Below are 56,093 nucleotides of genomic sequence, written 5' to 3' on the forward strand. Positions count from 1 at the left end.
GATATTGAGCTGACGAATTTTACAGCTTTTATCACGTTTATTTTAAATCGTTTTGACAAAATCAGAAGTCAGAATGATGATAAAAAATATGAAATCATTCGTGATTACCCCATTAACTCCATCTGGGTTGAAATTGATACGGATAAAATGACACAGGTTATTGATAATATCATCAATAATGCTATTAAATATTCTCCTGACGGCGGTAAGATCACAGTGAGTATGAAAACAACCGAGACCCAAATGATTTTGTCTATATCAGATGAGGGCTTAGGAATTCCCAAAAAAGATTTACCGAAAATTTTTGACCGCTTCTATCGTGTAGACAAAGCAAGAAGTCGTGCACAAGGTGGATCCGGATTAGGTTTAGCTATTGCTAAGGAAATTATTAAGCAACATCACGGATTTATCTGGGCAAAGAGCGAGTATGGCAAAGGCTCAACCTTTACTATTGTCCTGCCTTATGATAAAGAAGCTGTCAAAGATGATGATTGGGAAGAAGATGAATTAGAAGGGTAGCATGAACGAGAAGGGATTTAAGTACAGTATTTTAGCGTCAGGTTCTACTGGCAATTGTTTCTATTTAGAAACCCCAAAGAAGAAGTTGCTGATTGACGCCGGCTTATCTGGAAAGAAAATTACCAGTTTGCTGAGTGAAATTGATCGTAAGCCAGAGGATTTGGATGCTATTTTGGTGACGCATGAACATAAAGACCATATTCATGGTGTGGGTGTTTTAGCACGGAAATATCATTTAGATATTTATGCTAATCAAGATACTTGGAATGCTATGGAAACAGCACTTGGAAAGATTGATGTCAGTCAGAAGCATATTTTTGAAATGGGAAAAACGAAAACATTTGGTGATATTGATATTGAAAGTTTTGGGGTCAGTCATGATGCGGTTGCACCACAATTCTATCGATTGATGAAAGATGATAAAAGTTTTGTTTTGCTGACGGATACTGGTTATGTCAGCGATCGGATGGCAGGAATCATTGAAAATGCAGATGGCTATTTGATTGAATCAAATCATGATATTGAAACCCTGCGCAGTGGTACTTATCCTTGGAGTTTAAAGCAGCGAATTTTGTCTGATCAAGGGCATTTGTCGAATGATGATGGTGCTGAAACTATGATTCGCACTCTAGGGATACGGACAAAGAAAATCTATCTAGGACATCTCAGCAAGGAAAATAATACTAAAGAATTGGCTCATATTACAATGGTCAATCAATTGGCACAGGCTGATTTGGCAGTTGAGCATGATTTTCACATTTATGATACCTCACCAGATACGGCAACTCCATTGACTGATATTTAGGAGAGTCAATGTGAATTTTTATTTAATCATTTCATTGCTTTCACTGCTTTGGGGGCTGCTCTTGTTGAAGCTCTCCTTTTACTGCTGTCTGTTGTTTGTTTTTCACGCAGTTCTAAGCGGTTTGAATAATGGTTGTACCACACTAAGTTGTATCAAATTTATGTAGCAGACTTTCGTGAAACAGGAGTTATTGCTTATGCGCGGAAAAAAGAATTCTCATTTTTATTTATATTCTAATGGGAATTTCAATCTTCTTTGCACTAATTATTTGAGTCAAACTTGCTTTGGTGGGACTCACTCTTTTTATAACTTACTATTTATTCAAAGTTATTCCAGATAAGGAATGAAAATTCATTTCATCTCTAGTGAACTTTTACTATCAAATTCTTGGTATCGTTGGAGTATCAAGGATTTTTTTGATATAATAATAGAGAATTTGTTTTCGTTTTAAAAGAAAAAAGTTCTTCTTGAAAGGAGAAAAAATGAGAGATTTACATAAAGTTTTGAGTAAGCAATTTGGAATTGTCTTCCAAAATGAGAGGTTGTTGGAAACAGCTTTTACTCATACTAGCTATGCTAACGAGCACCGCCTCTTAAACATTTCACATAATGAGCGCTTGGAATTTTTAGGAGACGCTGTTCTGCAATTATTGATTTCAGAATATCTGTATAAAAAATATCCGAAGAAACCAGAAGGAGACTTATCAAAACTCCGCTCGACGATTGTGCGTGAAGAAAGTTTAGCTGGCTTTAGTCGAGATTGTCAGTTTGATCAATTTATCAAATTGGGTCGTGGCGAAGAAAAATCAGGTGGTCGCAATCGTGATACCATTCTCGGCGATTTATTTGAGGCCTTTTTAGGTGCCCTTCTGTTAGATAAGGATGTGGAAGCCGTTAAGAAATTCCTTTATCAAATCATGATTCCAAAGGTGGAAGCAGGAGACTTTGAGCAGGTGATTGATTACAAGACCAAGCTACAAGAACTGCTCCAAGTCAATGGTGATGTTGATATTGTCTATCAAGTTATCTCTGAGTCTGGTCCAGCTCATGCTAAAGAATTTGATGTATCTGTGTCAGTAGATGGCAGAGTGGTTGGGCAAGGGCAAGGTCGCTCTAAGAAATTAGCAGAGCAGGAAGCTGCAAAAAATGCGTTTGAAAAGGAAAATTATTCATGTATTTAAAAGAAATTGAAATTCAAGGTTTCAAATCTTTTGCAGATAAGACTAAAGTCGTTTTTGACCCAGGAGTGACTGCTGTCGTTGGGCCAAATGGATCAGGAAAGTCTAATATCACAGAAAGCCTGCGTTGGGCGCTGGGAGAATCTAGTGTTAAAAGCCTTCGTGGTGGCAAAATGCCAGATGTTATTTTTGCGGGTACGGAGAGCAGAAAGCCGTTAAATTATGCTTCAGTTGTGGTCGTATTGGATAATAAAGATCGTTTCATCCAGCAGGCTGCAGATGAGATTCGTGTAGAACGCCATATTTATCGCAGTGGAGACAGTGAATATAAAATTGATGGCAAAAAAGTGCGCTTGCGAGATATTCATGACTTGTTTATGGATACTGGACTTGGACGAGATAGTTTTTCTATTATCTCTCAAGGAAAGGTAGAAGAGATTTTCAACAGTAAGCCAGAAGAGCGCCGTGCTATTTTTGAAGAAGCAGCTGGAGTGTTGAAATATAAGACCCGCCGTAAGGAAACCGAAAGCAAGCTAACTCAAACACAGGATAATTTGGATCGTTTGGAAGACATTATTTTTGAGCTAGATAGTCAAGTAAAGCCGCTTGAAAAGCAAGCTACGGTAGCTAAGCAATTTTTGAAATTAGACGAAGAACGGCGGACTCTTTATTTGGATGTATTGATTGCCCAGATTGTCGAAAATAAAATGCGGCTGAATACGACGGAGGGACAGCTAGCAAGCATTCAGCAGGATTTATCTGCTTATTACAATAAGCGAGATCAGCTGGAGCAAGAAAATGCTCTTCTAAAAGAAAAACGACATGCTTTGCAAAAACAAATGGTAGATGATCAAGCAAGTCTATTGGAATTAACACGTTTAATCAGTGATTTAGAACGTCAAATTGAAGTTTCAAAATTGGAGTCTAGTCAAGCTGCCAGCAGTCGGAAAGAAAATGAAGAACGTTTACAGGGACTAGAAGAAAAACGAGCTGTGGTTCAAAAAGAATGGCAGGAAAAAAATGAGCAACTGATCGATTTTTCGAAAGAATTAGAGCAAAATCAACAGGCTATTCATAAATTAGAAGCTGAAATTGAGACATTCTCGGATGATCCTGACCAGAGGATTGAAAAATTACGTGGCAAATTTGTCCAATTGATGCAAGAAGAAGCAGACTTGTCAAATGACTTAACTGCTTTGGAAAGCCGTTTAGCCAATGAATTGCAATTATCTGAAAGCAAGCAAGCAGAGTTTGCCAAGTTACAAGAAAATTTAAAAAACACACAAGCAAACGAACAGAACCAGCTAGAAGATTTGGAAACAGCTCGACAGTTGGTTCAACAGTTGTTGGTAGATTACCAGGAACAGCTTAAGCGAGTTCAAAGTGTGAAAGAAGATTATCAGCAAAATCAAGCAGCAATGTTTGATATGATGGATGATGTAAAGAATAAAAAGGCACGCATTGGTAGTTTAGAAGCTATTTTAAAAAATCACAGTCATTTCTATGCTGGGGTAAAAAGTGTGCTGCAAGAAGCAGATCGATTAGGTGGAATTATTGGGGCTGTCAGCGAGAAATTGAGCTTTGACCCACATTATCAAACGGCACTTGAAATTGCGCTTGGAGCAAGTAGCCAGCATATCATCGTTGAAGATGAGCAGGCAGCAACACAAGCGATTGAATTTTTAAAACACAAACGAACAGGACGGGCGACTTTTTTGCCATTAACAACGATTAAAGCACGCCATTTGCCAGATCATCATCGAGCGATCATTGAAAAGAGCACTGGTTTTCTTGGTCTAGCTTCATCTTTGGTGCGTTATGATATGAGTTTAGAGCATATTTTCCAAAACTTGCTGGGAACGACAGCGATTTTTGATACGGTAGAAAATGCCAGAGCAGCTGCTCGCAAAGTTCGTTATCAAGTACGAATTGTCACGCTGGATGGAACAGAGTTGCGGACAGGTGGTTCTTATGCGGGTGGTGCTCATCGGAATAACAATACGATTTTCATCAAGCCAGAATTGGAAGCTTTGCAAAAGGAACTTTCTGAGAAGAATGTGATCTTAGCAGAACAAGAGAAGAGAGTGGAAGATTTGCACACGCTGTCAATTCAATCCACGAATCTTTTGGAAGAAATAAAAACAGATGGCGAGGAAGCACGGTTAGCCGAACAAAAGGCTCAATTTGCCTATGAGCAAACACACAAACAAGTTGAAGACTTATCTGAGCTTCTGACTTTGCAAGAACGCGAGCTATCTCGCGAGGTGCTTCCTGACATGGCAGAACAAAAAGAAACACTAATCAGGCGTCTTGCAGAGATTGAGCAGGAAAAAACAGAAACAGAAACAGAAATTGAACAGATTAAGTCAGATAAAGACGCTGTTCAAGCGCGTCTAGATAAATTAACAGCATGCTTATCTGATCTTCGTTTGGCTCGTACGGAAGTGACAGGTCATCAGCGTTATGTTCAGGCAGATCTCACCCGTTTATCTAATGAACAAGCTGAATTGGATAAAGAGATTTCAACTTTACAATTCTTGATGGAGCAAAAGGAAGAGACGGTTGCAAAAGTAGATATTGCTATCTTAGAAGAGCAGTTAGCAAAGGCAATGCAAGAAAAGACAGCTTTGAGTCAAGCAAGCATTCGTCATCAGTTTGAGGTGGACGATTTGGAAGGTCAAACCGAAGACATTACGAGTCATTTGGAACAAGTGCGCCACCAAAATGAAGATTTAATTCGCAAACAAGCCAAAACAGAAGCTGAAAAAGATAAGGTTGCAGACGTCCTTCGTCGTCTTCTGACGAATTTGACAGATGATTATCAAATGTCTTTTGATGAAGCTAGCAAACAGGCTCACCCACTAGAAAATCTAGCTGTTTCTGAAACCAAGGTCAAGGACTTAGAAAAAGCTATTCGGGCACTGGGCCCAGTCAATCTTGATGCGGTAGAGCAATTTGAAGAAGTCAGTCAACGCCTCCATTTCCTCAATACTCAGAGAGATGACGTACTCTCTGCGAAAAATCTGCTTTTGGATACCATCGAAGAAATGAATGATGAAGTAAAAGAACGCTTCAAAACAACTTTTGAAGCAATTCGTGAGAGTTTCAAGGTGACTTTCAGACAGATGTTTGGCGGTGGTTCAGCTGATTTGATTTTGACCGAAGGTGATCTTCTGACCGCTGGGGTAGAAATCTCAGTACAACCACCTGGTAAGAAAATTCAGTCGCTCAATCTGATGAGCGGAGGAGAAAAAGCTCTGTCAGCTTTGGCATTACTCTTCTCCATTATCCGTGTCAAAACGATTCCATTTGTCATTTTGGATGAGGTGGAAGCTGCACTTGACGAAGCCAATGTTAAACGTTTCGGAGACTATCTCAATCGTTTTGATAAAGACAGCCAGTTTATTGTGGTGACCCATCGTAAGGGAACAATGTCTGCAGCGGATTCTATCTATGGAGTGACCATGCAAGAATCTGGTGTGTCAAAGATTGTTTCCGTTAAATTAAAAGATTTAGAAAGTATGTAAAATGAATATAAAATTAGTTGCAACAGATATGGACGGCACCTTTTTAGATGACAAAGGTCAGTTTGACATGGTTCGACTTAAGAACTTATTGCTTCGTTTTAAAGAAAAAAGTATCTATTTTGCAGTAGCCAGTGGACGCGGTTTGCTGTCATTAGAAAAGCTATTTGAGGACGTGCAAGATGAGATTATCTTCATTGCTGAGAATGGTAGTTTGGTAGAATTTCGTGGAAAAGATCTTTATGAAGCAACAATGTCTAAGGATTTTTATCTATCAGCTTTTGAGAAATTAAAAACATCTCCATATATCAATATCAATGAATTGCTTCTGACAGGGAAAAAAGGTTGTTATGTCTTGGAGACAGTTGATCCAGCTTATTTAGCTTTCAGCACTCATTATAATGAAAATATCCAAAAAGTTGCTCACTTGGAGGATATTACAGATGAAATTTTCAAATTTACCACCAACTTTTCTGAAGAAACAGTTGCTGCTGGTGAAGCTTGGGTTAATCAACACGTTCCTGGTGTCAAAGCCATGACAACAGGCTATAAGTCAATTGATATTGTTCTAGACTATGTGGATAAAGGAGTTGCTATTGTTGAATTAGCGAAAAAGCTAAATCTTGAGATGGATCAGGTCATGACATTTGGAGATAATCTGAATGACCTACACATGATGCAAGTTTCTGGTTATCCCATTGCCCCTGAAAATGCTCGTCCAGAGATTTTGGAAGTAGCCAAAGAGGTCATCGGACACCATGCAGCGCATTCAGTCATGACTTATATGGAGGGCTTATAATGGCAGATATAAAATTGATTGCTCTAGATTTAGATGGAACGTTACTAAATTCTGACAAAAAAATTTCTGCTCGAAATTTAGCAACTCTTAAGCTGGCTCAAGAACAAGGAATCAAGGTTGTTTTAACGACTGGTCGACCTCTTAAAGCAATGGAACTTTTCTTAAACGAATTGGGTGTTGCCAATCAAGAGGATGAATACACCATTACTTTTAATGGTGGTTTGGTGCAACGCAACACAGGTGAAATTCTTGATAAAACAGTTTTTGCTTATGATGATGTGACCCGTATTTTTGAGGAAACAGAAAAGTTGGGCTTGCCGTTAGATGCGATTTGTGAAGGGACTGTTTACCAAATCCAGTCAGATCATGAGTCGCTTTATCAAACTTGTAACCCTGCTTTAACATTTGAGTCTGTTTCATTTGCAGATTTATCTAGCCAACAAACTTATAATAAATGTGTGACAGCTTATGCACCAGATCTACTTGATCGTAGTATTGCTCAATTTTCGTCTGACTTATTTGACAAATATGAAATTTTTAAGTCACGCGATATGCTGTTAGAATGGTCTCCAAAGAATGTTCATAAGGCAAATGGCTTAGAAAAATTGATTAGTCATTTAGGAATTGAACAAAGTGAAGTCATGACTTGCGGAGATGAAGCAAACGACCTATCTATGATAAAATGGGCAGGGCTTGGTGTAGCTATGCAAAATGCAGTAGCAGCAGTCAAAGAAGTTGCCAATGTGGTGACGCCGATGACGAATGATGAAGATGCTGTTGCTTGGGCTATAGAAAAATATGTACTGAAATAAAGGAGGAATCTGATGGGGTTATTTAATCGCCTTTTTGGTCGCCAAAAAGAAGAAAAAACAGTTGAAAATATTCTTGAAGAAGCTGTAGAAATAGTACCAGAGGATAATCAAGGAAAGAATCTAGAAATAGCAGAAAAGGATTCTGTAGAGAATGCGCAATCTGAGAATCTAGATGAACAAAAGCTCCAGACAGAACTAAAAGAACGGCTTGCTGAGGATAAAACGCGTCTTGAAACCATTCAAGAAAAAGTAGAAGAAATAGATTCGGAAATGGCCGAGACAGAAGCAAGGATAGAGTCAGATGAAAGAGATTCACAAGTTCCAGAAAGCCATGCTTTGCAAAGTGAAATGGCAGATTCACAACCCGTAAACAAAGAAAAATCTTTTTCTCAGACTCCAACCCAGCAAGCAGGTGCTGCTGCAGATTTACAGGCTCGTTTAGTGGAAGCTAGACGACTACAAGCAGAACAAGAAAAAATGAGGCAACTGGACGAAGCGAATGCAGCAAGTGCAGAAACAATCTCGGAAAACTTTTCTAGCCTAACATCAACTAATGAAGCAGTTGATGCAAATTCATCTATTCAGGAAGAAACGGTTCAGGAAAAGTATGACCGCAGTCTCAAAAAGACACGGACAGGATTTGGAGCCCGCCTTAATGCTTTTTTTGCAGCTTTCCGTTCTGTAGATGAGGAATTTTTTGAAGAGTTAGAAGAACTCTTGATTACGAGTGATGTTGGGGTGCAAGTTGCCTCCAATCTGACTGAGGAATTACGTCAAGAAGCTCGCCTTGAAAATGCTAAAAAATCAGATGCCCTTCGTCGGGTCATCATCGAAAAGTTAGTAGACATCTATGAAAAAGACGGTCAATTTAACGAAAAAATTAATTTACAAGACGGTCTGACAGTTATGCTTTTTGTAGGTGTGAATGGAGTTGGAAAGACCACTTCCATCGGGAAATTGGCTTATAAATATAAACAAGCTGGCAAAAAAGTTATGTTAGTTGCAGCAGACACTTTCCGTGCAGGAGCTGTTGCTCAACTGGTAGAATGGGGGCGTCGAGTAGATGTTCCTGTTGTGACAGGTCCAGAAAAGAGTGATCCAGCCAGCGTTGTTTATGATGGCATGGAGCAAGCAAAGGCTGAAAATGTAGATATTCTCATGATTGATACAGCTGGACGTTTGCAAAACAAAGATAATCTCATGGCAGAGTTGGAAAAAATTGGACGAATTATTAAACGGGTAGATCCTGTTGCGCCGCATGAAACTTTCTTAGCTCTGGACGCTTCGACGGGACAAAATGCCCTTGTTCAGGCGAAGGAATTTTCAAAGATTACGCCAGTAACGGGGATTGTTTTGACAAAAATTGATGGAACTGCGCGTGGTGGTGTCGTTCTTGCAATCCGCCAAGAACTCGATATTCCAGTTAAACTGATTGGATTCGGAGAAAAAATTGACGATATTGGAGTATTTAACTCTGAAAACTTTATGAAAGGGCTCTTGGAAGGATTGGTATAAGAAAAAAGACTTGCAATTCATTCATTTTGCAAGTCTTTTGCGTATATTTACGTTAACCCAATCGTCCTTCTTTGCGATAGGTTTCGTCTGGTTGCCAATTCCAATGAGCTTCAAATTGGTTAAGGAGATCAAAGCTAGCTTTGGGTCCCATAGTACCTGATTTGTACTGATGAAGAGGGACTTCGTTGTTTGCCCACAGGGATTCAATGCGATCAATCAATTCCCAGCTAGAACGTACTTCGTCCCAATGGCTGAAATTGGTTGAGTCATTGTTTAGCACATCGTAGATGAGCTTCTCATAAGGTTCTGGTGAAGCGCCAGAAGCGGTTGCATCTGTACGATAATCAAGTGTCAGCGGAGCTAAGTTAAATTGCTCGCCTACTTCTTTGCCATTCATGCTAAGTGAAAATCCTTCAGTCGGCTGAATGTAAATCGTCAGTACATTTGGTTGAAGCGAGGAGCCGAAAATAGATTCTATTTGTTTGAAAACAATGTTGACATGGGTTCCTTTGGCAGTGAGACGTTTTCCAGTACGAAAGAAGAATGGCACACCACGGAAACGATCGCTGTCCACAAAGAACGCACCAGAAACAAAGGTTTCAGTGGTAGACTCTGGCTCAACATTTGGTTCACTGCGATAGGAAATATATTTTTTTCCGTCCACTTTTCCAGAAGTGTACTGACCACGAATGAAAAGTTTTTTCAGGTCATTATCGGTAGATTTGTGCAAGTGCTTGAAAACCTTAATTTTTTCAGCCCGAATGTCATCTTTAGTAAATGCTTTGGGCTTATCCATAGCAAGTAAAGACAGGAGTTGAAGCGTATGATTTTGCACCATATCACGCAGGGCACCTGAATGATCGTAATAGCCACCGCGCTCTTCCACGCCTAACTTTTCCGCAAAGGTAATCTGTACATTGTCAATATAATCACGATTCCAGACATTTTCAAAAAGAAGATTAGCAAAGCGAATGGCAAAAATACTTTGAATCATTTCCTTGCCGAGATAATGGTCAATACGGAAAATCTGCTCTTCGTCAAATGTTGCTAACAAATCATCGTTTAGTTTGCTAGCAGAGGCAAGATCTGTGCCGAAAGGTTTTTCTACAATTAAGCGTTCAAATCCTTTCCCGTCTACAATTTGCTCGGATTTGAGATGTTTGGCAATCGTCCCAAAAAACTGAGGAGCCATAGATAAAAAGAACAATTTATTGTGTTCTGCTTGATAGTGCTCATTGAGATGATTTTGTAGTTTTCTTAATTCAATATAATGCTCGGTATCTTGGACATCGTGACTTTGGTAATAGAAATGGCTAGCAAAGTCTTGCGCTTGCTCAGGGCTGTCTGCGAGGTCTGTAATAGACTCAACCACGACAGATTCAAAATATTCCTTGCTCCAAGGTCTGCGAGCAGTTCCGATAACTGCAAAATGTTTAGACAAATTACCAGATCTATACAATCTAAAAAGAGAAGGATAAAGTTTTCTTTTTGCCAAATCTCCACTGGCACCAAAAATTGTAATAATCACTTTTGAAGACATTTTGAACACCTGTTTTCTAATATTTTATTTATTTTATCATAAATTGATTAAAATTTCCGAGTTTTGATAGCTCGAAATAAAGAGTAAAAGAGATAAAAAATAAGGATAACAAGGAAGAACAGGAGTAGAAAGACAAGATGCACACCGGTCGTTGTATTAGGAGATTGATTAACGATTATAGCAGCGATAGCTGTTCCCAAAGCACCGGCAAATGTTTGAGCCGTTTGAAAGAGTGCTGTAGCATCTGGTGATTTCTCACGGCTAATCTGTGAGACAGATAGAGCCATAGTGTTATTGAATGCCATATTACGCCCGATTGTAAAGAAAATATAAGTAAGAATAATCAGTGGTAGCGTTAAGGATTCCGTAAAGAATGCAAAAACGGAAATAGCTAAGAAAAAGAGAAGATTCCCACCATATAGGGAAAGTTTTGCTCCTTTGTTATCATACAATTTTCCTAAAAAAGGTGCTGAGAAAGCTCCCAACATTGTTCCGGGCAGCAGTGCAAAACCAGCAGCAGAGGTAGCTTCGTGTTTTACTAAAACTAAGAAATTAGGAATCAGAAAATTGGCTGATAAATTTGAAAATTGGTAAAGGAAGAACGGAATGATTCCAAGTAAAATAGCTGGATTTTTCAAAATACGAATATCTAAAAAAGGATGTTCCACTGTTAAACTTCTCCAAATGAAAAGTAGAAGTGATAATAAAAAGATGATGACGAAGCTCCAATTAAAACTACCTTCTTCTAAGCTAGAAATCATCATGATAGAAAAAGTCAGTGAAAGTGTAAGAAGCAAGAAAGAAATCCACTCAAAAGGACGTTTTTGTTTATTGGGGGTATTTTCTAAAAAGAAAAATCCTAGAATGAACGAGATGATCGAAACTGGCATGATGAATGTGTAAATCATGTGCCAATCAAACAAGCCAATCATAAAGCCGCCGTAAGTTGGACCAATTGCAGGTGCTAGGCTAATCACTAGCCCAGTCAGTCCCATATAAAAGCCAATTTGACTGCGTGGAATCCGTTCTACAATCAAGTTAAACATTAACGGTATGGCTATTCCAGTGGCAGCGCCTTGTAGAATCCGCCCTAGCATTAGTAGAGCAAAATTAGGAGCAAGCATCGCCACACCATTTCCGAACGTAAAAGTAACTAGGCTAGTGAAGAGAATTTTTCGTTCAGACCAGTTGTGTGCTAGTGTGGCTCCGAGTGTAATCGTAATGGAAACAGCAAGCAAGTAGCCTGTCGTAATCCATTGCAATGTGCCAAGGTCTGTATGAAACACTTTCATAAGATGCGGAAAAGTGACATTCATACTGGTTTCAGAAAGAATTCCAGCAAAAGCAATTAGTGCTGTGGCAAAAATGGATAGCAAGGTTTTTCTTGAAACAGGTTGGTTGTGTTCTGACATAGTATCTCCTAAAATTATAAATCTCTCTTATTTTATCATAATTGCTCAGAAAAGAGCATAATAGGAGACCTAGAGAAATAGTTCTCAGGTCTTCTTTTGTTTATTCAATATGGGTTAAAAGACACGATAGACATAAGGATTGCTAGGTTTTTCAACTTTCTTGAAACTATCTACTTCAAGCATTGGTAAACTTTGGCCTAGCTGTTTGTGGTAGCGAATCGTAATTTTCCCACTCGCTCTTATCCAGGTGTTATTTTCGAAATGCTCAGTATTTCCAGTTGTCAGAAGTCCATAAACCCCCGAATCGGCGATACAATGAATAATGCCAAAGCGGAACAAAAATTGACTTTTAGCATCGCTTGGATCATTATAGACGAAACCGGTAAATTCTAGTCGTTTTCCAGCAAATTCATCTGGATAATCATAAAGAACTTCCATGACCTCCATATAATTTTCATTCGTAACAGAGATGGTATCTTTTTTCAGATATTTTTTGGCGGCTGCTCGCATTTCTTTCTCATAAGCACTTTTAGTGAAATAAGTGCTGGTATCAGGTTTTAGATACTGATTGGTAGTGCCTTCATCAGCTTGAATGTTTTTTGAACTACCGTCAGCTAACGGGAAATGGTAACCTTTAGCAGAAACGGTCGTAGAGTCTAAACTGACTGTTGGAAAGAAGAGAGCCACCAGCAACGGTACGATGAGAAAAGCAATACTAGCAAATTTTGCCGAACGACTCGTCAGATGGCTGTGTACTTTCATTTTTTTCATCCAGACAATGAGCTGGACAATGGCTAGCACGAAAGAAAGAACCATTGAAATATATGCCAAATAAGAAAAATGCATATTGATGTATTGATTGAGCTTGCCAGAAAGTTGCAAATACATGGTAATTTCAAAATAACCAGCTAAAATTAGAAAACGAATCATAGCACTACCCCCACAAGCCAAGAATAAAGAACAACGACTAAACTAACAATTCCAATAAATTGCCAGATGAATCGTCCTTTGAGATAATTTTTCATCATGAGAATATTTTTTACATCTAACATTGGTCCAATGACGAGGAAAGCTAAAACTGGTGCTAACCCAAAACTAGAAATGAGTGAGCTTCCGATAAAGGCATCAGCTTCGCTACAAAGTGAGAGAAGAAATGCAAGCACCATCAATAATAGAATAGCCATAAGTGGTGTTGCACTAATAGAAGTCAGAATGCGTGTAGGCACATAGACTTGAACGATGCTGGCAAAGAGACAGCCAAAAACTAAATAGCGACCAGTATCGAAAAATTCGTCAATAGATTGCACAAACACTTGAAATACTTTCTGCGTTTGATTCAAATGAGAAAAGTCATGCTCATGCCGAATAACTCGATTTTCTTTTTGAATATTTGCAGTATTGAGAAAGCCAAAGAAAATTCCTAGAACAATTGCTACAACAACAGATCCAAAAGCTCTGAGTAACGCCATTTTAAAGGAATTTCCAAAAGCAGAGTAAGTTGCAAAGAGAACGATAGGATTGATAACTGGCGCTGTTACCATAAAAGGTACGGCTGTATAACTTGGCACTTTCTTTTCCAAAAAGCGATTGATAATGGGAACAATTCCACATTCGCAAGAGGGGAAAATAAAGCCAATAAATGTACCAAAGAAAATCCGACCCCATTTATTTTTAGGCAGATAGCGATAAACTTTGTCTGGTGTGATATAAACCTCTATAAAACCTGAAATAATGCTCCCAATCAGCACAAAAGGCAGTGCTTCAATAATAATGGAGAGGAAAATCGCACCGGCTTGCAGCACACTAGGCGGCAGTTGATGGAAAAAGTTCATGACTTTTTAGCCTTTTGCTCTTTTTTCATCTTTTTTTCTTTTTCATCAGGAAATTCTACTTTTTCAATTTTAGGTAACGTTGCAAATTCTTCGAACATTTTGTCTAAATCATCTGAACGCGTAAATTTAATAGCCATAGCAGCCTCCTTTTTCTTTTTTACTATTATACTATCATTTTGAAGATTATGGTGAAATAAAGTCACGAGAATCATTATCCGTTTGTGTACTAAGGCTTGGAATGTGGTATAATGAAGAGACTATGTGTATAAGGAAAAAAACATGTCTTCAGATACTGATGTAAAATTAAGATATTATAATCTCCAGCCTTTTACCAAGTGGACTGGGGGGAAACGCCAACTTTTGGGAGAGCTGAGGAGCTACATGCCTGAAAACTATAATCGCTATTTTGAGCCTTTTGTTGGCGGTGGCGCTTTATTTTTTGATTTGGCTCCTGAGCAAGCGGTTATCAATGATTTTAATGAGGAGCTAATCAATGCTTACCGTCAGATAAAGGATAAGCCAGTTGACTTGATTGATTTACTGTTGGGGCATAAAGAAAATAATAGTAAGGATTATTATTTGGAATTGCGGGCAGCCGATCGAGATGGTCGGCTTGCCAGTATGACAGATGTAGAACGAGCAGCGAGAATTCTCTATATGCTTCGGGTTGATTTTAATGGCTTGTATCGAGTTAATTCAAAAAATCAATTTAACGTTCCTTATGGTCGCTATAAAAATCCAAAAATAGTAGATGTGGATTTAATTCACCAAATTAGCGGTTATTTGAATGAAAATGATATAGAGATTTTGCAAACAGACTTTGCTGATGCAGTTGCAGGAGCCCAAACAGGAGATTTTGTCTATTTTGATCCCCCTTATATTCCTCTAAATGAAACGAGTTCATTTACTTCTTATACTCATGAAGGTTTTTCTTATGAAGAACAAGTTCGTTTGAGGGATACCTTTAAGGAATTAACTGATAGAGGAGTTTATGTTATGTTGTCAAATTCTTCCAGTCCTTTGGTGGAAGAACTTTATCAAGATTTTAACGTCCACTTTGTCGAAGCGCAGCGGACTAATGGTGCAAAAAGTTCGAGTCGTGGAAAAATTTCAGAAATCATAGTAACAAATTATGACTAATTGCGAATACAAGTATGGGGGTGTTTTGATGACAAAACCATACTATCATAAAGACAAAACTATTCTGGTTCATGCAGATACCTTTGATTTTTTACAAAAAATGAAGCCAGAAAGCATGGATATGATCTTTGCAGATCCTCCATATTTTTTAAGTAATGGTGGTTTTTCTAATTCTGGTGGGCAGGTTGTTTCAGTTGACAAAGGTGACTGGGATAAGATTTCTTCCTTGAAAGAAAAGCATGAATTTAATCGACAATGGATAAAATTAGCAAAAGAAGTTTTAAAACCCAATGGAACGATTTGGATTTCGGGAAGTCTACACAATATTTATTCCGTTGGTATGGCTTTGGAACAAGAAGGATTTAAAATTCTTAACAACATTACTTGGCAAAAAACAAATCCAGCACCGAATTTATCTTGTCGCTATTTTACTCATTCTACAGAGACGATCTTGTGGGCACGTAAGGATGATAAAAAAGCTAAACATTATTATAATTATAATCTGATGAAAGAAATCAACGGTGGTAAACAGATGAAGGATGTCTGGACAGGATCTCTAACCAAAAAAGCTGAAAAATGGGCAGGAAAGCATCCGACACAGAAACCAGAATATCTCTTAGAACGGATTATTTTAGCAAGTACCAAAGAGGGCGATTATATCTTAGATCCATTTGTAGGTAGTGGAACATCTGGTGTGGTTGCTAAGCGATTGGGACGTAGATTTATAGGGATTGATGCAGAAGAAGATTATTTAAAAATCGCTAAAAGAAGATTGGAGAAAGAAATTTATGACCAGAAAACATAATAAAAGCGGTGGGGGTTCTCAAACAATTATAAATGGATTAAAATTTGAAAGGGATACAGATTTTTCTGAATTGGTTGATTCACTTCCAAATTATGAAGTTAAAGAAATTAATTTTAATGATAAAAAAATAACAAAAGGTTTTGAAGTTTATAGGAAAGGTATGGATAAGCTTGTGGGTAAGATTATGCCTCAGCTTCGATTCTATGATTTTTTAAATGAAATAAATATCAAGAATACAAATTCTAAACAGTGGAAACCTGATGAGGTATTCGTTAATTTTGAGAATCACACTGTATATATTGTCGAGAAAAAATGGCAAGAAAGTGAAGGGAGCGTTGATGAAAAGTTATTGGGTTTTGGAAATAAAAGACGCCTTTACCAACGTTTGCTAGACGGTATTGAAGGTGACGAACCTTATGCAGTTCAATTTATATTTGTAGGGAATAGTAGTTTTTTTGGCAAGCAAAGATATAAAGATACATTTGAAATGTTAAGAGGTGACGGTATTAAAATTATGCTTGATGAGTATGATATGAATTTTTTCGGATTATATTAGAAGCTAAAGGATAAGATAATGAATTTTCAAGGATATATTACCTCTTCACCTGAAGAACGTTTAAATCACTTTTTGAATACTCTTTCAGTAACCAATCGCACTCCAGAATACTATGTTAACTGGGAGAAGGTTAGTCGTGAAACAAAAAAGTTTGAATTGGAACTGAACACGTTGAATTACCTAATTGGTAAAGAAGACATTTATAACGTTGCTTTAGAACTTTTTCAAAAACAGCCTGATTTGTTAAAGGCTGTACCTAGTTTGATTGCCAGTCGTGATAAAATTTTAGATATTCTCGTTATGGATAACGACGATAATATGTCTTTTGAACGATTAAATTTTAAAAAGATTGATACTAATAGATTGGTAGAGTATCTTGATTTTATTGAACAATCTGGTTTGTTAGATTTTCTTCAAAATCATGCAAATCGTTCTTTGGTAGATTATGTTTATGGAGTAGAGTCAGGTTTAGATAGTAATGCTCGTAAAAATAGGAGTGGAACAACTATGGAAGGAATCCTTGAGAGGAATGTTGCGAAGGTGTGCCAAACATATGGTTTAGAGTACAAAGCTCAAGCAACACCAGCTTTCATTAAGGAAAATTGGAGGATTGTCGTTCCAGTTGATAAATCTGAAAGACGTTTTGATGTAGCAGTGTTTTCTTCTGAAAAGAAAAAATGCTGGTTGATTGAAACAAATTATTATGGTGGAGGTGGCAGTAAACTAAAGGCGGTAGCTGGAGAGTTCACTGAACTAAGCCAGTTTGTCGAAACTTCTGATGATGATGTAACCTTCATCTGGGTTACCGATGGACAAGGGTGGAAAACTGCTCATTTACCATTAGCGGAAGCTTTTGCTCACGTTCCTAATGTTTTTAACCTTGAGATGCTTAAGCAAGATTATTTGGTTGAATTATTAAAATAAAAATTGGGACTTTTAAACAAATATGGAGAAGTATAATCACTAACTTTTCAAAAATCTTGTTTTAAAATATCACATATGTCATTTATACAAATTGCTATATGATTCATGAATATTAGGTGTCATACAATTTAAAAATAGAAAATTTTTGATAAAGTAAGATAGCCATAAACCAAGAATGAAGTAGTAATTGGATTTGGACGACTGGAAGAGGTATGATATAATATTCTTTATGGAAACAAATATTATTGAAATCGCACAAAGTTTAAATGTTAGTCAAAAACAAGTTGAAAAAGTTCTTGAATTGACAGCTGAAGGCAATACCATTCCTTTTATTGCTCGTTATCGGAAAGAGATGACAGGAAATTTAGATGAGGTAGAGATCAAGGCAATTCTTGATTTGGATAAAAGCCTGACAAATCTCAAAGAACGTAAAGAAACAGTGTTAGCTAAGATCGAGGAGCAAGGAAAGCTGACGGATAAATTACGTGCGGCTATTGAAACAGCTGAAAAGTTGGCTGATGTGGAAGAACTTTATCTTCCTTACAAAGAAAAACGTCGGACAAAGGCTACGATTGCGCGTGCAGCAGGACTTTTCCCCTTGGCACGGCTTATATTACAAAATATTAGCAATCTTCAAGAAGAAGCCATTGGTTTAACTAGTGAAGCATTTCCAACGGCAGAAGCGGTTCTATCTGGAGCTGTAGATATTTTGGTGGAAGCCATTTCAGAAGATGCCCAACTGCGTGCATGGACCTATCATGAAATACTGAAAAATTCAAGCATTGTTTCAACTTTGAAAGATGCAAATTTGGACGAAAAGCAAGTATTTCAAATTTATTATGATTTTTCTGAAAAAATTGCGGATATGCAAGGTTATCGGACCTTAGCTTTAAATCGGGGTGAAAAGCTAGGTGTTCTTAAAGTTGGTTTTGAACATAATGTAGAAAAAATCATCCGCTTTTTTGAATTACGGTTTAAGATTAAAAATAACTACATTCATGAAGCAATCCAGCAAGCAGTGAAAAAGAAAATCATTCCAGCTATGGAACGTCGAATTCGAACAGAATTAACTGAAACAGCGGAAGACGGTGCTATTCAGCTATTTTCAGACAATCTTCGTCATCTGCTCTTGATTGCGCCACTCAAAGGGCGCGTAGTACTCGGTTTTGACCCAGCTTTCCGGACAGGAGCTAAGCTAGCAGTCGTAGATGCAACTGGAAAAATGCTGACAACTCAGGTTATCTATCCTGTTCCGCCAGCAAAAGCAGCACAAATTGAAGCTTCTAAGCGAGAACTGTCAGACTTGATTGAACAATTTGGCGTTGAAATTATCGCTATTGGAAATGGAACAGCCAGTCGAGAAAGTGAAGCGTTTGTTGCTGAAGTGCTGAAAACTCATCCCAATGTCAGCTATGTTATTGTAAATGAAAGTGGTGCATCTGTTTATTCAGCTAGCGAATTAGCGCGGCATGAATTTCCTGATTTGACTGTTGAGAAACGTTCGGCTATCTCGATTGCCCGGCGTTTGCAGGATCCGCTTGCAGAGTTGGTTAAAATTGATCCAAAATCAATCGGTGTTGGGCAATACCAGCATGATGTTAGTCAGAAGAAATTATCTGAAAGCTTGGATTTTGTTGTAGATACCGTTGTCAATCAGGTTGGCGTTAATATCAATACTGCAAGTCCTTCTCTTCTCTCTCATGTAGCAGGATTGAACAAAACGATTTCTGAAAATATTGTCAAATATCGTGAAGAAGAAGGTATGATTCATTCGCGTGAAGATATTAAAAAAGTGCCTCGCTTGGGTGCTAAAGCATTTGAACAGGCAGCAGGTTTCTTACGGATTCCCGAAAGTGACAATATTTTAGACAATACAAGTGTTCACCCAGAGAGTTATCCAGCTGTTGAGAAATTATTCCAAATGCTAGCAATTAAGGACTTGAATCAAGATGGTCAGGAAAAATTACAGTCATTGGATGTAGCCAAGGTAGTTACTGACTTGGGAATAGGGGAAGCAACACTTAAAGACATCATTGCAGACTTGCTCAAGCCAGGTCGAGATTTACGCGATTCGTTTGATGCACCAGTTCTTCGTCAAGATGTTCTTGATATAAGAGATTTACAAATTGGACAAAAATTAGAAGGTGTTGTACGTAATGTCGTTGATTTTGGTGCTTTTGTGGATATTGGTATTCATGAAGATGGCTTGATTCATATTTCTAAGCTCAGCAACAGCTATGTCAAACATCCAAGTCAAGTTGTCTCTGTCGGTGACTTGGTAACCGTTTGGGTAGATAAATTGGATATAGAAAGAGAAAAGGTCAATCTTTCCTTGGTGGCACCGCGTGAATCTAACTAACTATGTTAGACAAGTTTCTTTGGAAGATTTTGGCAAGGAATTTCATCATGAAGCTGATTGGAACAAGCGTCTCCGCTCAACGGGCGGACGCTTTTTTCCAAAAGACGGTCATCTCGATTTTAACCCTAAAATCTATGAACAGTTTGGCTTAGAAACCTTCCGAAAAATTGTTCGTCATGAACTTTGTCACTATCATCTTTATTTTGAAAAGAAAGGCTATCGACATAAGGATCGAGATTTTAAGCAATTATTGAAAGCTGTGAACGGTTTGCGCTACGCACCAACTTTATCAAGACAACCAACTGCAAAAATTCTTATTTACCAATGCCTGCATTGTCATGTACAGTACCATAGAAAAAGACGGATCAATACTGCTCAGTATTGCTGTGGCAGTTGTCAAGGAAAACTCATTTTTGTCAGACAGTTGCAGTCTTTATGACTATTTTGGAGAAATAATCAGAAATCCGCCTAGGGACGGATGGCGTGATGACTAAAATGTGCTACACTAGATTTAGTATCAATGAAAGAGGCTAAATGATGATGAAAACAAAATTTTATAAATTACGTCGAAATAGCGCTGTATCAGGAGTCTTGGCTGGTTTGTCTGACAAATTCGGTTTGGACGTTGGGCTTGTTCGCTTTTTATTCGTTTTATTTACTATCTTTAACTTTGGCTTAGGGATTATCATCTATATTATCTTAGCCGCTGTGATGCCTTACAAGGAAGATGTGGAAGAAGAAATGTATGGAACAGGACCTCGTAAGCGCAAAGAAGCAGAAGCTATCAAAGAAGAAGATGGTTGGTTTTGGTGACTATAATAGAACGAGACTTTGTTTATATATGTAAAAAGGGGTTCAGGAAATGGACTCTCTTATTTTTGAAGGAGAAGAGATGGAATATTGGGATGCTTATGATGAGTATCGGGAAAAAGTTGGATATAAATTGCTCAGAGGAGAAGAGATTCCGGAAGGGAAGTACCATCTTTGTGTCAATGTCTTTGTTCGTCATATAGATGGGGAATTTCTCTTAATGCACCGCAGTCCAAAAAAAGAAATTCATCCTAATTATTATGAGTTTGGTGCAGGGGGAAGTGTGCTGGCTGGTGAAGATAGCATGACCGCAGCCTATCGTGAATTGTGGGAAGAAACTGGTCTAATTCCTAGAGAACTACAACTGATTGAGAAAGTGACGTCATCTAACGATCGCTGTCATTTTGATTTTTATGAGGCCATCGTGGCAGAGAAAACGGTGAGGTATCAAGAGAGTGAAACGGATGGTCACATTTGGTTGAAGTCTAGTGAGCTTCTATATTTTATGGATCGGTATCCTGTATTTCAAAATCAAAAACAAATTGTAGAACAAATGATTCAGTCAGAGGATTGATGGGTACTACAGATGTTTGAATCCATTTTCTTTGCAAAATCAAAGATGAAACTCTCTTTTAGTCTGAAAATTTGCTATAATAGATAAAGAAATTATCAAAGGGGAAAAATATGGCTGTAAGGATCAAAGATCTATTAAAAAAAGTCAGATTAAATGTGGTTTATGGTGATGAGAAAATGTTGGAAAAAGAGATTACAACATCTGATATTTCTCGTCCTGGACTTGAAATGACAGGTTATTTTAACTATTACACACCAGAACGTATCCAGCTAATGGGAATGAAAGAATGGTCTTACTTGATGAAGATGACCTCTCACAATCGCTATCAGGTTTTACGGAAAATGTTTGAACGAGACACTGTTATGATTGTGGCGCGTGATCTGAAAGTACCTGATGAGATGTTGAAGGCTGCAAAGGAAAATAAAATTGTTGTTCTCAGCAGCCGCACACCGACGAGTCGTTTATCAGGTGAAATTTCTAGCTATCTAGATTCACGTTTGGCTGAACGAACCAGTATTCATGGCGTTCTAATGGATATTTATGGCATGGGTGTTCTGATACAAGGTGATAGCGGAATTGGAAAAAGCGAAACTGGACTGGAGCTAGTTAAACGCGGGCATCGTTTAGTCGCAGATGACCGTGTGGATATCTACGCGAAAGATGAAATGACTCTCTGGGGTGAGCCAGCTGAAATTTTGCGCCATTTACTTGAGATTCGTGGCGTTGGGATTATTGATGTTATGAGCCTTTATGGGGCAAGTGCTGTAAAAGATTCATCACAGGTTCAGTTGGCTGTTTATCTGGAAAATTATGATGTCAATAAAACATTTGACCGCTTGGGAAACAATGGTGAGGAGTTTGAAGTATCAGGTGTGGCTATTCCAAGAATCCGCATTCCTGTGAAAACGGGTCGCAATATTTCGGTAGTGATTGAATCGGCAGCGATGAATTACCGCGCAAAAGAAATGGGCTTTGATGCAACGAAGACATTTGAGGAACGCTTAACCAATCTTATTAGTAAAAATGAGGTGGCTCATGATTAATCCAATTGCATTTAAGATAGGGCCTTTTAGTATTCGTTGGTATGCGATTTGTATTGTGACAGGTTTGATTTTAGCTGTCTATCTAGCTATGAAAGAAGCACCAAGGAAAAAGATTATTCCAGATGACATTCTTGATTTTATTCTTGTTGCATTTCCTCTGTCGATCGTTGGGGCTCGCATTTACTATGTCATTTTTGACTGGAACTATTATGCTAAAAATCCTGCTGAGATTTTTGCTATTTGGCACGGGGGAATTGCTATTTATGGTGGTTTAATTACTGGAGCGATTGTCTTATATTTCTTCTCCCAACAAAAATTTATTAACACACTAGACTTTTTAGATATTGCTGTTCCAGGTGTAATGATTGCTCAAAGTCTTGGGCGTTGGGGCAATTTCTTCAACCAAGAGGCTTACGGAGCGATTGTTAAACGTTTGGATTACTTGCCAAGTTTTATGCGCAACCAAATGTATATTGATGGGCATTATCGGCAACCAACTTTCCTTTATGAGTCGGTTTGGAATTTGTTAGGATTTGCTTTAGTGATGGTTGCGAGAAGAAAGAAAAATTTCCTCAAACGTGGAGAAATGACTGGATTTTATCTTATTTGGTATGGAATAGGTCGCATGGTGATTGAAGGCATGCGAACAGATAGTCTCATGTTTGCGGGCTTGCGTGTGTCACAATGGTTGTCTGCTGTTCTAGTGGTCGCAGGAATTATTCTTATCATTTACCAAAGAAAAAAAGTAGATACCCCTTATTATTAAAAAGTTAGGAGAAAAAGATGCTTGAAATTGCTTATAGTTTAGTGGCCCTTGCTTTGATTGCTTTGATTGTTTACACGATTTTCTTAGTCAGGAAAATCTCAACTGTCGTTGATGAAACAGAAAAAACAATTCAGGTATTGACAACGGATGTCAATGTGACACTCTATCAAACAAATGAATTGTTAACTAAAGTGAATGTTTTAGCAGATGATATTAACGGGAAAATGACAACAATTGATCCACTTTTCACTGCAGTTGCAGATTTGTCAGAGTCAGTTTCAGATTTAAATGATTCTGCTCGTCATTTGAGTAAAAAAGCTGCTACAGCAGGTAAAAATAGTGTAAAAGCTGGCACAACTTTATCGATCTTACGGATGATTACAAAACTATTTAAAAAATAAGAAAGAAGGTTTATTATGGGTAAATTTTCATCAATCCTTTTAGGAACACTCTCTGGAGCAGCTGCAGCTGTATTCCTCACTAGTAAAAAAGGAAAAGAAGTGACAGTCAAAGTTTCTGATTTCATGAATGAGGTCAAAGAAAATCCAGAGAATGTTAAAGATCAAGTAGTACAAAAAGCCAATCATTTCTCTAATCAAGCTGTCGAAGTTGTCAACCAAGCTAAAGAAAAGGTTGAGAGTGGAGAAATTACAGGTGAAACAATTCTTGGCTCTGTTAAAGAAGCGACGACACAAGTAGTTGAATTTTCACAAGAGAAATTTCAAGAATGGCGAGAAAAAATGGCGCCAGAAGGGATTTCACCAGAAGAATTAAAAAAAACTGCTCCAGAATCAGCAGAAAAAGAAGATTCTCCTGAGGACATTGTCATTGATTTGACAGAAACTGAGGAAACAGAAATGGAAAACGAAGATAAAAAAATTGAGGATTAATACCTCAATTTTTTTATCTGTTTAACTGAATCGATTTGCATCACAATAAAAACAGTGCCTTTGAAAAAGCAGGCACTTCAATCCCAAAACTATTTATTTCTTTTTCGACGAATAAATGTTTGCTGCACTTTGATACACACTAAGCTAACAGCGATTGCCAAAGTAAAGGCTAGAAATGTATTTACTTTAATTGACAAAAACAAAAAACTAAACAAAACTGTCAAGATACAAAATGTAGCAATATTGACAAAAAATAGCAATTCTTTCAGATTTGGATTTGTTTTTGCTTCAGGAATATAATCTTGATAAAGGGGATATTGTTCTTGTTCTAGATAAGCGTAGTCCTCTTGATAGGACTGATATTTTCTTGCGGTCATGTTCTCTCTCCTTACAGTACTCTCTTATTTTATCATGATTTTAATTAGATAAATATTACATAACGGTTACAAAAAGGCTAAAAATGCTTTTCAAATTAAAAAATAGAAGAGAAATCAAAAATATGTTATAATTTTGCTATGAAAAAGATTATCATTACAGCGACAGCTGAGAGCGTTGAACAAGTAAAAGAGCTTTTAGAAGCAGGCGTAGATCGCATTTATGTAGGTGAAAAGGAGTATGGTCTTCGGTTACCCCATGCTTTTTCTTATGATGAATTGCGGCAGATTGCAGCCCTTGTACATGAGGCGGACAAAAAGTTGACAGTTGCTGTCAATGCTTTGATGCATCAGGAAATGATGAATAAAATCAAGCCATTTCTTGATTTTTTAGTGGATATTCAGGCGGATTATATTACTGTGGGAGATGCCGGTGTCTTTTATGTGTTAAAACGCGATGGTTATCCGTTTAAGACGATTTATGATGCCTCGACTATGGTTGCTAGCAGTCGTCAAGTGAACTTCTGGGGGCAAAAAGCTGGCGCTTCTGAGGCTGTTTTAGCACGGGAAATTCCATCGGCAGAATTGTTTAAAATGCAGGAAGTGTTAGAAATTCCTGTTGAGATACTAGTCTATGGTGCTAGCGTCATTCATCATTCTAAGCGACCGCTTTTGCAGAATTATTATAATTTCACTCATATTGATGACGAAAAGAGTCGTGAGCGTGATTTATTCCTTGCAGAGCCGAGTGACCCAGATAGCCATTATTCTATTTTTGAGGACAATCATGGGACGCATATTTTTGCAAATAATGATTTGGATATGATGACGAAACTTGGAGAGTTGGTAGAACATGGCTTTACACATTGGAAATTAGAAGGCATTTACACGCCAGGACACAATTTTGTTGAAATTGCCCAACTCTTTGTGCAAGCGCGTGAGCTGATTGAGACCAATCAATTTACACATGATCAGGCTTTCCTTTTGGATGAGCAGATTCATCAATTGCATCCCAAAAATCGTTTCTTGGATACTGGATTTTATGAATATGATCCAGACCAGGTGAAATAAGGGACGCAGGTGGTCGCGAGTTGTGACTGCTTGTTTAACATTCACAATCTGCTACCTTTAGTTTGCTTTCAAGCCCTTTTTGCTATAAAATAAAAAGGCTAAGTATTAGAATATAGAAAAGAGCGAGAATATGACAAAAACTTTGAAAAGACCAGAAGTTCTGGCGCCTGCTGGAACGTTGGAAAAATTAAAAGTCGCCATTCGCTATGGAGCGGATGCTGTCTACATTGGCGGACAAGCCTATGGTTTGCGCAGTCGTGCTGGAAATTTTACGTTTGAAGAAATGGAAGAGGGCGTTCAATTTGCTCGTGAACATGGCGCAAAAGTCTATGTGGCTGCGAACATGGTAACCCACGAAGGCAATGAAGAAGGAGCTGGGGAATGGTTCCGCACTTTGCGGGATATTGGCATTTCTGCCGTTATCGTATCTGACCCAGCTTTGATTGCCATTGCTTGTACAGAAGCGCCGGGTTTGGAAGTACACTTGTCAACACAAGCTAGCGCAACAAACTATGAAACCTTGGAATTTTGGAAAGATTTGGGGTTGACACGTGTCGTTTTGGCGCGCGAAGTTTCCATGGAAGAATTGGCAGAAATCCGCAAACATACCGATGTTGAGATTGAAGCTTTTGTTCACGGTGCTATGTGTATTTCCTACTCAGGACGTTGTACTTTGTCCAATCATATGAGCATGCGGGATGCCAATCGTGGGGGCTGCTCTCAATCTTGCCGCTGGAAATATGATCTCTACGATATGCCCTTTGGACAAGAGCGCAAGAGCTTAAAAGGCGAAATTCCAGAAGAATTTTCTATGTCGGCTGTGGATATGTCCATGATTGACCATATTCCAGATATGATTGAAAATGGGGTGGACAGCTTGAAAATTGAAGGGCGCATGAAGTCCATTCACTATGTATCCACTGTTTCAAATTGTTACAAGGCGGCAGTAGATGCTTATCTTGAAAGTCCTGAAAACTTTGAAGCAATCAAGCAAGATTTAGTAGATGAAATGTGGAAAGTTGCGCAGCGTGAGTTGGCAACGGGATTTTACTATCATACACCAACTGAAAATGAGCAGCTTTTTGGAGCACGCCGCAAAATTCCGCAATATAAATTTGTGGCAGAAGTGGTGGCTTATGACCCTGATACGCAAACAGCGACTATTCGGCAACGAAATGTCATTAACGAGGGCGACCCAGTTGAGTTTTATGGTCCTGGTTTCCGTCATTTTGATGCAGTCATTACAGATTTATATGATTCAGATGGAAATAAAATTGATCGAGCTCCTAATCCGATGGAACTATTGACGATTTCCTTGCCACATCCAGTTTATCCAGGAGACATGGTACGTAGTCGTAAGGAGGGGCTGATAAATCTTTACAAAGAGGACGGAACAAGTGTCACGGTTCGGGCATAAAATTCACTTTGAAAAAGAGGTTGGAATTATATTTCTACCTCTTTTCATTTGTAAAAAATATTTTAAAAATCTCAATGTAAACGCTTGCTTTTTCAAAAAAGAAGGTGTACAATATAATTAAAGAAAGATAAGAAAGGACTGATTCCAATGGGTATCAGAACGTTCATATTTTAAATCGTTTATGATGTATTAGTTTCTATTTGCTAATTGTTTTTCTTAATTGGAGGTATTTGATAATATTTCTGAAGATAGCATGTAGTGGTTTGTAGAACTGCATCGCGTATTGAGAACGCAGTGAAAGAATAAAGAAGAATATTATTTGATGTAGTCGATAAAAGCTTTTTAATGATTTTCACGCTTTGGTAAAAAACCACTATTGTTTTAGATGAATAAACTTGTTTTTGATATATTGTGGACAAGAAAATCATTCTTTAATAAAATAACGATGGAATCATCATAAGAATCTCTTTTCAGAAAGTTATTTTCTGAAAGTCTATCTATCACTTATTAGCAAATAGAGACGGCTCCTAGCTTTCTGTAGAAATACAGTAACTAGGAGTTTTTTTGTATGCTCTCCTCTTTGAAAAAAATCATGAAAAGTAGTATAATAAATAAAATATGCAAAATACTTGCAAAACTGTAATTCGACTTGGGAAGCCAAGGGCCGTTAGTAAGAAAAATATGAAAAGGAGAATCAATGAGCAATATTAAATTGATTGCTTTGGGCGGTGTACGTGAAAATGGAAAAAATCTTTACATCGCTGAAGTGGATGAATCTATTTTTATCCTTGATGTCGGACTAAAGTATCCGGAAAATGAACAGCTTGGTGTGGACTTTGTCATTCCAAATATGGACTATTTATTTGAAAATAAGGACCGCATTGCAGGGGTCTTTTTGACACACGGACATGCAGATGCGATTGGTGCCCTGCCTTATTTGTTGGCGGAAACAAAGGTACCTGTGTTTGGATCGGAATTAACGATTGAACTGGCTAAGCTATTTGTCAAAGGAAATGATACGGTTAAAAAATTCAATGATTTTCATGTGATTGATGAAGATACAGAGATTGACTTTGGAGGTACCATTGTATCTTTCTTTAAAACAACGCACTCCATTCCAGAGAGTCTAGGGATTGTCTTAAAAACGTCTGAAGGAAATATTGTTTATACGGGTGATTTTAAGTTTGACCAAACGGCTAGTCAGTCTTATGCAACAGATTTTGCGCGTTTAGCAGAAATTGGTCGAGAAGGCGTTCTAGCTCTTCTTAGTGATTCTGCAAATGCAGATAGTAGTATTCAAGTGGCAAGTGAAAGTGAAGTCGGCAAAGAAATCACCGATACGATTGGTGATTGGAATGGACGCGTCATAGTTGCAGCAGTTGCAAGTAATCTCTCGCGTATTCAACAGGTTTTTGAAGCCGCTGCTAAGACAGGTCGTCGTGTTGTGCTGACTGGGTTTGACATTGAAAATATCGTTCGGACGGCTATTCGCTTGAAGAAATTATCACTTGTAGATGAGCGTTTGCTGATTAAACCTAAAGAAATGTCTAAATTTGAAGATCATGAATTGATCATTTTGGAAACTGGTCGAATGGGTGAGCCTATCAATGGCTTGCGCAAAATGTCTATTGGTCGTCACCGCTATGTAGAAATCAAAGAAGGTGATTTGATTTACATTGTTACAACACCGTCTATCGCAAAAGAGGCCTTGGTAGCGCGCGTAGAAAATATGATTTATCAAGCTGGTGGTGTTGTTAAATTGATTACGCAAGATTTGCGGGTGTCTGGTCATGGAAATGAGCGCGATTTGCAACTGATGTTAAATCTCTTGCAACCAAAATTCTTGTTCCCAATTCAAGGAGAATATCGTGAATTAGCAGCGCATGCTAAAGCTGCAATGGCTGTTGGAATGTTGCCAGAAAACATTTTTATTCCAAAACGCGGTAGCATTATGGAATATGAAAAAGGAGATTTCTTACTTGCTGGTGCAGTCCCTGCTGGCGATGTCATGATTGACGGAAATGCGATTGGTGATGTAGGGAATATCGTTCTTCGTGACCGCAAAGTTCTGTCTGAAGATGGTATCTTTATCGTAGCTATTACAGTGAACCGTCGTGACAAGAAGATTATTTCAAAAGCAAAAGTTCACACGCGTGGATTTGTTTATGTCAAGAAAAGTCGTGATATTTTACGTGAAAGTGCTGATTTAATCAATAATACAGTTGAAGATTACCTTGCGAAAGATAATTTTGACTGGGGTGAATTGAAGGGGGCTGTACGTGACAGTCTTGCGAAATACCTCTTTGAGCAAACCAAACGTCGTCCAGCCATTTTACCCGTTGTAATGGAAGTACGTTAAGCTGGCTAAATTAGTACATTTTATATAGCAAAAAATAATGGGGTCAGGACACATGTTCCAGCCCCTTTCTTACATTTATAGGAAAAGGAGATAAAATGGCATTTTTTGAAATAGAGTATCACTCAACAGTACTAGAAATGGAGCGTCGTGTCAATGTCATCTATCCTGATGCAGATGCAGTGGCTCCTAATCAGGTGACAGACACTGATATTCCCGTTCTTTACCTTTTGCATGGAATGGGCGGCAATGAAAATTCGTGGCGAAAGCGGACCAATATTGAGCGTTTATTGCGCCATACAAATTTAATTGTCATTATGCCGTCAACAGATCTTGCTTGGTACACGAATACTACTTATGGATTAAAATACTATGATGCTATAGCCAAAGAACTGCCTGAAGTCATGCAACGTTTCTTTCCAAATATGAGTCGAAAACGTGAAAAAACATTTATTGCTGGCTTATCTATGGGAGGTTACGGGGCTTATAAAATTGCTTTGATGACGGATCGATTCTCTTATGCGGGATCATTTTCTGGGGCAATCGGGATAGGTCTTGATGATATAGATATGGAAGAATTACCTGGTGGGAACCTCAGCTATTGGCAAGGTGTGTTTGGTGATTTGAAAGCAGCTGGTGTTGAGCAACATTTTCTAACAACGATGGTAAAGAAGTCAGATAAAAGAACTAAATTCTATGCTTGGTGTGGAGAGCAAGATTTTCTCTATCAAGCAAATGAAATAGCCGTCAAAAAATTACGCGAGTGTGGTTTAGATATTACGTATCATCATGCTCCAGGGAAGCACGAGTGGTATTATTGGGAAAAGCAGTTAGAAGAATTTCTTAAATGGCTACCAATTGATTTTGAAGTAGAAGAACGTCTGTCCTGAGCGCAGCATCTGCCATTATCATGTTTGATAAGCAATTACATTTTCTTATCAGCGATTTGTTATTTCTTTTACAACCGTTTATTTTAAGAATTTTTTAAGTGAATCTCATTATACTTACTTTTTATCTTTTAGATTAGGAGGAGAGTATGAGATTTTTGTTTCGATTGATTTCAAGGTTATTTCGATTGCTCTGGCGATTGGTTTACACAGTTGCATCGACAGCACTTATTTTTGTGGGAATATTGTATATCGTGAGTCCTTCTAAAAGCAATTTTGCGACAGGGCTTCAGCAAGATGTGAACCAAATTTATCGATACGTAAGTGGACAAGATAGTCAGCTAGGTGTCAGGCAAAATGTGAAAGACCTAACCAAGCGGTTATCGGACGATCATGTTCATCAAGCCTCTGGTGTTCGGTGGGATAAAGCAAGTGCTACGGTTTATATAGAGACACAAGACGAAACATTTCGCTCAGCTTATCAGGAAGCTATTCGTGCTTGGAATCAAACGGGTGCCTTTACTTTCCAGATTGTAAATGATAAAAATCAAGCCAATATTGTAGCTACAGAGATGAATAATAGCACTGTCAGTGCGGCAGGCGAAGCAGAATCCAAAACCAATTTGCTGACCAAGCGTTTTACAAATGTAACTGTTCGACTAAATCGTTATTATCTATTAAACAGTCAATATGGCTACTCTTATGAGCGAATCGTAAACACAGCAGAACATGAATTGGGACATGCGATTGGATTAGAACACAATGAAGAAAAATCTGTCATGCAATCCTCTGGTTCATTTTATAGTATTCAAGCAGTAGACGTTCAAACAGTAAAGGAGTTGTATCAATCATAAAATGTTAAAAAATATATTTAAAGTCATTAGATATTTCCCAGAGCAAGTTTTTTTGTTTCTCTTTAATTCTAGTATTTTTGCATGGTTATGGAAAAGTGGCTCTGATATTGCAAATCGTATTGGAGTGACAGCTGCATGGCGAGAACATATTCCAGCTCCTATCCAAAGTTTTTTTGGCGAAAACAGTCAGGCAGTTCAAGGATTTTTCAATTATTCAGCCGTTATGTGGTTGATTGGTTCTATGATGATCCTTTGGGTGATTCGTTTTGTAAAAGGAATCATCAAATTAGTACTTTTTGTTTTGATTGTTCTATTAGGTGTTTACCTTGTGATGCAAAATCAAGAAATTTTACATACTTTTAGATGAAATGCGGCTTATCTTGACCGCATTTTTACTTTCTAGAATGGTAGTTGAGCCATGAATTTGCTATAATAGGTTTATGATTATTTTACAAGCAAATAAGATTGAACGCTCTTTTGCAGGGGAGCTTCTTTTTAACAATATTAACCTGCAGGTGGATGAGGGTGATCGGATTGCCCTCGTTGGTAAAAATGGAGCTGGGAAGTCAACCCTGCTCAAGATTTTGGTGGGCGAGGAAGAGCCTACTTCTGGTCAGATTAATAAAAAACGAGATCTTTCCCTGTCCTATCTGGCTCAGGACAGCCGCTTTGAGTCGGAGAATACTATCTACGACGAGATGCTGCTGGTCTTTGATAGTCTGCGTCAGCAAGAGAAGAGGTTGCGGCAGATGGAGTTGCAAATGGGAGAATTGTCAGGGGAAGAGCTGACGGCTCTCATGACCCAGTACGATCAGCTGTCAGAGGACTTTCGCCAGAAAGGTGGTTTTACTTATGAGGCCGATATTCGAGCTATTTTGAATGGCTTCAAGTTTGACCAGTCCATGTGGCAGATGAAGATTTCTGAGCTTTCGGGCGGGCAGAATACCCGTCTGGCTCTGGCCAAGATGCTTTTGGAGAAGCCAGAACTGCTAGTGCTGGACGAGCCGACCAACCACTTGGATATCGAGACCATTGCCTGGCTGGAGACTTACTTGATTAACTACAGCGGTGCCCTGATCATCGTCAGCCACGACCGCTATTTCCTAGACAAGGTTGCGACCATCACGCTGGATTTGACCAAGCATTCCTTGGATCGCTATGTGGGCAATTACTCTAGCTTCGTGGTCCAAAAGGAGCAAAAGCTAGCCACTGAAGCCAAGAACTATGAAAAGCAGCAGAAAGAAATCGCTGCTCTGGAGGACTTTGTCAATCGCAATCTGGTCCGGGCTTCCACTACCAAGCGGGCTCAGTCCCGCCGCAAGCAGCTGGAAAAGATGGAGCGTTTGGACAGGCCGGAGACCGACAGTCGCTCGGCTACTATGACCTTCAAATCCGATAAGGTTTCTGGAAATGTTGTGCTGACCTTGGAAGATGCAGCTATTGGCTACGGCGAGGAAGTCCTGTCGGAGCCGATTAACCTTGACATTCGCAAGTTCAATGCGGTAGCTATTGTCGGGCCAAATGGGATTGGAAAGACGACCTTGATTAAATCACTAATCGGGCAAGTGCCCTTCATCAGAGGCAAGGAGCAGTTGGGGGCTAATGTGGAAGTGGGCTACTATGACCAGACCCAGAGCAAACTGACTGCCAGCAATACAGTACTTGACGAGCTATGGAATGACTTCAAGCTGACGCCAGAGGTCGAGATTCGCAATCGCTTAGGCGCTTTCCTCTTCTCGGGAGACGATGTCAAGAAGTCTGTCGGCATGCTATCAGGTGGAGAGCGGGCGCGGCTGCTTCTAGCCAAGCTGTCTATGGAAAACAACAACTTCCTCATCCTAGACGAGCCGACCAACCACCTGGACATTGACAGCAAGGAAGTGCTGGAAAATGCCCTGATTGACTTTGACGGCACCCTACTCTTTGTCAGCCACGACCGTTACTTTATCAATCGCGTGGCCACTCAGATAATCGAGCTTTCTGAGACAGGCTCCACTCTGTATCTGGGTGATTATGACTACTATCTGGAGAAAAAGGCAGAGCAGGAAGCCTTGCGTGAGGAGTCAGAGCAGGTCGATTCTGACAAGTCAGCACCTGCCAATGACTATCAGCTCCAAAAGGAAAACCAGAAAGAACAGCGCCGGCTGGCCCGACGCTTAGAGCAATTGGAAGCGCAAATCGAGGACTTGGACAGTCAAATCAGTCAGCTTCAGGAAGCCATGGAGGCCACTAATGACGCCAGTGAACTCATGGAGAACCAGCAGCAAATCGACCAGCTGACCGCCGCCCAAGAAGAAGCCATGCTAGAATGGGAAGAGCTGGCGGAGAAAGTGTGAGAAGGAAAAAGAACCTGTGTAAGAATGCCTAGTTTCTGTGAGAAATGAGCTTCCCAGAGCTCAAAATACTTAATTTCACATGTGAAATCAGTCCCAAAAGAGCAAAAACCGAATTTTTACATGTGAAATCTCTGATTCTGTGACAAAAAGATAAATCCTTCATGAAGAATTGTTTCCCTGAGAGCAAGAGACGAACTTTTACATGTGTTCTGAGATTTTTTCGAGGAAAAGAAAATATTCTTCATGTAATCTAAGTTCTTTTAGAGCAAAGTCAGCCCGTCAGATTTTCTGAAAAGCTATTTTGGAGCAAAATGACTCTGTCAGATTTTCGGACGGTTGGTCTGTGAGCAAATCCCGAACTTTCTATTTTCGGACGAGTTCTTTTTGTGGAATTTGCCTTTTCCGATTTTCGGCCGAGAAGATTTTGACGAAATGAGGCTCTTCCGAAAGTAGAATCCGAACAAGGGGCGGTGAAGGTAGTTTTGAAAGAAGCGGCTGGCCGGGTTTTCTCAACCATCTACACGCTGGCAATTCTTTTCATGCCTCCTGCGACTTTTCTGATGACTCTTCTGCCGAGTGTCCGGACCCTTTCCTTTCTTCTGATTGGTTTCGGAGTGATGGGATTGGCTTTGATTTCCTACCTTTATCAAAAGAGAATACAAAAAGACTAGGCTGGAAATCACTCCAATCTAGTCTTCTTTATGGGAGTTTTCAAGTACTTCCTTGGTTTTCTTAAGCTCTTTTTTCAGTGAAAAATTTTTCGTCATGCTGATGAGGAAGGTCGTGACAGAGCCTAGGAGCATTGAGACCAAAATCAAGATAATTAAGGGGAGTTTGAAGCTAAATAGGATAAAGCTAACATTGACACTCTGCATATTGGCCAAGGAAATACTGACAACCAATAGAATGGTAATTAAAAGCAGGATATAGTGTAATTTTTCTTTCATAGTGATTCTCCTATTATCTATTCAAACTCTGCCTTGCTTTTGACATCTCCGTATTCTTCTGGGATTTCTTGGGCTAGGATATCTTCATAAGCTGCCAATTCAATATCAGAGTCATACTTGTTTTTCAGAGCGGTGGTTACTAGACGGTAGGCTAAGTTCGCATTGCGGGACAAGATGGGGCCGTGAAAGTAGGAGCCAAAGACATTCTTATAGTGGACGCCTTCATTGCCGTCTTCTTGATTGTTGCCATTTCCATAGACGACTTTGCCCAGTGGTTTTTCATCGTCGGAGAGGAAGGTACGGCCTTGGTGATTTTCAAAGCCATAGTAGGTCTCATTGAATTCTTCGTTATGAATCTTAATGTCGCCGATGTAGCGGTTATTTTTTTGATTGAGAGTATAATGTCCCATAATTCCAAGTCCCTCAATCCGCCGACCAGAAGCTTCGATGTAATATTGCCCTAGAAGCTGAAAGCCACCACAGATAGCTAATACCACGCCGTCATGATTGATAAATTCTTCCAAGCTCTCTTTTTTTGTTGGCAGGTCTCGTGCCACAATGGTCTGCTCGTAATCTTGCCCTCCGCCGAAAAATGCCAAATCATAGTAATCATTATCAAACTCATCTTCAAGTGATACAATATCAATCTGAACGCGAGCGCCTAGCTTTTCAGCTACATATTTGAGCATGAGAATATTACCATTATCACCATAGGTATTCATGAGATTGCCATAGAGATGGGCAATTTTTAAATAATAAGTATAATCCCGATTTTCAGGAGAAGTGAGGGATGTATAAACCATTAGTTCATCTCCTTTCTGACAACCTGATGAGAAGCAAGTAATTCACGAAATTCTAACATGGCGGTGTAGGTTGCTAAGATATAGGCATGTCTGGTTTTCTGATGTTTAATTTCTTCAAAGATTTGACTTAAATTAGCTACTTCATTGATTCGCTTGGCATCATAACCAGTAACTCGCAAGCGACGAGCAATTTCAGAATGACGAACGCCACCAGCAATGATATGCGAGATATCCATGTCTAAAATTTTCTCAAAATCAGCGTCCCAAATCCAGCTAGTATCAATGCCGTCTGCGTAGTTGGCGTTGAGGAGAACTGACAGACTGAATGAATAAGGAGCAAGCTTGATCATTTCTAGAGCTTGCGTAGCTCCAACGGGATTTTTAATCAGAACTAGCGTGCATTCTTTGTCGCCAATCTTGAAAGTTTCCTGACGTCCGAAAACGGCTCTACTTTTGTCAAAACCAGCCTTGATAGTAGCCGATTCGACTCCAAAGAACTGAGCAACAGAAACTGCAGCTAAAGCGTTGTAGATATTGTAAAGACCACCAATGTTGATGTGGTAACTTTGACCGTCAATGACAAATTCTGAACTGTTGTGTTGGAGGCTAGTCAATTGGGTCAGTTTGTAGTCTAATTCAGGACGTTTAAAATCGCAGTGCTCGCAAATATAATCGCCTAGATTGGCATAAGTATTGAGCTTGTATTTTAAAATATGCTGACACGTGGGACAGAGGATGCCCTCGGTATTATAATGAGCTAACTCAGCTTGCCCTTTTTTGGTGTCAAATCCATAGTAGCGGACAGGATTTTTCAAGCTGACCGAGTTAAAGAGTGGGCTATCACCATTCATCAGTACAGTAGCTTCAGGTACTTTCGCTGCAGCATCGAGAATCATTTGGTAGGTCGTGTAGATCTCACCATAGCGGTCCATCTGGTCGCGGAAAATATTGGTAAAGACGAAAAGGCTCGGTCTGATATAATCACAGATGTGGGAGAGGCTAGCTTCATCAATTTCCAGCACAGCGATATTTTTGCCAGATTTCCCTTTTTTTGCAGTCAAGAAAGTTGTCGCAATTCCACTAATCATATTGGCTCCGCTGGGATTAGTCACAACCTCGCCAAAAGCCTCTTTGAGGATTCCAACTGTAAGAGCAGTGGTCAGAGTTTTACCGTTTGTCCCTGTAATCACCACCACTTCGTAATCACGAGCTAGTGTATTTAAAATGTCGTTGTCAAATTTTAGAGCAAGCTTTCCGGGTAAGGTCGATCCGCGCCCCAATTTACTTAAAACAAAGTGGGAGGATTTCCCTGCAAGTTTGCCAAATAATGTATTTATCTTCATAAGAAATATTTTATCATAAAAAGTAAAGAAGGTTACAGAAAAATATCTTGAAAAGTGATATAATAATTAAGAATGTTTTTAGGTTGAGAAAGAGAGGACACTGGAAATGAATTTTCAGCAATTGTCCAATCTCCAATATTGGTCTAGTTTATTTTCTAGTCCTTGGAGTATTGTCATCAATATCATCGATATTGCACTAGTTGCTTGGATTTTATTTTATTTTACAAAAGCAATCGCTGGCACTAAGATTATGATTCTCGTTCGAGGGGTTTTGATTTTTGTACTGGCTCAGATTCTTGCCAATGCAATTGGTTTAACAACGGTTTCTTGGTTAATCAATCAAGTCATTACCTATGGAGTTATTGCGGCTGTTGTGATTTTTACACCTGAGATTCGTACAGGTTTGGAAAGGCTGGGGCGTGCAACAGATTTGTTTTCGATAGCACCGATTAGCTCAGAGGAAAAAATGGTACAAGCATTCGTAAAAGCAGTGAATTATATGAGTCCTCGGAAAATTGGGGCTCTCGTTGCTATCCAAGGAAGCAGAACCTTACAAGAATATATCGCAACAGGGATTCCTTTGGATGCTGATGTGTCAGGTGAGTTGTTAATCAATATTTTCATTCCGAATACACCGTTGCATGACGGAGCTGTTATTGTAAGAGATAATAAAATAGCCGTTTCTTGTGCTTATCTTCCGCTTACAGAAAACACAGGAATTTCTAAGGAATTTGGAACGCGCCACCGTGCTGCAATCGGTCTTTCAGAAGTGTCAGATGCCCTTACTTTTGTAGTTTCGGAGGAAACGGGAGGTATTTCAATCACACATAACGGAGTTTTTAAACACGATCTGACCTTAGAAGAATTTGAAGCAGAATTGCGGAAAGTGCTGATTTCAGATGAACAACCAAAATCACCATTTAAAAATCGTGTGCTAGGAGGTTGGAAACATGAAAAATCGTAAGCAGATTTGGTATATCGTTTCTTCCATCTTTTTTGCTGCTGTTTTATTTATTTATGCAACAACGACAAATTACCAAAATAACTCAAGTGCTAGACAAACTACGTCTGAAACGTACACGAATGCCTTGCCTAGTGTCCCAATTGATATTAAATACAATAGTGAAAAGTATTTTATTAGTGGTTTTGCGTCCGAAGTATCAGTAGTGTTAACGGGTTCCAATCGTGTGACACTTGCTAGTGAGATGCAAGAAAGTACTCGAAAGTTTAAAGTTGTAGCGGATTTAACAAAAGCTACGGAAGGAACAAGAGAGGTACCTTTAGCTATTAAAAATTTACCAAGTGGGTTGACTGCGACTGTTACACCGGCTAAGATTACGGTGAAGATCGGTAAGAAGGCAAGTAAAACATTTGAAGTTAAAACAACGATTAGTTCTGCTCAGTTGGCAGATGGTTTAACGGTTGATCGGGTAAGTATTGCTGATAATAAAGTAACAGTCACAAGTGATGAAGATACTTTAGAAAAAGTTGATCATGTAGAAGCAACTCTTCCCACAAGTGAAAAAATTTCGAACAATTATACCGGAACTGTGCCTTTGCAAGCGGTTGATGCTAGCGGAACAGTATTGCCGAGTGTGATTACCCCTTATGAGACAACGATAAAAATTACAGTAAAATCATCAAGCTCGTCTTCAAGTTCGACGAGCTCATCCAAATAAAAGTATTGAAAGGATTTTAAAAAAATGGGAAAATATTTCGGAACGGACGGAGTTCGTGGAGAAGCAAATGTGGAATTAACGCCAGAATTGGCGTTTAAATTAGGGCGATTTGGTGGCTATGTATTGAGCCAACATGAGAAAGATGTGCCGCGCGTCTTTGTAGGACGTGACACACGTATTTCAGGAGAAATGCTGGAAAGTGCATTAATAGCAGGACTTTTATCGGTTGGAATCCGTGTTTACAAGCTTGGGGTTATCGCAACACCAGGTGTGGCTTATCTGGTGAAGTCAGAAAAAGCAAGTGCTGGGGTCATGATTTCAGCTAGCCATAATCCTGCACTTGACAACGGTATTAAATTTTTCGGCGGAGATGGTTATAAGCTAGATGATGATCGCGAGTTAGAAATTGAAGCACTTCTTGATGATAAAGAAGACAATTTACCACGTCCAAGTGCGGAAGGATTAGGGACCCTGATGGATTATCCAGAAGGGCTACGCAAATATCAGCAGTATCTCGTATCGACTGGTCTTGATTTAGACGGAATGAAAGTTGCTCTGGATACAGCGAACGGTGCCGCTTCAACAAGTGCTCGCCAGGTGTTTGCCGATTTGGGAGCTAGATTGACAGTCATCGGAGAAAATCCAGATGGGTTGAATATCAATTTAAATGTAGGTTCTACACATCCTGAAAAATTGCAAGAAACAGTTCGTGAATCAGGCTCAGCACTTGGTTTGGCATTTGATGGAGATAGTGATCGCTTGATTGCGGTAGATGAAAATGGTGAGATTGTTGATGGTGATAAAATCATGTACATCATTGGGAAATATCTCTCTGGAAAAGGTTTACTAGCCCAAAATACAATCGTAACAACTGTTATGTCAAACCTAGGTTTCCATAAAGCTTTGGATCGTGAAGGTATTAATAAAGTGATTACAGCTGTTGGTGACCGTTATGTCGTAGAAGAAATGCGCAAATCGGGTTACAATCTTGGTGGTGAGCAATCAGGGCATGTCATTATCATGGATTATAATACGACGGGTGACGGTCAGCTGACAGCCGTTCAATTGACAAAAGTAATGAGAGAAACAGGTAAAACTTTATCTGAATTAGCTTCAGAAGTGACTATTTATCCGCAAAAATTGGTTAATATCCGTGTTGAAAATACTATGAAGGACAAGGCCGTGGAAGTTCCTGCTATTAAAGCTGTGATTGAAAAAATGGAAGAAGAAATGGCTGGAAATGGTCGTATTCTTGTTCGTCCAAGCGGAACAGAGCCTCTTTTACGAGTCATGGCGGAAGCACCAAGTCATGAGGAAGTCGATTATTACGTTAATACAATTGCAGATATTGTACGCGCTGAAATTGGTATTGAATAAAGTAAAAAATCTCTGTTTATTATATAGGCAGAGATTTTTTACTTTATATTGTAGTTTGTTTTGTCAAGCAAATTTTTATATATTCAAAAATGTATGAGGTAATAATATGAGAGCCACAGGATTATTGGTAATGGATGTGGATAGTACTTTGGTGAAAGAAGAAGTAATTGATTTACTAGGGGCTGAAGTAGGAGTTGGTGAGCAGGTTGCAGCTATTACAAAATGTGCCATGCAAGGAAAATATGATTTTGAAGCGGCTCTGCTAGAGCGTGTGACCCTGCTTAAAGGACTCCCTGAGGCCATTTTTAAACAAGTTTCTAAGAAAATTCATTTTACCAAAGGGGCTCGACAGTTGATAGAAGAAATGCATCAGCGTGGTTATAAGGTTGGTATTGTATCAGGTGGATTTCATGAAATAGTAGATGAATTAGCATTGAAGTTGGACATAGATTATGTAAAAGCTAATCACTTGGAAGTAAAAGATGGCCAGCTGACAGGTAGGGTTTTAGGGACAGTTGTCACAAAAGAAGTCAAAAAAGCAATGCTAAAGCAATGGGCAGAGGAAAACAACTTGACTCTTGCTCAAACCATTGCTGTAGGAGATGGTGCTAATGACCTTCCAATGATATTAACAGCAGGAATTGGGATTGCTTTTAATGCCAAGCCTATTGTGAGAGAGCAAGCACCTTATCAAATCGATCAAGCTGACTTATATCAAGTTGTAAGCCTTTTAGAAAAGATAGAAAGTGAGGACTAGGTCATGCATATTTTAATTGCACCGGACTCTTTTAAAGAAAGTTTATCAGCTCAAAGCGTTGCAAAGGCTATAAAAGCAGGTTTTTCCAAGGCGCTCCCGGAAGCAACATTTGACTTGCTACCCATTGGAGATGGTGGTGAAGGAACAGTTGCTGCTTTAGCCGCCTCAATGAAATTATCCGAATATGAAAGAACAGTAACCGGACCATTCGGCGAGCCGGTTACGATGAAATATGCTCGAAAAGGCGATATAGCTCTCTTTGAAATGGCTGATTTGGTTGGGTTGGCGAATATCCCGTTAGAAAAAAGAAACCCTTTGACTCTTGATACCAGAGGGTTAGGAGAGTTAATTTTGTATCTCGCCAAAGAAGGTGTGAGGCAAATTTATATTGGCGTAGGTGGTTCGGCTACCAATGATGGTGGAATTGGAATGGCAGCTGGATTGGGCTATGAATTTTTTGATAAGGATAATCACTTGCTCCAAGCAAAGGGTTCGTCTTTAGACCGTGTGGCTCGCATTTCAGCGGATAAAGTTCCTGAAATTTTAGGAAATTTGGATATTCAGATTCTGACAGATGTTATGAATCCTCTCTGTGGTGAAAACGGAGCTACATACGTTTTTGGAGGTCAAAAAGGCTTGCCTGATTTGTTATTTTCTCAAGTAGATCAAGCTATGGCAACGTTTTATAAACAGGCGAATCCAACAATCTTTTCATTGGCTGGTGCCGGTGCTGGAGGAGGTATGGCCGCAGGGCTGGTGACATTTGCACATGGAAAAATTGTATCAGGAATTGATACTTGTCTCAACTTGCTCGATTTTGATAATCGTGTCAAAAAGGCTGATTTAGTGATTGTGGGTGAAGGTCGAATGGATCAGCAAAGTCTGTCAGGTAAAGCCCCTATTGGAGTAGCAAGGAGAACGCCAATCAATATTCCTGTAATTGCTATTTGTGGTAGTCTAAGGAATGATTTACCGGATTTCCCAGTAGAGAATATTCAGGCTGCTTTTCCAATCATTTCTCAAGTCGAACCTTTAGTTATTACTTTAGATAGGGCAGAAGAAAACCTCGTCCGAACAGCACAAAATATCGGAAATTTATTGAGAATGAAAATATGATAGTTAATTTTTTTCTAAAAATCGGAAAGATGACGCAGATGACTTGCTTGAAAAGTATAAAAGTTATTGCAAAAGTAGAGGTTTGTATAGAACGATATCTTGATTTCCTAATTTTTTTCTTTGTTATCCAATCTCACTCCCATTTTTCTTTTTTTTATGATAAACTAGTAGAAGAGGAGGTGTAAGCATGATAAAGATTTTTGGTCAGTTGCGTTATCATTGGCAACCAGATCTTTCTCTTCTAATCATCTATTGGTCTTTATCGGTCATTCCGATTTTTATAGGTTTTGCATTTTTGTTTGAAAGTTCAGAAGTTCCGTTTTTAGTCCTTTTCTCTTTCTTTTTATTCATGGTATTGTTGGGAATTGGTATACATCGATATTTTACGATATATGACGATGGGATTTTAAGGATTACTACAGCAAATCCATTTACACCTTCAAAGATAGAAATTTCAACGATTCGTAAGATAGAGGTAACAAAGACCTCCATTACTCTCTTCTTTGATGGCAAAGAAAAAGGCCGTACGTTTTGTATGCGCAAGTGGCCTAAGAAGTATTTTGTAAATGCTTTGGCTTTGAATGACCATTTTAAAGGGGAAGTTGAATTAGTGGATAATTTAACCCATGTAGACTATTTTGAACTATATTATGCTCAACCTAAAAAGACTACTCTTTCATAAGAGCTTTTGTAGGACAGTTTTTGATCGCTTCAATAATATCAGGTGTTTCGGGAACTTCCTTTTCCAGAAGCTCATCATCTTGATAAAATTTGACAATACCATTATCATGGTAATCAAATAGGTCAGAATAGGTTTGACAAAGACCACAAGCAATGCATCGTTCAGGAATGAGTGTAACTTTCATACTCATATTGTAATCGGAATTTGGAAAAAATACAAGGAGGAAGTCATGGCAAAGGAACCATGGGAAGAAGATATTTATGACAAGGGAGAAAAAGAATTGGCGAGAAGCAAAAAAACGAACGGTGTAGTAGCTAATCGTGTGTTGACGATTTTGGCTGTTATTTTTTTCGTTATAGTGATTGTAATGGTAGGAATGATGATTTATTTATCTACTGGTGGAAGTAGTAAGAAGGCAGCAACGGAGGGCTTTTATAATGCTGCAAAAACTACTAGTAAATCAAGTGAAAGTTCTAGTGCTCCCGCTTCTTCTAAAGCAGCAAGTGATAGCAGTCAGCCGCAATCATCTGAAGGAACGATTACCGTTCAGGCTGGAGAAGGAGAAGCTGCCATTGCTGCGCGTGCGGGGATTTCAATTGCAGAATTAGAGCGTTTAAATCCGTCTCACATGACAACAGGTGCGTGGTACGCTAATCCAGGTGATGTAGTAAAAATTCGATAGGAGTGCCGAATGAAACAGATTCAAATTGCTATTGATGGCCCAGCTTCAAGTGGAAAGTCAACAGTTGCAAAAATTATTGCAAAAGATTTCGATTACACTTACTTGGATACAGGTGCGATGTATCGTGCAGCGACTTACTTAGCTTTACAAAATGATTTATCGGCGGAAAAGTGGTCTGAAATTGTTGCGCTATTAGATACTTATCCTGTTAGTTTTGGACGTGGTAAAGATGGAGAGCAACTCGTTTTTGTTGGAGATGTAGATGTGACGCATCCGATTCGAGAAAATGAAGTCACTAACAATGTTTCTTGGGTGTCTGCAATTCCAGAAGTACGAGAAAAGTTGGTTGATTTACAACGAGAAATTGCCACTCAAGGTGGTATTGTTATGGATGGGCGTGACATTGGAACAGTTGTTTTGCCTCATGCAGAGTTAAAAATTTTTCTTGTAGCCTCAGTTGAGGAAAGAGCTCAACGCCGTTATAAAGAAAATCTTGAAAAAGGTATTCCAACTGATTTGGAAACCCTCCAAAAAGAAATTTCAGATCGTGATTATAAGGACAGTCACCGTTCAGTTTCTCCTTTAAAACCGGCAGATGATGCTATTCATTTTGATACGACGGGTGTCGGAATTGTGGAAGTTGTGAATTTTATCGAAGAAAAAGCTAAAAAAATCCTTGACAAATAATCCAAAACTTGTTATTATGTAAAAGTTGAGAAAAGCAGAAGTGAGAACTTCTCGCCTTGCGACTAACGTTGTCTGGCTCTACGGATTAAGTTTCAGGAATGAAATACTATCATGTAGAGCGGACTTGCGTTAGCAAGTCCGCTCTTGTTTTTCTCTAAAAATAAAAAAGAGGTGAAAACCATAGCAAAACAAGACTTATTCATCAATGATGAAATTCGTGTACGTGAAGTTCGTTTGATCGGTCTTGATGGTGAGCAATTGGGCATTAAACCACTTAGCGAAGCGCAAGCGATTGCTGACGATGCAAATGTGGATCTTGTTCTGATTCAACCACAAGCTAAACCGCCTGTTGCAAAAATTATGGACTATGGAAAGTTCAAGTTTGAGTATCAGAAAAAACAAAAAGAGCAACGCAAAAAACAAAGTGTTGTTACTGTGAAAGAAGTTCGTCTTAGTCCAACTATTGACAAAGGTGACTTTGATACAAAACTTCGTAATGCACGCAAGTTCCTTGAAAAAGGAAATAAAGTGAAGGTTTCTATTCGCTTTAAAGGGCGGATGATTACTCACAAAGAAATCGGAGCGAAAGTATTAGCCGACTTTGCTCAAGCAACGCAGGATATTGCGATTATTGAACAAAGAGCTAAGATGGATGGACGTCAAATGTTCATGCAGTTAGCGCCAATCCCTGACAAAAAGTAATCTGTTAGAAGTTAAAAAAAGGAGAAAAATATCATGCCAAAACAAAAAACACACCGCGCATCAGCTAAACGTTTCAAACGTACAGGTTCTGGTGGCTTGAAACGTTTCCGTGCTTACACTTCTCACCGTTTCCACGGAAAAACTAAAAAACAACGTCGTCATCTTCGTAAAGCAGCAATGGTGCATTCAGGAGATTTCAAACGTATCAAAGCAATGCTGACAGGTCTTAAATAAGAGATTTTGCAGTAGATTATTCTAGGAAATATTGGAGGAAATATAAATGGCACGTGTTAAAGGTGGCGTTGTATCACGCAAACGTCGTAAACGTATTTTAAAATTAGCTAAAGGTTACTATGGTGCAAAACATATCTTGTTCCGCACAGCAAAAGAACAAGTAATGAACTCTTACTACTATGCATACCGTGACCGTCGTCAAAAGAAACGCGATTTCCGTAAATTGTGGATTACACGTATCAATGCGGCAGCTCGTCTCAACGGACTTTCATATTCACAATTGATGCATGGTTTGAAATTAGCTGAAATCGAAGTAAACCGTAAAATGTTGGCTGATTTAGCAGTTAACGATGCAGCAGCTTTCACAGCGCTTGCAGATGCAGCTAAAGCAAAGTTAGGTAAATAATAATTAAAAAGCTGAGATATTTATCCCAGCTTTTTAATATAGTGTTGTGGTGTGGAAATTAGATTTGATAATGGAGAAAAAATAATATATGGAATCAACCAAAGATTGAGCAATAAAAAATCATGATGGTCTTATGAAAGGAAAGACAAATGAAGAAATTAATAAACAGTAGATTCGTTTAAGTGCCATCAAGGAGTAACATTGTCAAAAGTATTAGTCACCTATTCTGATAACGAAAACAGATAAGAGATTGGCAGGAGAGTTTAGATAATGGAAAAACAGGATGTGATTTATTAAAAACATTGATAAGTATTGTAGATTGATTTAAAAATTTTCAAGTATTTTAATGTTATAAATAATAAAAAACTGGGATAATGAACACTGCATCCCAAAAGTTAATTTTTTATGTCTAACTTTTGGGATGCAGTTCAAATGAACTAAAAGATTTAATATTTTTTAGTTCTAAACCAGTTTTCTATTTCACATAGAGTTCACGGTCTTTTAAGATAATTTCTTGGATGTGAGCATATTTTTTAAGTGTTTTTAATTCTTCTGGGTGGCTGATGAATGTAATGACAGATCCTTTTTTGCCCATGCGGCCAGTTCGTCCAGCGCGGTGTGTATAGGTTTCAAGGTCACGAGGTAAGTCGTAGTTGATGACACATTCAAGAGAATCAATGTCAATTCCTCTAGCTACCAAGTCAGTAGCAAGCAAGAGTGTAAGCTCGTCGTTTTTAAATTGCTCCAAGATAATCTTACGGAATTTAATGTTGACATCACTAGCCAAGGACACAGCCTGAATATGACGGTATTGCAACTTTTCCTCAGCACTTCCTAAGTCCGAGAAGGCATTGAAAAAGATAAGCGCACGAAATTCTGAAACTTGAGCTAGCTTTCGCAAGCATTCAACTTTGTCGCGCTGTTTAACTTGCATATAAAAATGACGAATATTATCAAGTTGTTGATTTTCTGTTTTGATTTGGATTGTATTTTCAACAATTTTATCCTGCTCAAATTTAGCAGTCGCACTCATATAAATCAATTGATGTTCACGAGGTACATAGTGAATAATTTTGTCAACAAAGTGATATTGTGAATCACTAAGCAATTGATCAAATTCATCCAGAATGATTGTATCAACAGTCATCATTTTGATTTTTTTAAGTTTAATCAGTTCAAAAATGCGTCCTGGCGTCCCGATGAGAATTTCAGGGCCTTTTTTTAACCGTTCAATTTGTCGTTTTTGGCTGGAGCCAGATAGAAAGAGCTGAGCTGTTAAGCCAAGTAGTTCAGCCCATGTTTTGGTGACGTCGAAAATTTGTCCAGCTAGCTCAGTATTGGGAGCCAAGATAAGTAATTGCTGGGATTTCTTAGGCTTTAGTTTTAGAAGACTAGGAAAAAGATAGGCAAGTGTTTTTCCAGTTCCGGTAGGGCTTATCCCAAGGACATTTTCACCGTCTGTAATAGGTTGAAAGAGTTGTTCTTGAATGGGAGTTAAATACTCAAAGCCAAGTTTGGTAAGTTGGTCTTGCCAACTTTGAGGGAAATTAGTTGTTGTCATGATCAGCCTCAAATCTAATACCAGCATCTTGTCGCATGCTAAACAGAGTTTTATGCACGGCAGCAGCAGCGTCTAGCCAGTTTTGGTAAATTTCTTGTTTTATCTCACCGCTCAATACTTGAGCGAATCGTTTGGCTTCTTCTGCCATGGTGTGAGAAGAGTGCACAATTTCAAGAGTCTTTTTCTCTTTATTTAAATCTTGAAAAACAGCCGAAGTAATGAATTCAATCGAATTTAAGGTCAGTGTACCGTCTGTTGTATAAATTTCAGCAGGGAAAAAACTATTGATATTTTTTCCGGTTTGGATAGTCACTTGAAATTCTGGATAGATTAAGCTTCCTACTCCATTTAGATCGACAGTATTTGGTAATTGCTGAGCGGTGTAATAGGCATTTTCTGGTGCTCCAAAAAGTCGTATGGCTGCATAGACAGGATAAATGCCTAAGTCCATTAGAGCACCGCCTGAAAACTTAGCAGAAAAGACGTTTGGCTCTTGTCCAGCTAACAGAGCTGGCATTTTGGAAGAATACTTCGCATAGGTGAAATGTGCCCCAAGAATCGTTTTGTTTTTGAGAAAATCTGAAATGACATCAAATGATTGCTCATGATAGTTACGAGCTGCTTCAAAAATGTATACATGCTGTTCTTGAGCTAATGTTACCAATTCAGCCCATTCTTCTGGGCGTGAGACAGCAGGTTTTTCTACAATTACATGTTTGCTTGCTAAAATAGCAGCTTTTGCTTGTGGGAAATGCAGAGAATTAGGGCTTGCAATATAGACAATGTCTATATCATTAGTTAAAAAATTAGCCATATCTGTGTAGCAATCTACATTTTCGTAATAACTGGCAAATGCTTGAGCAGCATGTATCGTCCGTGAATATACCGCAGTCAGTTGATAGTCTTTTGTCGAATGAGCAGCCTTGACAAATTGGTGAACAATGTCTCCAGTTCCAATCGTTCCGAGTTTTAACATCGTTTTCTCCTTATTTTTTATCTTGTCATTTATTTTGATTTACCTCTTTCATTATATCATGATTTGTTGTAAAATAGATAAGATGATAAAAAATGGAGTGAATAATGCAAAATAGACCGATTATTATTGGCGTGACTGGTGGATCTGGTGGTGGAAAAACCAGTGTTTCGAGAGCTATTCTATCAAATTTTCCAAATGAAAAGATTGCTATGATTGAGCATGATTCTTATTATAAGGACCAATCTCATTTGACATTTGAAGAACGAATCAAGACCAACTATGACCATCCTTTTGCTTTTGATACAGATTTGATGATTGCGCAAATCAAGGAATTGTTGGCAGGGCGTCCAGTAGATATTCCGACTTATGATTATACAGCTCATACGCGTAGTGATAGAACGTATCGTCAAGATCCGCAAGATGTCTTCATTGTAGAAGGGATTCTGGTTTTAGAGGACAAACGCTTACGTGATTTAATGGACATTAAGATTTTTGTGGATACAGATGATGATGTTCGGATCATTCGCAGGATTAAGCGAGATATGGATGAACGCGGTCGTAGTTTAGATAGTGTCATTGAGCAATATTTAGGTGTGGTAAAGCCTATGTATCATCAATTTATCGAGCCTACCAAGCGCTATGCGGATGTAATTATTCCAGAAGGAGCTTCTAACACAGTGGCGATTGATCTGATTACAACGAAAATTGAAAAAATCTTGCAGGAAGCAAGAGAGTCATAGAAAGGAAGTCTAGTGAGGAAGTGCTAGACTTTTTAGGTAATGATGATAAAAAGTATAAAAAGGAAAAGGAAGTTTCATTCGCGCTCGAAATTTTTTGCCTGTCTGCTGACTTTTTGTGCGGGATTTATTGACGCTTATACATTTATTGAAAGAGGCGGGACATTGGTTGCGGGTCAAACAGGAAACGTTGTGTTCTTGTCAGTTGAGTTGATTCATCATGAGACAGGAGAAATAGAAGTGAAGTTGGCAACGATGCTGGCTTTTATGTTAGGCATTTTTGTGTTAACCATTTTCAAAAATAGCTTTGAAAATTCTTTATGGCGCTTGTCCAGCATTCTCCCACTGATTTTGTTTTGTGGGCTTACAGGATTTCTACCAGCAACCGTGTCTAATCTTTTCATTGTTCCGCCGATTGGTTTTTGTATGGGGTTGGTGGCAACGGCTTTTGGTGAAGTGGATGGCATTGTCTACAATAATTCCTTTATGACGGGCAATATCAAAAAAACAATGGTAGCTTTTGGTACTTATGTGCGTACAAAAGAAAAAACTTGTTTAACGGAAGGCATTTTCTTCGTGGCTTTATTAGGAAGTTTTGTGATAGGAGCGATTATTTCTACTTATTTGATACAATTTTATTTGTTGAAAACAATCTGGCTCGTGGCTATTATTTTGCTAGCATTTTTGAACTTTAGAATGGTGCAATACATTCGCAGAAGATAAAAAACTTTAACTCTACATAATGAGAGCTAAAGTTTTTTCTATTTGATTGGGAGCTACTCGTCTCTGTAGGAAACAATACCAATAATAGTATCAACGGCACGTTCCATTGTTTGCAGACTGACGTATTCAAAGCGTCCATGCATGTTTTCGCCGCCGGCAAAGATATTTGGTGTCGGAATACCCATAAAGGAAATCTTTGAGCCGTCTGTTCCGCCACGAATAGGCTCGATAATCGGTTTGATGTCAAGTTTTTCCATAACAGCCTTTGCAATATTGATAGGTGTCATGTCTTTTTCAATGACTTGGCGCATATTGTAGTATTGATCTTTCAGTTCTAAATGAACCCGTTCACCATGTTTTTTATTCATCTTATTAGTAATGGAGCGCATGAGTTCTTTGCGTTTTTCAAAGGTTACTGCATCAAAGTCACGAATGATATAACTTGCTTTTGCTTCCTCAACAGTTCCTTCTACATTCATAAGATGATAGAAGCCTTCGTAGCCATCTGTTAGCTCAGGGCGAGCACCGTCTGGTAATTGATTATGAAAGTCAATAGCTAATTGCAGAGCATTAATCATTTGTCCTTTTGCTGTTCCGGGATGGACATTGCGTCCTTGGAAAGTGATTTCTGCGCTAGCTGCAGAGAAAGTTTCAAATTGAAGTTCTCCGAGAGGTCCACCGTCAACCGTATAAGCGAAATCTACATCGAAATCTATCGCATCAAACTTGTCAGCTCCGACACCAATTTCTTCATCCGGCCCAAAACCAACTCGAATTTCGCCGTGTTTGATTTCTGGGTGACCTGCTAGATATTCAATTGCTGTCATAATTTCAGCAATACCTGATTTATCATCAGATCCAAGAAGAGTCGTTCCATCGGTTGTAATCAAGGTTTGTCCTTTGTATTTTTTCAAACTAGCAAAATCAGCAGGGGCAAGATTAAAACCAGACTGCCCAAGCGGAATCACTTCACCATCATAATTTTCAATCATTTGTGGATTGACACCTTCTGCGTTGAAATCTGCGGTGTCCATGTGAGAAATAAGACCGATTTTGCGCGTGAAACTTGGGTCATTTGCAGGAAGAGTACCGATGGCGTAGCCGTTAGGTAAGTAGTAAACATTTTCCAAGCCGACCTGCTTCATCTCAGGGATAAGGATATTAGTCGCAAAGTCCACCTGACTCTGGGTGCTGGGAGTAGTAGTGGAGGTCTCGTCTGAGCGTGTATTGACTTTAACATAAGTCAGAAAACGGTTTAAAAGATTAGGGTATTTCATAAGTTCTCCTTTTTGCATAGATGTAACTAGTGTATCATATTTTGGGAGGGAAGGCTATGTACGAATAATGAAAGTCGGATGACAATATATTTTAATAAAAATCATGAACTTGAAAGGAAGTTCATGATTCATTCTATCAGTTATTAAAAATAAACTTTTCAATAGCTGTGGCGACACCGTTCTCATCATTGGTATCTGTCACATAATTGGCTAGTTTTTTAATATAGTCGCTAGAATTGCCCATAGCCACGCCAAGACCTGCAAATTGGATCATTTCAATGTCGTTGTTAGCATCACCAAATGCCATAATTTCTTGAGGTTTAATCTCTAAATGTTGAGCTAATTGCTTAAGAGCTGTTGCTTTAGTAGTGCCCTTTGGCATGGCTTCGTAAATGACCGGTTGTGAGCGAACACCGCTGAAACGTTGAGAAATCTGCGAACCAAATTGTTTTTCAAAGGTATCTAACTCATCAGGCTGGGCTAAAAACATAGCTTGAAATATAATATTTTTACCGCTGATAGCTTCTTCGAGACTGATTTCTGTTGGGGTTGTAAAGACAAGGCTAGCGTCATAGGTGACTAGGTCGGTTGGCTCTTCGTCAACTACTAAATAGCGTTCTTCGTCAAAAAGAGTTAGTTGGGCAGGAGTTTGCTTGGCGATTCTATCCAGATAAAGCATATCCTCCGAACTTAGCTCTTTCCAATCAACAAGCTTCCAATCCTTTGTTTGATGAGTGGAGCAGCCGTTATTGATAATGACATATTCATTATCTCCACTCAGTCCTAATTGTTCATAATAAGGTTTCACTCCGACTAGAGGGCGGCCTGTACAAAGAACCAGCTTTACTCCATGTTCGACAGCTTGATGAATGGCTTGAATATGTGCTTGGGGAATTTCTTTTTGACTATTTAAAAGCGTGCCGTCCATGTCTAATGCGATTAGTTTAATCATAGCATTCTCGTTTCTGTAAATGTATTTATTTTTATTATAGCACAAATGAAACGGAATATGGCATGCCTTTTCAAGACTGGTAAAAGTCACCTTTCTTATGTTATAATAAATAGAATACCCGAAAAGGAAGAGAAAAATGAATGTAGATGAATTAAAAAAGCGGCAGGAGCGGATTCGGAATTTCTCCATCATTGCTCACATTGACCACGGTAAGTCAACCTTGGCAGATCGAATTTTGGAAGCAACGGATACTGTATCCAGCCGAGAAATGCAGGCTCAACTCTTGGACAGCATGGACTTGGAGCGGGAGCGCGGTATCACCATCAAGCTCAATGCTATCGAGCTCAATTATACCGCCAAGGACGGGGAGACCTATATCTTCCACTTGATTGACACGCCGGGACACGTGGACTTTACTTATGAGGTATCACGGTCATTGGCAGCCTGTGAAGGGGCTATTCTGGTGGTCGATGCAGCACAAGGTATTGAAGCACAAACTTTAGCCAATGTTTATCTTGCCTTAGATAATGATTTGGAAATCTTACCAGTTATCAATAAAATTGACCTTCCAGCTGCTGATCCAGAGCGAGTTCGAACAGAGATTGAAGATGTCATTGGTTTGGATGCAAGCGAAGCTGTGTTGGCTTCGGCTAAAGCTGGTATTGGGATTGAAGAAATCTTGGAGCAAATCGTGGAGAAAGTTCCTGCACCGACAGGCAATGTGGCAGCGCCGCTCAAGGCTCTCATTTTTGATTCGGTTTACGATGCCTATCGTGGGGTAATCCTGCAAGTACGGGTTATGGACGGTGTGGTCAAGCCAGGAGATACCATTCAGTTGATGAGTAATGGCAAGACTTTTGATGTAACTGAAGTGGGTATTTTTACTCCAAAAGCTGTTGGACGAGATTTTCTTGCAACAGGGGATGTTGGTTATATTGCAGCTTCTATTAAGACTGTTCAAGATACTCGGGTTGGTGACACAGTGACTTTGGCGGATTATTCAGCAGATGAACCGCTTCATGGCTACAAGCAGATGAACCCGATGGTTTTTGCCGGTCTCTACCCAATTGAGTCCAATAAGTACAATGACCTGCGTGAGGCTCTGGAAAAGCTTCAGCTAAATGATGCCAGTTTGCAGTTTGAACCAGAGACATCTCAAGCACTAGGTTTTGGTTTCCGTTGTGGTTTTTTAGGCTTGCTGCACATGGATGTCATTCAGGAGCGCTTGGAGCGCGAGTTTAATATTGATCTGATTATGACAGCACCTTCTGTTATCTATAAGGTTAATATGACGGATGGTGCCTCGCTTGATGTGTCCAATCCGAGCGAGTTTCCGGACCCGACTAAGATTGATTCCATTGAAGAGCCTTATGTCAAGGCGCAGATTATGGTGCCGCAGGAGTTTGTTGGAGCGGTGATGGAATTAGCTCAGCGCAAGCGTGGTGATTTTGTTACTATGGACTATATTGATGAAAATCGGGTCAATGTCATCTATCAAATCCCGCTAGCGGAAATCGTCTTTGACTTCTTTGACAAGCTCAAGTCCTCTACTCGTGGCTATGCTAGTTTTGACTATGAAATTTCAGAATATCGTAAGTCTAATCTTGTCAAGATGGATATTCTCCTCAATGGTGACAAGGTTGATGCTCTCAGCTTTATTGTTCACAAGGAATTTGCTTATGAACGCGGGAAATTGATTGTCGAAAAATTAAAGAAAATTATCCCACGCCAGCAATTTGAAGTGCCCATTCAGGCTGCTATCGGACAGAAAATCGTGGCTCGGACAGACATTAAAGCCCTGCGTAAAAATGTCTTGGCCAAGTGTTATGGTGGTGACGTTTCCCGGAAGCGCAAACTCCTAGAAAAACAAAAAGCCGGTAAAAAACGGATGAAAGCGATTGGCTCTGTTGAAGTACCACAGGAAGCCTTCCTCAGCGTTCTCAGTATGGATGATGAATAATTTTCTAACAAAGTGCGTAAGAAGCTGATACAAAAGTTTTCGGATTTAAAGTTGGCTGTGTAAGAAATGAAAAGAACAGTGGTAGTTTGAGTCTTTCAGGAGTGAAGCAGAATTAAAGATTTGTAAATCTTTAATTCTGCTTCACTCCATTTTAAATAATACAAATAACGCTTTCCTGCTACTAAAAAATATGCTAAAATAAAGCAAGGAGGAGATGTCGTTATGAATCATAAAAAGAAATATCTTCTTTTATTTTTAGTCATTTTAGTTAGTGTTGGTCTTGGAGCATGTAATTCAAGTGGAAACAGCAAATCAAAATCATCAAGCCAAATTTCGTCTTCAAGCAAAGTATCGGAAAAAGCAAATGGTAGTTTGAGTTCGTCAGCTACTAAGAAAAACGATGTGAAGACAGAAGAAACACAACGTGTAGGCTCGGATGATTATGGCTATATTGACATTCCAAAAAATTGGTTGAAATTTAGGGATGTCGATGGTGGCGACAGTATTCAATATACGGATGGTTCTGGCTACAATATTGTAACTATGAATGCTTACACGAAAGAAAAAGCTAAGATTCAAGAAAGAGAAGAGTTTACAGCTCAGACAATTGCCAATCGTATTTATTATAATTGGCAAAACAATAAAAATGTAAATAGGGTTTGGGGCTCAAAAGGAGCGGTTGCAGGTAACGAAGCCTATCAAGTAAATGTTATCATGAAATCAGGGCAGTATCTGGTTAGTTGGATTTTCAAAAAGGACGAGAAAGTTTATCTTATTGCACTTGAAGGCAATCGAGAAACCCTAATAAAGCTTCCTCCTTATATTGAAAAGACATGGAGTTTACGTAAATAGAAAGTTTAAAGAGAACTTTAAGAACTGAGAGAATGTGATACTCAAACTTAAATTGAAAAGAGTGAGAAGAAGTTGGTTTCTATGCAATGACAGCTTCCCCGCTCTTTTTTCATAGCTTATAAAAATCACGAATAAGGACGTACAAGCATTTTTCGGATTCGTAAGGGAAATATTTTTCTTTATTCTATCGTAAATATGCCCTAAATTTGATATAATAGATTGAATTTTGTTTAAGAGAGAGAAAAAATGTCAACTTTAGAAACGTTAAAATCTGAATTGAACGGAATTGATATCCGTTTTGATGAACCTTTAAAACAATATACTTACACAAAAGTAGGTGGAGCTGCCGATTATCTGGTTTTTCCGCGAAATCGTTATGAATTAGCACGAGTGGTGAAATTTGCTAATCGGGAGCAGATTCCTTGGATGGTACTAGGGAATGCTAGCAATATCATCGTTCGCGACGGTGGTATTCGCGGTTTTGTTATTATGTTTGATAAGTTAAACGGTGTTGCAGTAGACGGCTACACCATTGAAGCAGAAGCAGGTGCCAATCTGATTGAGACGACCCATGTTGCGCTTTATCACAGTCTGACAGGTTTTGAGTTTGCTTGCGGGATTCCAGGGAGTATTGGCGGAGCTGTCTTTATGAATGCTGGTGCTTATGGTGGTGAAATTTCGCATATTTTACTTTCTTGTAAGGTGCTGACACGAGATGGAGAAATCAAAAATATCAGTGCTCAAGACATGAAATTTGGCTATCGCCGTTCTTACGTTCAACAGACAGGCGATGTGGTAATCTCTGCCAAGTTTGCCTTAGCACCAGGAATGCACCGTGTGATTCGTCAAGAAATGGAACGTTTGACCCACCTTCGTCAATTGAAGCAGCCTTTAGAGTATCCTTCTTGTGGCTCTGTTTTTAAACGTCCGGTGGGGCATTTCGCAGGGCAATTGATTAGTGAAGCAAATTTAAAAGGGCACCGCATTGGTGGGGTAGAAGTTTCGACAAAGCATGCAGGTTTTATGGTCAATGTTGATAATGGAACAGCAGCTGATTATGAAAATTTGATTGCACATGTGATTGAGACAGTCAAAGCTCATTCAGGTGTGACTTTGGAAAGAGAAGTCCGAATTATTGGCGAGAAGTGATAATATCTTGGTATTTTTCGATGACATTCTCCAAGAAAATCAGTCAGGACAAGACTTTAATTTGTCAATCTATGAAAAAGAAGGAATTTATGGCAATTGAACAAACCAATCATTGAATTTAAAAACGTATCAAAAGTTTTTGAAGATAATAATACAGTCGTCTTAAAAGACATCAATTTTGAATTAGAAGAAGGGAAGTTTTACACTCTTTTAGGTGCTTCTGGATCAGGAAAATCAACCATTCTAAATATCATCGCTGGCTTGTTGGATGCGTCCAGCGGTGATGTTTTTCTTGACGGCGTCCGAATCAACGATATTCCAACCAACAAACGTGATGTGCATACGGTGTTTCAGTCCTATGCCCTTTTTCCGCACATGACTGTTTTTGAAAATGTGGCATTTCCGTTGCGTTTGCGTAAAGTTGAAAAACAGGAAATAGAGCGACGAGTTGCAGAAGTCCTGAAAATGGTGCGTTTGGATGGTTTTGAGAAACGCTCTATTCGCAAATTGTCCGGTGGACAACGCCAACGAGTGGCTATTGCGCGTGCTATTGTCAATGAACCGCGGGTTGTTTTGCTGGATGAGCCTTTATCTGCACTGGATTTGAAGTTGCGAACAGACATGCAGTATGAATTACGTGAATTGCAGCAGCGTCTAGGGATTACTTTTGTCTTTGTCACCCACGACCAAGAAGAAGCTCTGGCCATGAGTGACTGGATTTTTGTTATGAATGAGGGAGAGATTGTCCAGTCGGGAACACCTGTTGATATATATGACGAACCTATTAATCACTTTGTAGCGACCTTTATCGGCGAATCTAATATTCTTCCAGGAAAGATGATTGAGGACTATTTGGTTGAATTTAATGGCAAGCGATTTGAAGCTGTAGACGGAGGAATGCGTCCTAATGAGCAGGTGGAAGTCGTCATTCGTCCAGAAGATTTGCGGATTACACTTCCGGAAGAAGGAAAACTGCAAGTTAAGGTTGATACGCAGCTTTTCCGTGGCGTGCATTATGAGATTATCGCTTATGATGAATTGGGCAATGAATGGATGATTCATTCGACTCGCAAGGCCATTGTCGGAGAAGAAATCGGGCTAGATTTTGAACCAGAAGATATTCATATTATGCGCCTCAATGAAACAGAGGAAGAGTTTGATGCTCGGATTGAAGAATATGTCGAAATGGAAGAGCAGGAAGCAGGCTTAATCAATGCTATTGAGGAGGAGCGCGATGAAGAAAACAACCTTTAATCTTTTTGTTGCTCCTTATATTCTTTGGATTCTATTGTTTGTATTAGCGCCTGTTGCCATGATTGTTTGGCAGTCGTTTTTCAATATTGAAGGTCACTTTACTCTTGAAAATTATAAGACCTACTTCGCTTCGCAAAAT

58 protein-coding genes, 2 pseudogenes and 1 other annotated feature (2 of these 61 running past the window's edge) are annotated in these 56,093 nt (G+C 38.9%); of the genes and pseudogenes, 46 read left to right on the forward strand and 14 right to left on the reverse strand.

The window, feature by feature from the left end; all coding sequences use genetic code 11:
* The 8 genes and pseudogenes from vicK to ftsY all read left to right on the forward strand — a co-directional run.
* Positions 1–519: the 3' portion of a cell wall metabolism sensor histidine kinase VicK gene (gene vicK, locus HMPREF2963_RS08550; protein ID WP_037596825.1), read on the forward strand. The gene continues 834 nt to the left of window position 1, outside the view; 519 of the gene's 1,353 nt are visible here — the last part of the coding sequence; its start codon lies off the left edge, out of view; the stop codon is at positions 517–519.
* 1 nt (position 520) lies between these two features.
* Positions 521–1,324, forward strand: coding sequence for an MBL fold metallo-hydrolase (locus HMPREF2963_RS08555; protein WP_003068695.1), 804 nt, complete (start codon positions 521–523; stop codon positions 1,322–1,324).
* A gap of 33 nt (positions 1,325–1,357) precedes the next feature.
* Positions 1,358–1,671 (forward strand): annotated as a pseudogene (locus HMPREF2963_RS09460) (DUF454 family protein).
* Between the two features lie 135 nt (positions 1,672–1,806).
* A complete protein-coding gene (gene rnc / locus HMPREF2963_RS08560) occupies positions 1,807–2,505 on the forward strand; it encodes a ribonuclease III (RefSeq protein ID WP_003068697.1) in 699 nt (232 codons plus the stop codon).
* Entirely contained in the window at positions 2,496–6,029 is a 3,534-nt protein-coding gene (gene smc, locus HMPREF2963_RS08565) for a chromosome segregation protein SMC (protein WP_070669400.1), read from the forward strand. Before rnc ends, smc begins: the two co-directional genes overlap by 10 nt.
* A gap of 1 nt (position 6,030) precedes the next feature.
* Entirely contained in the window at positions 6,031–6,825 is a 795-nt protein-coding gene (locus tag HMPREF2963_RS08570; protein ID WP_070669401.1) for a Cof-type HAD-IIB family hydrolase, read from the forward strand.
* Positions 6,825–7,637, forward strand: a complete 813-nt coding sequence (locus HMPREF2963_RS08575; RefSeq protein ID WP_070669402.1) for a Cof-type HAD-IIB family hydrolase — start codon at positions 6,825–6,827, stop codon at positions 7,635–7,637. Before HMPREF2963_RS08570 ends, HMPREF2963_RS08575 begins: the two co-directional genes overlap by 1 nt.
* Before the next feature lie 12 nt (positions 7,638–7,649).
* Positions 7,650–9,152 (forward strand): signal recognition particle-docking protein FtsY, encoded by a 1,503-nt coding sequence (gene ftsY / locus HMPREF2963_RS08580; protein WP_070669403.1) that lies wholly within the window; start codon positions 7,650–7,652, stop codon positions 9,150–9,152.
* Positions 9,153–9,204: 52 nt separating this feature from the next.
* Here ftsY and zwf read toward each other — a convergent pair whose 3' ends face one another.
* The 5 genes from zwf to HMPREF2963_RS09330 form a co-directional block, all read right to left on the reverse strand.
* Positions 9,205–10,692, reverse strand: coding sequence for a glucose-6-phosphate dehydrogenase (gene zwf, locus HMPREF2963_RS08585; protein WP_006270712.1), 1,488 nt, complete (start codon positions 10,690–10,692; stop codon positions 9,205–9,207).
* 47 nt (positions 10,693–10,739) lie between these two features.
* Positions 10,740–12,104: an MFS transporter gene (locus HMPREF2963_RS08590; RefSeq protein WP_003068705.1), complete on the reverse strand. Its 1,365-nt coding sequence runs from the start codon at positions 12,102–12,104 to the stop codon at positions 10,740–10,742.
* Between the two features lie 114 nt (positions 12,105–12,218).
* Positions 12,219–13,034: a TIGR03943 family putative permease subunit gene (locus HMPREF2963_RS08595; RefSeq protein ID WP_003068707.1), complete on the reverse strand. Its 816-nt coding sequence runs from the start codon at positions 13,032–13,034 to the stop codon at positions 12,219–12,221.
* Positions 13,031–13,936 (reverse strand): permease, encoded by a 906-nt coding sequence (locus HMPREF2963_RS08600; protein WP_070669404.1) that lies wholly within the window; start codon positions 13,934–13,936, stop codon positions 13,031–13,033. Before HMPREF2963_RS08600 ends, HMPREF2963_RS08595 begins: the two co-directional genes overlap by 4 nt.
* Positions 13,933–14,073: an SPJ_0845 family protein gene (locus HMPREF2963_RS09330; protein WP_102989260.1), complete on the reverse strand. Its 141-nt coding sequence runs from the start codon at positions 14,071–14,073 to the stop codon at positions 13,933–13,935. Before HMPREF2963_RS09330 ends, HMPREF2963_RS08600 begins: the two co-directional genes overlap by 4 nt.
* A gap of 142 nt (positions 14,074–14,215) precedes the next feature.
* Between HMPREF2963_RS09330 and HMPREF2963_RS08605 the strand changes: the two genes are divergently transcribed.
* From HMPREF2963_RS08605 to HMPREF2963_RS08660, 12 genes are all read left to right on the forward strand, one after another.
* Positions 14,216–15,076 (forward strand): DNA adenine methylase, encoded by an 861-nt coding sequence (locus HMPREF2963_RS08605; protein WP_070669405.1) that lies wholly within the window; start codon positions 14,216–14,218, stop codon positions 15,074–15,076.
* Positions 15,069–15,881 (forward strand): DNA-methyltransferase, encoded by an 813-nt coding sequence (locus tag HMPREF2963_RS08610; protein ID WP_037591035.1) that lies wholly within the window; start codon positions 15,069–15,071, stop codon positions 15,879–15,881. The genes HMPREF2963_RS08605 and HMPREF2963_RS08610 overlap by 8 nt, the downstream gene beginning before the upstream one ends.
* Positions 15,865–16,437 (forward strand): PD-(D/E)XK nuclease superfamily protein, encoded by a 573-nt coding sequence (locus HMPREF2963_RS08615; protein WP_070669406.1) that lies wholly within the window; start codon positions 15,865–15,867, stop codon positions 16,435–16,437. The genes HMPREF2963_RS08610 and HMPREF2963_RS08615 overlap by 17 nt, the downstream gene beginning before the upstream one ends.
* Positions 16,438–16,455: 18 nt before the next feature.
* Complete coding sequence (locus tag HMPREF2963_RS08620) at positions 16,456–17,361, forward strand: type II restriction endonuclease (RefSeq protein ID WP_003068721.1); 906 nt, start codon at positions 16,456–16,458, stop codon at positions 17,359–17,361.
* 229 nt (positions 17,362–17,590) lie between these two features.
* Positions 17,591–19,720 (forward strand): Tex family protein, encoded by a 2,130-nt coding sequence (locus HMPREF2963_RS08625; protein ID WP_070669407.1) that lies wholly within the window; start codon positions 17,591–17,593, stop codon positions 19,718–19,720.
* Positions 19,707–20,159: a SprT family protein gene (locus HMPREF2963_RS08630; RefSeq protein ID WP_070669408.1), complete on the forward strand. Its 453-nt coding sequence runs from the start codon at positions 19,707–19,709 to the stop codon at positions 20,157–20,159. The genes HMPREF2963_RS08625 and HMPREF2963_RS08630 overlap by 14 nt, the downstream gene beginning before the upstream one ends.
* Positions 20,160–20,260: 101 nt before the next feature.
* Positions 20,261–20,533 carry a PspC domain-containing protein gene (locus HMPREF2963_RS08635; RefSeq protein ID WP_037591159.1) on the forward strand — a complete coding sequence of 91 codons (273 nt, stop codon included), beginning with the start codon at positions 20,261–20,263 and terminating at the stop codon, positions 20,531–20,533.
* Positions 20,534–20,582: 49 nt separating this feature from the next.
* Positions 20,583–21,104, forward strand: coding sequence for an NUDIX hydrolase (locus tag HMPREF2963_RS08640; protein ID WP_070484553.1), 522 nt, complete (start codon positions 20,583–20,585; stop codon positions 21,102–21,104).
* Between the two features lie 110 nt (positions 21,105–21,214).
* On the forward strand, positions 21,215–22,147 hold the full coding sequence (gene hprK / locus HMPREF2963_RS08645; protein WP_070669409.1) for an HPr(Ser) kinase/phosphatase: 933 nt from the start codon (positions 21,215–21,217) through the stop codon (positions 22,145–22,147).
* A complete protein-coding gene (lgt, locus tag HMPREF2963_RS08650) occupies positions 22,140–22,913 on the forward strand; it encodes a prolipoprotein diacylglyceryl transferase (protein WP_006270687.1) in 774 nt (257 codons plus the stop codon). Before hprK ends, lgt begins: the two co-directional genes overlap by 8 nt.
* A 17-nt stretch (positions 22,914–22,930) precedes the next feature.
* Positions 22,931–23,314: a DUF948 domain-containing protein gene (locus HMPREF2963_RS08655; protein ID WP_020997853.1), complete on the forward strand. Its 384-nt coding sequence runs from the start codon at positions 22,931–22,933 to the stop codon at positions 23,312–23,314.
* Positions 23,315–23,329: 15 nt separating this feature from the next.
* Entirely contained in the window at positions 23,330–23,803 is a 474-nt protein-coding gene (locus HMPREF2963_RS08660; RefSeq protein ID WP_020997852.1) for a YtxH domain-containing protein, read from the forward strand.
* 89 nt (positions 23,804–23,892) lie between these two features.
* Here HMPREF2963_RS08660 and HMPREF2963_RS08665 read toward each other — a convergent pair whose 3' ends face one another.
* Positions 23,893–24,180, reverse strand: a complete 288-nt coding sequence (locus tag HMPREF2963_RS08665; RefSeq protein WP_020997851.1) for a DUF3270 domain-containing protein — start codon at positions 24,178–24,180, stop codon at positions 23,893–23,895.
* Positions 24,181–24,318: 138 nt separating this feature from the next.
* Here HMPREF2963_RS08665 and HMPREF2963_RS08670 point away from each other — a divergent pair, with 138 nt between their 5' ends.
* The 8 genes and pseudogenes from HMPREF2963_RS08670 to HMPREF2963_RS09640 all read left to right on the forward strand — a co-directional run.
* The gene (locus HMPREF2963_RS08670) at positions 24,319–25,248 is read left to right on the forward strand and encodes a peptidase U32 family protein (RefSeq protein WP_070669410.1); all 930 of its coding nucleotides are present in this window, start codon (positions 24,319–24,321) and stop codon (positions 25,246–25,248) included.
* A gap of 130 nt (positions 25,249–25,378) precedes the next feature.
* Positions 25,379–26,665: a peptidase U32 family protein gene (locus HMPREF2963_RS08675; RefSeq protein WP_070669411.1), complete on the forward strand. Its 1,287-nt coding sequence runs from the start codon at positions 25,379–25,381 to the stop codon at positions 26,663–26,665.
* 697 nt (positions 26,666–27,362) lie between these two features.
* Positions 27,363–29,024 carry a ribonuclease J gene (locus tag HMPREF2963_RS08680; protein ID WP_006270681.1) on the forward strand — a complete coding sequence of 554 codons (1,662 nt, stop codon included), beginning with the start codon at positions 27,363–27,365 and terminating at the stop codon, positions 29,022–29,024.
* Positions 29,025–29,119: 95 nt separating this feature from the next.
* Positions 29,120–29,911: an alpha/beta hydrolase gene (locus tag HMPREF2963_RS08685; protein WP_070669412.1), complete on the forward strand. Its 792-nt coding sequence runs from the start codon at positions 29,120–29,122 to the stop codon at positions 29,909–29,911.
* A gap of 146 nt (positions 29,912–30,057) precedes the next feature.
* Positions 30,058–30,762: a matrixin family metalloprotease gene (locus tag HMPREF2963_RS08690; protein WP_049492071.1), complete on the forward strand. Its 705-nt coding sequence runs from the start codon at positions 30,058–30,060 to the stop codon at positions 30,760–30,762.
* Position 30,763: 1 nt separating this feature from the next.
* Positions 30,764–31,129 (forward strand): hypothetical protein, encoded by a 366-nt coding sequence (locus HMPREF2963_RS08695; protein WP_070669413.1) that lies wholly within the window; start codon positions 30,764–30,766, stop codon positions 31,127–31,129.
* A 73-nt stretch (positions 31,130–31,202) separates the two neighbouring features.
* The gene (locus tag HMPREF2963_RS08700) at positions 31,203–33,098 is read left to right on the forward strand and encodes an ABC-F family ATP-binding cassette domain-containing protein (RefSeq protein WP_070669414.1); all 1,896 of its coding nucleotides are present in this window, start codon (positions 31,203–31,205) and stop codon (positions 33,096–33,098) included.
* Between the two features lie 485 nt (positions 33,099–33,583).
* Positions 33,584–33,769, forward strand: a pseudogene (locus tag HMPREF2963_RS09640) (MFS transporter); the annotation flags it as partial.
* A gap of 18 nt (positions 33,770–33,787) precedes the next feature.
* Here HMPREF2963_RS09640 and HMPREF2963_RS08710 read toward each other — a convergent pair.
* From HMPREF2963_RS08710 to murT, 3 genes are read right to left on the reverse strand one after another with little or no spacing between them, the layout of a single operon-like run.
* Complete coding sequence (locus HMPREF2963_RS08710; RefSeq protein WP_070669416.1) at positions 33,788–34,045, reverse strand: LapA family protein; 258 nt, start codon at positions 34,043–34,045, stop codon at positions 33,788–33,790.
* A gap of 17 nt (positions 34,046–34,062) precedes the next feature.
* Positions 34,063–34,848, reverse strand: coding sequence for a lipid II isoglutaminyl synthase subunit GatD (gene gatD, locus HMPREF2963_RS08715; protein ID WP_070669417.1), 786 nt, complete (start codon positions 34,846–34,848; stop codon positions 34,063–34,065).
* Positions 34,848–36,191, reverse strand: coding sequence for a lipid II isoglutaminyl synthase subunit MurT (gene murT / locus HMPREF2963_RS08720; protein ID WP_070669418.1), 1,344 nt, complete (start codon positions 36,189–36,191; stop codon positions 34,848–34,850). The genes gatD and murT overlap by 1 nt, the downstream gene beginning before the upstream one ends.
* 106 nt (positions 36,192–36,297) lie before the next feature.
* Between murT and cdaA the strand changes: the two genes are divergently transcribed.
* The 6 genes from cdaA (at position 36,298) to HMPREF2963_RS08755 (ending at position 41,802) form a co-directional block, all read left to right on the forward strand.
* Positions 36,298–37,155 carry a diadenylate cyclase CdaA gene (gene cdaA / locus HMPREF2963_RS08725; RefSeq protein WP_070669419.1) on the forward strand — a complete coding sequence of 286 codons (858 nt, stop codon included), beginning with the start codon at positions 36,298–36,300 and terminating at the stop codon, positions 37,153–37,155.
* Positions 37,142–37,870, forward strand: coding sequence for a CdaR family protein (locus tag HMPREF2963_RS08730; protein WP_070669420.1), 729 nt, complete (start codon positions 37,142–37,144; stop codon positions 37,868–37,870). The genes cdaA and HMPREF2963_RS08730 overlap by 14 nt, the downstream gene beginning before the upstream one ends.
* A gap of 24 nt (positions 37,871–37,894) precedes the next feature.
* Positions 37,895–39,247 (forward strand): phosphoglucosamine mutase, encoded by a 1,353-nt coding sequence (gene glmM, locus HMPREF2963_RS08735; protein WP_070669421.1) that lies wholly within the window; start codon positions 37,895–37,897, stop codon positions 39,245–39,247.
* Positions 39,248–39,353: 106 nt separating this feature from the next.
* On the forward strand, positions 39,354–40,004 hold the full coding sequence (serB, locus tag HMPREF2963_RS08740) for a phosphoserine phosphatase SerB (protein ID WP_070669422.1): 651 nt from the start codon (positions 39,354–39,356) through the stop codon (positions 40,002–40,004).
* A 3-nt stretch (positions 40,005–40,007) separates the two neighbouring features.
* Positions 40,008–41,120: a glycerate kinase gene (locus tag HMPREF2963_RS08745; RefSeq protein WP_070669423.1), complete on the forward strand. Its 1,113-nt coding sequence runs from the start codon at positions 40,008–40,010 to the stop codon at positions 41,118–41,120.
* Between the two features lie 187 nt (positions 41,121–41,307).
* Positions 41,308–41,802: an EbsA family protein gene (locus tag HMPREF2963_RS08755; protein WP_006270717.1), complete on the forward strand. Its 495-nt coding sequence runs from the start codon at positions 41,308–41,310 to the stop codon at positions 41,800–41,802.
* Here the strand turns inward: HMPREF2963_RS08755 and HMPREF2963_RS08760 are convergent.
* Entirely contained in the window at positions 41,789–41,986 is a 198-nt protein-coding gene (locus HMPREF2963_RS08760; protein WP_006270679.1) for a ferredoxin, read from the reverse strand. The two genes, HMPREF2963_RS08755 and HMPREF2963_RS08760, sit on opposite strands and share 14 nt — an antisense overlap.
* 45 nt (positions 41,987–42,031) lie before the next feature.
* Between HMPREF2963_RS08760 and HMPREF2963_RS08765 the strand changes: the two genes are divergently transcribed.
* From HMPREF2963_RS08765 to rplT, 5 genes are all read left to right on the forward strand, one after another.
* On the forward strand, positions 42,032–42,484 hold the full coding sequence (locus tag HMPREF2963_RS08765; RefSeq protein ID WP_020997846.1) for an SAG1386/EF1546 family surface-associated protein: 453 nt from the start codon (positions 42,032–42,034) through the stop codon (positions 42,482–42,484).
* A 9-nt stretch (positions 42,485–42,493) separates the two neighbouring features.
* Positions 42,494–43,171 carry a (d)CMP kinase gene (cmk, locus tag HMPREF2963_RS08770; RefSeq protein WP_006270676.1) on the forward strand — a complete coding sequence of 226 codons (678 nt, stop codon included), beginning with the start codon at positions 42,494–42,496 and terminating at the stop codon, positions 43,169–43,171.
* 26 nt (positions 43,172–43,197) lie between these two features.
* Positions 43,198–43,327, forward strand: a sequence feature (ribosomal protein L20 leader region).
* Positions 43,328–43,342: 15 nt separating this feature from the next.
* Complete coding sequence (gene infC / locus HMPREF2963_RS08775; protein WP_003025051.1) at positions 43,343–43,873, forward strand: translation initiation factor IF-3; 531 nt, start codon at positions 43,343–43,345, stop codon at positions 43,871–43,873.
* Positions 43,874–43,906: 33 nt separating this feature from the next.
* On the forward strand, positions 43,907–44,107 hold the full coding sequence (rpmI, locus tag HMPREF2963_RS08780) for a 50S ribosomal protein L35 (protein ID WP_003025048.1): 201 nt from the start codon (positions 43,907–43,909) through the stop codon (positions 44,105–44,107).
* A 46-nt stretch (positions 44,108–44,153) separates the two neighbouring features.
* Positions 44,154–44,513: a 50S ribosomal protein L20 gene (rplT, locus tag HMPREF2963_RS08785; RefSeq protein WP_000124830.1), complete on the forward strand. Its 360-nt coding sequence runs from the start codon at positions 44,154–44,156 to the stop codon at positions 44,511–44,513.
* 475 nt (positions 44,514–44,988) lie between these two features.
* On the opposite strand, the gene HMPREF2963_RS08790 is transcribed toward rplT, so the two are convergent.
* Together HMPREF2963_RS08790 and HMPREF2963_RS08795 are read right to left on the reverse strand one after the other, a co-directional pair.
* On the reverse strand, positions 44,989–46,074 hold the full coding sequence (locus tag HMPREF2963_RS08790; RefSeq protein WP_070669425.1) for a DEAD/DEAH box helicase: 1,086 nt from the start codon (positions 46,072–46,074) through the stop codon (positions 44,989–44,991).
* A complete protein-coding gene (locus tag HMPREF2963_RS08795) occupies positions 46,061–47,050 on the reverse strand; it encodes a Gfo/Idh/MocA family protein (protein WP_070669426.1) in 990 nt (329 codons plus the stop codon). The genes HMPREF2963_RS08790 and HMPREF2963_RS08795 overlap by 14 nt, the downstream gene beginning before the upstream one ends.
* 104 nt (positions 47,051–47,154) lie before the next feature.
* Between HMPREF2963_RS08795 and udk the strand changes: the two genes are divergently transcribed.
* Both udk and HMPREF2963_RS08805 read left to right on the forward strand, forming a co-directional pair.
* Positions 47,155–47,790: a uridine kinase gene (gene udk / locus HMPREF2963_RS08800; protein ID WP_003068781.1), complete on the forward strand. Its 636-nt coding sequence runs from the start codon at positions 47,155–47,157 to the stop codon at positions 47,788–47,790.
* Positions 47,791–47,829: 39 nt separating this feature from the next.
* The gene (locus HMPREF2963_RS08805; protein ID WP_006270713.1) at positions 47,830–48,510 is read left to right on the forward strand and encodes a YoaK family protein; all 681 of its coding nucleotides are present in this window, start codon (positions 47,830–47,832) and stop codon (positions 48,508–48,510) included.
* Between the two features lie 53 nt (positions 48,511–48,563).
* On the opposite strand, the gene pepT is transcribed toward HMPREF2963_RS08805, so the two are convergent.
* Positions 48,564–49,787 carry a peptidase T gene (gene pepT / locus HMPREF2963_RS08810; protein WP_070669427.1) on the reverse strand — a complete coding sequence of 408 codons (1,224 nt, stop codon included), beginning with the start codon at positions 49,785–49,787 and terminating at the stop codon, positions 48,564–48,566.
* 136 nt (positions 49,788–49,923) lie between these two features.
* Complete coding sequence (locus HMPREF2963_RS08815) at positions 49,924–50,739, reverse strand: Cof-type HAD-IIB family hydrolase (RefSeq protein ID WP_048800976.1); 816 nt, start codon at positions 50,737–50,739, stop codon at positions 49,924–49,926.
* 136 nt (positions 50,740–50,875) lie between these two features.
* Here HMPREF2963_RS08815 and lepA point away from each other — a divergent pair, with 136 nt between their 5' ends.
* The 5 genes from lepA to HMPREF2963_RS08840 all read left to right on the forward strand — a co-directional run.
* Complete coding sequence (gene lepA, locus HMPREF2963_RS08820) at positions 50,876–52,699, forward strand: translation elongation factor 4 (protein WP_006270703.1); 1,824 nt, start codon at positions 50,876–50,878, stop codon at positions 52,697–52,699.
* 222 nt (positions 52,700–52,921) lie between these two features.
* On the forward strand, positions 52,922–53,551 hold the full coding sequence (locus tag HMPREF2963_RS08825; RefSeq protein WP_003068786.1) for a hypothetical protein: 630 nt from the start codon (positions 52,922–52,924) through the stop codon (positions 53,549–53,551).
* A gap of 246 nt (positions 53,552–53,797) precedes the next feature.
* A complete protein-coding gene (murB, locus tag HMPREF2963_RS08830) occupies positions 53,798–54,700 on the forward strand; it encodes a UDP-N-acetylmuramate dehydrogenase (protein WP_006269901.1) in 903 nt (300 codons plus the stop codon).
* Positions 54,701–54,796: 96 nt separating this feature from the next.
* On the forward strand, positions 54,797–55,954 hold the full coding sequence (locus HMPREF2963_RS08835; RefSeq protein ID WP_070669428.1) for an ABC transporter ATP-binding protein: 1,158 nt from the start codon (positions 54,797–54,799) through the stop codon (positions 55,952–55,954).
* Positions 55,935–56,093: the start of an ABC transporter permease gene (locus HMPREF2963_RS08840; RefSeq protein WP_070669429.1), read on the forward strand. The gene runs 648 nt beyond the window's last position; only the first 159 of its 807 coding nucleotides appear in the window; its start codon is at positions 55,935–55,937; its stop codon lies off the right edge, out of view. Before HMPREF2963_RS08835 ends, HMPREF2963_RS08840 begins: the two co-directional genes overlap by 20 nt.

Origin of the sequence: Streptococcus sp. HMSC067A03, from assembly GCF_001814295.1 — a bacterium.
GTDB lineage: Bacteria > Bacillota > Bacilli > Lactobacillales > Streptococcaceae > Streptococcus > Streptococcus constellatus.

What these genes read in the sequence shown, in the direction of transcription:
- HMPREF2963_RS08555 (WP_003068695.1), top strand. Translation starts at nt 521, where the DNA reads ATGAACGAGAAGGGATTTAAGTACAGTATTTTAGCGTCAGGTTCTACT.
- HMPREF2963_RS08660 (WP_020997852.1), top strand. Translation starts at nt 23,330, where the DNA reads ATGGGTAAATTTTCATCAATCCTTTTAGGAACACTCTCTGGAGCAGCT.
- HMPREF2963_RS08570 (WP_070669401.1), top strand. Translation starts at nt 6,031, where the DNA reads ATGAATATAAAATTAGTTGCAACAGATATGGACGGCACCTTTTTAGAT.
- rnc (WP_003068697.1), top strand. Translation starts at nt 1,807, where the DNA reads ATGAGAGATTTACATAAAGTTTTGAGTAAGCAATTTGGAATTGTCTTC.
- HMPREF2963_RS08685 (WP_070669412.1), top strand. Translation starts at nt 29,120, where the DNA reads ATGGCATTTTTTGAAATAGAGTATCACTCAACAGTACTAGAAATGGAG.
- udk (WP_003068781.1), top strand. Translation starts at nt 47,155, where the DNA reads ATGCAAAATAGACCGATTATTATTGGCGTGACTGGTGGATCTGGTGGT.
- HMPREF2963_RS09330 (WP_102989260.1), bottom strand. Translation starts at nt 14,073, where the DNA reads ATGGCTATTAAATTTACGCGTTCAGATGATTTAGACAAAATGTTCGAA.
- rplT (WP_000124830.1), top strand. Translation starts at nt 44,154, where the DNA reads ATGGCACGTGTTAAAGGTGGCGTTGTATCACGCAAACGTCGTAAACGT.
- HMPREF2963_RS08695 (WP_070669413.1), top strand. Translation starts at nt 30,764, where the DNA reads ATGTTAAAAAATATATTTAAAGTCATTAGATATTTCCCAGAGCAAGTT.
- HMPREF2963_RS08700 (WP_070669414.1), top strand. Translation starts at nt 31,203, where the DNA reads ATGATTATTTTACAAGCAAATAAGATTGAACGCTCTTTTGCAGGGGAG.
- HMPREF2963_RS08655 (WP_020997853.1), top strand. Translation starts at nt 22,931, where the DNA reads ATGCTTGAAATTGCTTATAGTTTAGTGGCCCTTGCTTTGATTGCTTTG.
- HMPREF2963_RS08625 (WP_070669407.1), top strand. Translation starts at nt 17,591, where the DNA reads ATGGAAACAAATATTATTGAAATCGCACAAAGTTTAAATGTTAGTCAA.
- zwf (WP_006270712.1), bottom strand. Translation starts at nt 10,692, where the DNA reads ATGTCTTCAAAAGTGATTATTACAATTTTTGGTGCCAGTGGAGATTTG.
- ftsY (WP_070669403.1), top strand. Translation starts at nt 7,650, where the DNA reads ATGGGGTTATTTAATCGCCTTTTTGGTCGCCAAAAAGAAGAAAAAACA.
- serB (WP_070669422.1), top strand. Translation starts at nt 39,354, where the DNA reads ATGAGAGCCACAGGATTATTGGTAATGGATGTGGATAGTACTTTGGTG.
- glmM (WP_070669421.1), top strand. Translation starts at nt 37,895, where the DNA reads ATGGGAAAATATTTCGGAACGGACGGAGTTCGTGGAGAAGCAAATGTG.
- HMPREF2963_RS08600 (WP_070669404.1), bottom strand. Translation starts at nt 13,936, where the DNA reads ATGAACTTTTTCCATCAACTGCCGCCTAGTGTGCTGCAAGCCGGTGCG.
- lepA (WP_006270703.1), top strand. Translation starts at nt 50,876, where the DNA reads ATGAATGTAGATGAATTAAAAAAGCGGCAGGAGCGGATTCGGAATTTC.
- hprK (WP_070669409.1), top strand. Translation starts at nt 21,215, where the DNA reads ATGGCTGTAAGGATCAAAGATCTATTAAAAAAAGTCAGATTAAATGTG.
- HMPREF2963_RS08805 (WP_006270713.1), top strand. Translation starts at nt 47,830, where the DNA reads ATGATGATAAAAAGTATAAAAAGGAAAAGGAAGTTTCATTCGCGCTCG.
- HMPREF2963_RS08640 (WP_070484553.1), top strand. Translation starts at nt 20,583, where the DNA reads ATGGACTCTCTTATTTTTGAAGGAGAAGAGATGGAATATTGGGATGCT.
- HMPREF2963_RS08795 (WP_070669426.1), bottom strand. Translation starts at nt 47,050, where the DNA reads ATGTTAAAACTCGGAACGATTGGAACTGGAGACATTGTTCACCAATTT.
- murT (WP_070669418.1), bottom strand. Translation starts at nt 36,191, where the DNA reads ATGAAGATAAATACATTATTTGGCAAACTTGCAGGGAAATCCTCCCAC.
- HMPREF2963_RS08690 (WP_049492071.1), top strand. Translation starts at nt 30,058, where the DNA reads ATGAGATTTTTGTTTCGATTGATTTCAAGGTTATTTCGATTGCTCTGG.
- HMPREF2963_RS08610 (WP_037591035.1), top strand. Translation starts at nt 15,069, where the DNA reads ATGACTAATTGCGAATACAAGTATGGGGGTGTTTTGATGACAAAACCA.
- HMPREF2963_RS08590 (WP_003068705.1), bottom strand. Translation starts at nt 12,104, where the DNA reads ATGTCAGAACACAACCAACCTGTTTCAAGAAAAACCTTGCTATCCATT.
- HMPREF2963_RS08575 (WP_070669402.1), top strand. Translation starts at nt 6,825, where the DNA reads ATGGCAGATATAAAATTGATTGCTCTAGATTTAGATGGAACGTTACTA.
- HMPREF2963_RS08730 (WP_070669420.1), top strand. Translation starts at nt 37,142, where the DNA reads ATGAAAAATCGTAAGCAGATTTGGTATATCGTTTCTTCCATCTTTTTT.
- HMPREF2963_RS08595 (WP_003068707.1), bottom strand. Translation starts at nt 13,034, where the DNA reads ATGATTCGTTTTCTAATTTTAGCTGGTTATTTTGAAATTACCATGTAT.
- murB (WP_006269901.1), top strand. Translation starts at nt 53,798, where the DNA reads ATGTCAACTTTAGAAACGTTAAAATCTGAATTGAACGGAATTGATATC.
- HMPREF2963_RS08710 (WP_070669416.1), bottom strand. Translation starts at nt 34,045, where the DNA reads ATGAAAGAAAAATTACACTATATCCTGCTTTTAATTACCATTCTATTG.
- HMPREF2963_RS08790 (WP_070669425.1), bottom strand. Translation starts at nt 46,074, where the DNA reads ATGACAACAACTAATTTCCCTCAAAGTTGGCAAGACCAACTTACCAAA.
- HMPREF2963_RS08680 (WP_006270681.1), top strand. Translation starts at nt 27,363, where the DNA reads ATGAGCAATATTAAATTGATTGCTTTGGGCGGTGTACGTGAAAATGGA.
- HMPREF2963_RS08605 (WP_070669405.1), top strand. Translation starts at nt 14,216, where the DNA reads ATGTCTTCAGATACTGATGTAAAATTAAGATATTATAATCTCCAGCCT.
- HMPREF2963_RS08815 (WP_048800976.1), bottom strand. Translation starts at nt 50,739, where the DNA reads ATGATTAAACTAATCGCATTAGACATGGACGGCACGCTTTTAAATAGT.
- HMPREF2963_RS08635 (WP_037591159.1), top strand. Translation starts at nt 20,261, where the DNA reads ATGAAAACAAAATTTTATAAATTACGTCGAAATAGCGCTGTATCAGGA.
- lgt (WP_006270687.1), top strand. Translation starts at nt 22,140, where the DNA reads ATGATTAATCCAATTGCATTTAAGATAGGGCCTTTTAGTATTCGTTGG.
- pepT (WP_070669427.1), bottom strand. Translation starts at nt 49,787, where the DNA reads ATGAAATACCCTAATCTTTTAAACCGTTTTCTGACTTATGTTAAAGTC.
- rpmI (WP_003025048.1), top strand. Translation starts at nt 43,907, where the DNA reads ATGCCAAAACAAAAAACACACCGCGCATCAGCTAAACGTTTCAAACGT.
- HMPREF2963_RS08765 (WP_020997846.1), top strand. Translation starts at nt 42,032, where the DNA reads ATGGCAAAGGAACCATGGGAAGAAGATATTTATGACAAGGGAGAAAAA.
- gatD (WP_070669417.1), bottom strand. Translation starts at nt 34,848, where the DNA reads ATGGTTTATACATCCCTCACTTCTCCTGAAAATCGGGATTATACTTAT.
- HMPREF2963_RS08620 (WP_003068721.1), top strand. Translation starts at nt 16,456, where the DNA reads ATGAATTTTCAAGGATATATTACCTCTTCACCTGAAGAACGTTTAAAT.
- HMPREF2963_RS08675 (WP_070669411.1), top strand. Translation starts at nt 25,379, where the DNA reads ATGACAAAAACTTTGAAAAGACCAGAAGTTCTGGCGCCTGCTGGAACG.
- smc (WP_070669400.1), top strand. Translation starts at nt 2,496, where the DNA reads ATGTATTTAAAAGAAATTGAAATTCAAGGTTTCAAATCTTTTGCAGAT.
- HMPREF2963_RS08755 (WP_006270717.1), top strand. Translation starts at nt 41,308, where the DNA reads ATGATAAAGATTTTTGGTCAGTTGCGTTATCATTGGCAACCAGATCTT.
- HMPREF2963_RS08670 (WP_070669410.1), top strand. Translation starts at nt 24,319, where the DNA reads ATGAAAAAGATTATCATTACAGCGACAGCTGAGAGCGTTGAACAAGTA.
- HMPREF2963_RS08825 (WP_003068786.1), top strand. Translation starts at nt 52,922, where the DNA reads ATGAATCATAAAAAGAAATATCTTCTTTTATTTTTAGTCATTTTAGTT.
- cdaA (WP_070669419.1), top strand. Translation starts at nt 36,298, where the DNA reads ATGAATTTTCAGCAATTGTCCAATCTCCAATATTGGTCTAGTTTATTT.
- HMPREF2963_RS08745 (WP_070669423.1), top strand. Translation starts at nt 40,008, where the DNA reads ATGCATATTTTAATTGCACCGGACTCTTTTAAAGAAAGTTTATCAGCT.
- cmk (WP_006270676.1), top strand. Translation starts at nt 42,494, where the DNA reads ATGAAACAGATTCAAATTGCTATTGATGGCCCAGCTTCAAGTGGAAAG.
- HMPREF2963_RS08615 (WP_070669406.1), top strand. Translation starts at nt 15,865, where the DNA reads ATGACCAGAAAACATAATAAAAGCGGTGGGGGTTCTCAAACAATTATA.
- HMPREF2963_RS08760 (WP_006270679.1), bottom strand. Translation starts at nt 41,986, where the DNA reads ATGAAAGTTACACTCATTCCTGAACGATGCATTGCTTGTGGTCTTTGT.
- HMPREF2963_RS08665 (WP_020997851.1), bottom strand. Translation starts at nt 24,180, where the DNA reads ATGACCGCAAGAAAATATCAGTCCTATCAAGAGGACTACGCTTATCTA.